Raw genomic sequence first — 57,671 nt, forward strand, 5'->3', positions numbered from 1 at the left:
GTGCAAAGATGTGCAGTCCATAATCTTCGGATCATTCTGAAATGTATGGGATTATAGTAGATGGGTATCAACAATTATTGCATAATGAGGTGAAAAAGTTTAGAAAATGAGAGGATGACTGAAGTCGGAAAAGAGATTGGATATGAAAATACGGAAAACTTTTTTCGTGCGTTTAAAAAGCATTATCATATGACTCCCTCTCAGTATCGGGCTGCAATACAGGAAGAGACCAATATGCAAACTGTATGTGGAGATAGAGATGTAATAAAACGGTAACAAAAAAATGACAAAATGGTAATGAAATAAGATATACATAAAATTACTAAAGAAAGGTGGAATACAAAATGGGAGATTGTTTTTACTGTAGTAAGGCAGAACCGGTAGTTCAGACTAAGGCGGGTAAGATACGGGGATTTAAGATGAATTCTACATACACTTTCCATGGCATCAAGTATGCTGATGCTGATCGCTTTCAAATGCCCAGAGAGGTAAAACCATGGAAAGGTATTAAAAATGCTCTGGCCTATGGTTATGTGTGCCCTATGCTGATGCAGGATCATCCGTTGATGGAGGTTATGATCCCACATCGTTACTGGCCAATGGATGAGAATTGCCAGTATCTGAATATTTGGACACAGAGTCTGGATCCGGAAGCAAAAAAACCGGTTATGGTATGGTTGCACGGAGGTGGATTCTTTGCAGGCTCATCCATTGAACAGGTGGCGTATGAGGGAGATCATCTGAGTGAGTACGGAGATGTGGTTGTCGTGTCATTGAACCATCGTCTGAATATTTTGGGATATCTTGATTTATCTGCTTATGGGGAAAAATACTATAATTCTGCTAATGTGGGGAATGCAGATATGGTCGCAGCCCTTCATTGGATTCAGGACAATATTGCTGGTTTTGGCGGAGATCCAGGTAATGTAACCCTGTTTGGTCAGTCCGGTGGTGGAATGAAAGTTTATTCCCTGATGAATACACCGGCTGCAGAAGGTTTATTCCATAAGGGGATTATCCAGAGCGGCGTAATAGAAGAAGGTAAAAAAGAGGCAGAGGATGACGGTACCGCAATTGTGGAGGCCCTTCTGACGGAATTGAAGTTGGAATCCGTTGAGGATTTGGAAACGATTCCTTACTATTTCCTTGCGGAAGCATATAATAAGGTGTCACCCAAGCTGCAGGAGAAAGGACTCTACGTGGGAGGAGAGCCGAGAGCAAATTCATGGTATGCCGGTGATCCGCGCAGAGTAGGATTTACCGATGGAGCAAAAAAGATTCCGGTGATAGTGGGTAGCGTTTTTGGAGAATTTGATTTCAAGCCGGTTCTGGAGAATAGGGATGAACTGACCCGTGAGGAAACGATGAAACTTCTGGAAAAATGCTTTCAGGAGGATGCAGAAGAGATTGCAGCAGAATTCGAAAAAGCATATCCGAATAATCGCCTTGTAGATGTTCTGTCGCTGGATTATATTTTCCGTTATGCATCGAAAGATTTCATTGCGAAGAAGTCAGTACATAAGGAAGCTCCCGTATATTCCTACATGTTTAATTATGAATTCCCATATGAGGGAGGAAAACTGGCATGGCATTGCTCTGAAATCCCGTTTGTTTTCCATAATATTGACCGAATTCCTATCTGCAATGTGCCGGGAGAAACAGACCGCCTGCAGGAGAGAATATGTGGTGCCTGGATAAACTTTGCGAGATACGGAAATCCTTCCGTTCCTTCTCTTCCGCAGTGGCCGGCATGTGAGCCAGGTAAAGAGGCAATTATGATTTTTGACAATATCTGCGAAGTTAAAGATAATTATGACCACAGGCTGATGGAGCTTCTTGTTAAACATGCTCCGGCATTTACTGTACCATTAGATGAGGATGCAGAAAATGTATTTATGCACTGATGCGGAAAGGATGGAATGCATATGGCAAAGCTGACTACATATCAGGTGACGGAGATTGCAAAAGACACCTGGGTTATCAATGAGGCTGGTATGACAGCCATGTTTTTGTTAAAAGGTACGGAACGTGCATTACTCATCGATACGGGTGTCGGAATGACAGACCTGAAAAAGCTGATTTCCTGGCTGACTCCGCTTCCCTATGATGTAGTGTTGACACATGGACATCCGGATCATATCGGAGGAGCTGCTCAGTTTGAAGAGGTATATATTCACGAAAAAGATGAGGATAGTCTTAAACCGATAAATTATGATAGCATCGCAGATTATGTGGAACTTTTGGGAAATATGGGAGCTTACGATGTGTATGACTGTAGCCCTGCGGATATCCGGCGGATACAAAAGATGCCAAAATGTCTTCCTTTGAAGGAGGGGATGGTGTTTGAGCTGGGGGGACGCAGTATCGAGGTAATTGAGACACCGGGTCATACATCGGGAGGCTGTTGTTTCCTTGATCGGAAAGAGCGAATCCTGTTTTCTGGAGATGCCTGCAATGGTAATCTGCTCTGCAGAGACAGTATTAATACACTATTGGGAGCTCTGGATAAAATCAAGTCCTATGAAAGTGAATTTGACCGCAATTTTAATGGCCATGTGGGATATGCGGGAATGCCTTTCGTTGGTTCCATGGATCATAGCATCATGAATACAGCGATACGCATCTGTGAGAATATCCTTTCAGGAACTGCGAAAATCGAGGATGGCGGTAAGAATGCGTTTGACGGAGATTGCAAGGTTGCGACAGACGGAAGAATCCGTATTGTATTTTCCCCAGACAGACTGATAGATGAAGGTGAAATTCCAGTAAGATAAACACAACAGACTCCGCTGGGGTTAACTTAAGCCTGAAAGCCTTGAAATCAAGACCTTTGGGCTTTTTATAAGTGTGCCATCAAGGCAGAATCTCCGGTTCTGGTGGCTTACAGTACCATAGAAATGATGAGGTAATAATAATAATGAAAAAATATTTTTTATATTTTCTTGGTTTGAATTTAATAGCTTTTGCTGTTGTATTAAATGTTCGCTTTGATTTAGGAGTTGCTGCTTTTAGTTCTGTGATGTATTCAATATCACAAATCTATAACATTTCTTTAGGAACAGCTTCTATTATTTGTTACTTAATATTTGTTATTATTCAATGTATTTTATCCAAAAAGATCACAGTTACTTTTATTTTAGAAATTCCGTTATCGTTTGCTTTTGGTTGGTTGACTGATTTATATGATTTTATAATTCCTACATTATCGTTAAGTTTATACTTAAGGGTTATTTGCTTTATTATGACGATGTTCATTACTGCAATGGGCGTATTTTTAAGCGTGAAAACAAATCTTATTTTAACACCAACTGATGGTATTGTAAAAACTATTTCAGAAGTCTTCTCTTTTCCTTTTTCAATAGTGAAAAATACTTTTGATATTACACTTGTGTTTGTCACTATTATTTTATGTTTAATTAATCATACCCATTTTTATGGTCTTGGTATAGGAACCATACTGACAGCCTTATTTATAGGAAGAATTATTAATATTTATGAAAAAAAGATACAGTTATCTTTTTAAAGGTGACAATTGGGTATTACGATGCTAAACTGTTGGGGTTTAGTCATATATTGAAATAATCGTATCTGTATGATAGTATATCAGATGGAGAATGTCTCCATCTGATATGTCATTTACGGCGAATATCTATTATAATTATAGGGACTGTATTCAGAAACATATTATTCCCAGAATTGGCGGTCTGAGGCTGCTTGCGCTCAATCAAGGGCATCTGATGAAAATGTATAAAGAACCTGTAAAACAATATTCTGCTATTCCTAAAAGGGCAAGAACAATTATGAATACCTCTATGAGATACGCATTATCGAAAAGGTTGATTATGACGAATCCCTGTGAAGGTTTGGAACTGCCAAAAGGAGTAAAAAAGTCAAAGTATTATACGATTATTGTAGATGAGACTAAAACATATACTTTGGAGCAGGTAAAACTGTTGCTGGAAGCATCGAAGGAGACACGGATCCATATGCAGATGGTCTTTGCCTTGTTAATGGGGCTTTTAGCCAACCTTGATCATAGCGCACAATAAAACACTTGCAGCACAGCTGTATGGTGAGTTTAAGGAATTCTTCCCGGAAAACGCAGTGGAATACTTTGTCTCCTAGCATGAGAAAGTCACAAAACGGGTAGTATTTTGTGGTATGTGGGTGGTTGAACATCCAGATGTTGTGGAAGCGGTAGTGGTGAGAGTATAGGTGAAAAGCGGGTGGATGAAGAGGTTTTGTGACTTTTCATCGCCTGCTTTTTGATTATGGAATTTGAAAAAATTAGTGTATAGGGGATGAAAAGTTGATATAATTAAGAGAAGAAAAAAGTGATTTGAAAAGGAAGAAGAAAATATAATGATAGGGTATATAAAATTTGAAAATGAAATAAAAATTGGTGATATCGAGCTTGATTTTTTTAAAAATAAAAATGAAGTATATAATACAATTGTACTTGCAGGAGAAAATGGCTGTGGAAAAACAACAATTTTGAATGCAATTGCTGCTTTTCAAAGAGGCAGCTATTTGCATGAAAGTTCATCGGTGCAAAAGGTGATGTATTTGGACGAGAATGGGAAAGTTCATGAAATTTTGAGAGAGAAGGAGTCATTGAGATATTCTAAACCAGGCGGGATTACACAAGAAGAATGGGAAGATGCAAATGAGTTTACAGAGCAAGATTTTTACGCAGAAAAGATGAAATTATCTAATGAAAAGCCATATGATATTCGTAATAGGAAAGTGATATTTTCAGAGGCTAGATCTGGATTTGAGGTCAAATTGGAAGGTAATAATAGCAATTATGATTATGAGGAAGATAAATATGAAAAAAAAGGGGCAAATTATTCGGGAATTGTTCAGTTACTAATTGATTTGGAAGAAAAAGATAATTATGAATTTATAAAATACGCTAAACTTAATCCAACATGTACATATGAAGAGTATATGAAAAAGAATTCACGTATATTGAGATTTAAAAAAGCCTATGAAAGTATGTTTGAAGAGTTGGTGTATGTGGCGAGAAGCCAGAAATAGACTATAGAACAATTTGGTTTTTAAAAGGAGAACAACTAATAGATATTAATGAATTAAGTACTGGGGAACAACAGATTGTTTTTCGAGGGGCAGATTTATTATATCAAGCAACAAATGGTGCTACAATTATTATTGATGAACCAGAATTAAGTCTTCATCCTAAATGGCAGAAAAAAATTTTGAAATTTTATAGAAATTTGTTTACAAACGAATATGGGAAACAAATAGCACAATTGATAATAGCAACACATTCGCAGTATATTGTTCAAGAGGCAATGAAGGATAGTGATAATGTGAAGGTGATTCTTTTGAAAAAAGAAGGAATTGAAACTAAAGCAAACGTAATTGATAAAGCAGTCCTAGGAATGTATTCAAGTGCTGAAATCAATTATTTGGCATTTGGTGTAGAAAAAAAAGATTATCATATTCAGTTATTTAGCGCATTACATAATAAGTTGCAAAATATACCAGAAAACGAGGTAAATGCTCATATTGCGTCAATAGATTGCTATATAAAAAATCATAGATTATATGATACAGTTAGACATGAAAAAGAGGACACGTCACATAATCATTATTATACATTGCCTGTATTTATCAGAAATGCAATTGATCATCCAGATAGTGGACGCAGATTTAGTGATAATGATTTAGATGTATCGATAGCTTTATTGCGAGATATTTATAAAGAAGTGGCTGAGAGAAGATAAAAGAATTGAAAATATGTTGTTGATTTCTTATTAATTAGGTATAATATAAAATTAACAGATAAAACAGAAGGGAGGAATATGATTGAAAAAGAATCAGAAACTTCAGAGTATAAAAAAGAATCAGAAAGATCAGGTATCTCAATATTCTATAAAAATGACAGAAAGAGATTCTGGAGATAATGCAGAACAACAAGAGTATTTAAAAAGCGATAAAATGCAAGAAAATCTGGAACATATAGGGAAATATTTTCAAGAAGTAGATTATACACAGCTTTTGGAAAAATTACAACAAGTAGAAATAAATAAAAAATATGTAAAAGAACTGGATACAAAAATTATTCCGTATGAAATACCAGAAATGTATTCTTTGAATGAAACAATTAAAAAGCTTGCAGTTATAGAAACAAAAATGAATAAACTTAGTGAATATATTACAAAGACAGACATAGAGGCAGTATCAACAGATTGGAGAAAAATAGGGAGGTGTATAAATGAAGCAGTTTTCAAGTCTACAAGAATCTATACAAGAAAATCCGATTGAAGATGACGCAAAAGAAATATCAGAAATATCCGACATTATAGATAAATCAGATATTCAGGAAGAGGATAAAGCAAGAATAATTGCTTGTATACGTCGAGAAGAATTTGCAGGGCCTTTACCACATCCTTCTATTTTGAAACAATATGATGAAATACAGCCAGGGTTTGCACAAGAAATTTTGAAAATGGTTATAGATGAACAAGGGCATAGGCATAATATGGAAAGTATGTTAATTGAAAGCCAAACTTCATTATATTCGGGAAAAGTGGAAGTACTTAAAACATCAATAAAACTAAAAACAAGATTACAAATATTTGGTTTTGTTTCCACTTTCTTTTTGTTAGTTATAGGTGCAATTTGTATTTTTATGGATAAAAATGTGGGAAGCATAGCTCCGTTTATATTAGCAATTGGATCATTTTGTTGGACAATGTTTTATGGAAAGAAAAAAGCAGATGAAGAAGATTCCGATGAAGAGGAATCTGATGAAGGAAAGTCCGATGACGAAAACAAGGTATAAATTTCACGAAAAATAGGAGTTGAATGAATAATTAAAAGCCGATTGGTTCACTAAGAATCAGTTGGCTTTTTTCATGCCCATTTTTGTACATAGCCGGTTTCGTAAAAAGGATTGGCTATTAAATTTTTCGAGGAAGGAGGAAACCATATGACTAAGTGTAAAGTAATTGCCCTTGCAAATCAGAAGGGAGGAACAGCCAAGACCACAACAACATTAAATCTGGGAATTGGTCTTGCACATCAGGGGCGAAAAGTATTATTGGTCGATGCTGATCCACAGGGGGATTTAACAACTGCATTGGGTTGGACAAATGCGGACAGTCTTCCGATTACACTGGATACACAAATGAAGAAGATATTACAAGACGAACCGTTTGTGTATAATGAAGGCATTTTACACCATGAAGAAGGAGTAGATATTATTCCGACCAACATTGAATTATCGGGCATGGAAATCTCACTGGTGAATGCCATGAGCAGAGAGCAGACTTTAAAGTTATATCTGGCAGATTTGAAAAAGGATTATGATTATATCTTGATTGATTGTATGCCCAGTTTGGGAATGTTGACCATCAATGCATTAGCTGCCGCAGACAGCGTAATTGTACCAGTTCAGGCTCATTATCTTCCACTAAAGGGCATGACGCAGTTAATGAAAACAATCGGAAAGGTACAAAGACAGTTAAATCCCAACCTGAAAATTGGTGGAGTATTGCTGACGCTTGCAGATATGCGGACAAAACTTGCAAAGACAACAGAGGATAGCCTTAGAGAGAATTATGGAAAGCATATTAGGATTTTCAAAACTGTTATTCCAGTGGCTATCACAGCAGCAGAAAGCAGTGCAGCAGGACAGAGCATTTATGAGTATGACAAGAATGGAACTGTTGCAAAGGCGTATGCAGAATTTACGATGGAGGTGATTCAGTGTGGCGAAAAGCAGAGAAATAAACATGAATCTTCCCTCAGTCGATGACCTTTTTACCACGCAGGAAGAAAGAGATCAAAAGAATCAAGAGTATGTAAAAGACATTTCCATTTATGAAATTACAGATTTTCCGAATCATCCGTTTAAAGTAAAAATGGATGATAAGATGGTGGAAACAATCGAAAGTGTTCGAGAACATGGTGTATTAGTTCCTGCTCTTGTCAGAGAGAAGCCAACAGGCGGGTATGAAATGATTTCCGGACACCGCAGAAAAATGGCATGTGAGATGGCGGGAAGAGAGAATATCCCTTGTATTGTAAGGAATCTTACAGATGATGAAGCGGTCATTGTTATGGTTGACAGTAATCTTCAAAGGGAAGAAATTTTACCGTCAGAGAAAGCATTTGCTTATAAAATGAGACTGGAAGCAATGAAACGACAGGCAGGTAGACCTAGTAAAGAAAATGTGTCGCCAGTGGCGACGCATTTACGGGGGAAACGTTCTGATGAATTATTAGGAGAACAAGTAGGTGAAAGTAAAGATACAATCCGCCGATATATCCGCCTTACAGAACTTATCCCGGAAATCCTTGAAATGGTCGATGACAAAAAGATTTCTATGCGTCCGGCGGTAGAACTGTCTTATTTGCCGAAAGAGGAACAGGCGATATTATACGACACCATGGAGTCGGAGGCTTGTACCCCAAGTCATGCACAGGCTATTAAAATCCGCAAATTTTCAGCAGAGGGCAGGTTGAATGAAGATGTTTTGCTGTTGATTATGTCAGAAGAGAAGCCAAATCAGGTAGAGCAGTGGAAAATCCCGAAGAACCGACTGAAAAAATACTTTCCATCGGGAACTACACAGCAGAAAATGGAAGAAACCATTATCAAAGCACTGGAATTATACCGGAAACGGGAAAAAAGCAGGGAACGATAGGCATTTTGACACCAAGGGAGAAGTCTATCTGTTGGTGGTCAATGAGAAATCAGCCTTTTTCTGTTTTCCCCTCCCCACACCCTACCCCTTTGGTTTACCAGCAGATTACCAGCCGAAAAGACAATAAGGAGCCGGGGACCTCTTCTCTTTCGGCAGGCAGAGATTTCCATACCCTGCATGACAGCAGGGAGTAAACAGCATAAAGCAACAACAGGCGTTCCAGACGGACGTCTTTTTTTGATTGAAAAGAAAGGAATTGTAGAAAATGAAGAAGATATGGAAACGAGTGTGTACAGGGATTCTTGCCCTGACCACGATTTTAACCGCATTACCGATTTCAACAGTTCAGGCAGCGGAAACACAGTATTGGCCGGAATCCTCAGAGAGAGTCGGATATATTGAACATGTGATGAATGATGGAACCATTCATTCTACATTCAATGAAGGTCACATGCGAGTAGAGGGCGAAACCGCCTATTGTGTAGATATTAACACCGGATTCAAAAATGGGTATAAAACTAGACACGATGCAAGTGCTAGCATGAGTGCTGCACAGATCGAAGATGTGTCATTGTCACTGGAGTATGTAAAGCAGTATAGAGGCAGTCATAGTAACCTGAATGCAAATCAGGGATATCTGCTGGAACAGTGTGTAGTATGGCAGAGACTCAGTGAACAGTTGGGCTGGAAGTGCGATAATGTCAGAGCTGCATATTCTGAGATTTCACAGGATATTCAGAATGAAGTGTATGCAGGAGCGAGAGCATTTGTACAGGCAAACAAAGGTCGCTATAAATGTGGCGGATATATCTATACTGGTGAAGGACAGGATCTCGGACAGTTTTGGGCAGAACTGAATGTCGGAAATGCGAAGGTAAAAAAGACCACAGCAAATGAAAGTATCACAAAAGCAAATGCAATGTATTCCATTGTAGGAGCAACTTTTGGCATATTCTCAGACCAGAATTGCAGTAATCAGATTGGAACACTTACAACAAATGAGAATGGTGAGACAAATGAAGTTGAAGTGACTGCAGGGACTGTTTGTATCAAAGAACTTTCTGCACCGAAGGGATATAAGCTGGATACGACAGTACACAGTCTGAAAGTTGAAGCCGGAAAGACAGCCGTATTAAATGTTTCCGATGTTCCGAAAGTGACAGAGACATTGGTAGACCTGTTCAAGATTGATATGGAGACGGGAAAAGCAACCGCACAGGGGTATGCAGCACTGTCAGGAGCAGAGTTTACCTGGCATTATTATGACGGATTTTATACAAAAGATAACTTACCAGAGAAAGCAATACGTACCTGGGTTACAAAAACGGTGGCAGAAAAGAGCAGTGACGGAAGTATTCATTATGTGACAAAAATGTCAGATGCTTACAAAGTATCGGGAGATGCATTTTACATTCAGAATGAAAAAGGCGTATTACTACTTGGAACACTGACTGTTGAGGAGACAAAAGCACCAGACGGATATTTACTGGACGGAGCTTATATGCAGGCAGGAGACAGTACAGAACAGATAAAAGGAATGTATCTGACACAGATCACAGAGGACGGAGAACTTGCAGTTCTTTCCGGAAGCAACCAGTATTCCGTATCTGACCAGGTAATCCGAGGTGGTGTGAAGATTCAGAAACGTGATTTAGAGACAAAAGATACCAAAGCACAGGGAAGTGCCACATTAAAAGATACTGCATTTGCAATTATTTCTTTGAACGAAAATTCGGTTCTGGTAGAAGGAAAGCTATACAAAAAGAACGAGACAGTTAAGACGATTCAGACAGGGATTGACGGAATTGCAACAACGACGGCAGATTTACTTCCGTATGGTAAATACAAACTGGAAGAAACCAAAGCACCGGAAGGTATCTGACTGACGGGGCAAAAGCGATTGAATTTTCGATTACGGAAAATGGAAAAATCGTAGATTTAACAGACGAAAGCCATTCGATTTACAACCAGATTAAACGTGGAGATTTAGAAGGAGTAAAGATTGGAGCAGGTACACATAAGAGACTTGCGAATGTTCCTTTTAAGATTACAAGCAAAACAACTGGTGAGAGCCATAGCATAGTGACAGACAAGAATGGTCAGTTTTCAACTGCTTCTGATTGGGCGTCTCATAAGAAAAATACAAATGCAGGGAAATCCAGTGAGGACGGTATCTGGTTCGGAACATCAGAGCCAGACGACAGCAAAGGGGCATTACTTTATGACACTTATGAGATTGAGGAGTTAGCTTGTGAATCCAACAAAGGTATGAAATTGATTCCAGCATTTGAAGTTGTTGTCAGCAGAAATAAAGTAACAATCGACCTTGGAACACTGACCGATGAGTATGAAAAAGAGATTACTATTCATACAACAGCAACGGATAAAGAAACGGGCGAAAAAATAATTGTTGCAGGAAAGAAAGTAACGATTGTAGATACAGTTACTCTGGACGGTCTGGAAGAAGGAAGAAAATATCAGTTAAAAGGCTGGCAGATGCTGAAAGAGGAAAATGCAGAACTGCTCATTGATGGAAAGCGTGTGGAGAGTGATTATACCTTTGTTGCTGACAATGAAAAAATGAAAGTAGGAATTTCTTATATGTTTGATGCATCAGAACTTGGCGGACAGAATCTGGTTACATTTGAAGAATTATACGATCTGAAGAGTCCGGAAGAACCTGTAAAGGTTGCAGAGCATAAAGACATTGACGATGAAGGTCAGACTGTTCTGATTACGGAGCGAAAGATTTCGATTCATACCACAGCAACTGATAAGAATGGCAAGAAGGAGATGGAAGCCGGAAAAGATCTGACGATTGTGGATACAGTTACATTAGAAGGATTGGAAATCGGTACAAAGTATAAATTGTCTGGTTGGCAGATGATTAAGAAAGAAAATGCAAAGCTGCTCATTGATGGCAAAGAAGTTACCAATGATTATGAATTTACAGCGGACAAGGAAAACATGGAAGTGCAGATTGAGTTTACTTTCGATGGCAGCACTCTTGGAGGAAAGCAGTTTGTAACCTTTGAAGAACTGTATGATATGACAAATCCGGAAGAACCGAAAAAGGTAACAGAGCATAAGGACATCAACGAGGAAGGTCAGACTGTAACCATCAAAGAAGTACCGGAAACACCAACCCCAGAGACACCGGGTACTACTACAAAGACCAGTAACCCTCCGAAAACAGGAGATACGGAAAATGCAGCTTTATGGATAGCCATTCTGGTATTGTCAGCAGCCGGAATCACGGGAGTTCGTATCTGGAATAAAAAGAAACAGGTTAAGAGATTAGGAATTGAAGAAAAGAAAGAAGAGGAGGAGTAAAACAAAGGGCGGCGATAAGTTGCCCTTTGATATTGAAATGGGAAAGAATCAGAAAGCAATAAAAGTATTGCAGCGTTTATTTGATGCCGGATACGGAACGGAGAAAGAGATTGTTAACATGACGATGGATGAGATGCTTGCTTTGCCTGGAGTGAATGTAGCAGACCTGTGTATTATCAGTGAGTTACAGAAAAGTATTAAGGCAAACAAAGTGATAAGCTATTTGTCAGGGCAAACAGAAGCAAAGGAAGAAACGAAAGGAGCAGATGATAGTGGAACAACCTAAATATTTGGAAATGACATTATCACAATTGAAATCATATGTGGAATCTTCAGATAGTAATGTCCTTCTGGTTGTAGAATTTCCAAAAGGAGATCAGAAGGATGGAGAATGAATTGGAAGTTGTGAATATCCGTCTGGTAAAAGAGCCGTCTCTTTATAGTGAGCAGACGTTGGACAGTCCACAGGCTGTTGTAGAATTGATGGCGAAGGAGTTATCGCAATATGACAGAGAAGTATTTTGCATCCTGAATATGAAAAATAATGGACAGGTAATCAATATGAATCTGGTCAGTGTTGGAACAATCAATGCATCTTTGGTAATTCCCAGAGAAGTTTTTAAGAGCAGTATTCTGGCAAATGCGTCTGCAATCATTGGACTTCATAATCATCCCAGTGGCAATGTGAAACCGTCAAAAGAGGATATGATTGTTACGAGAAAGCTGCAGAAGTGCGGACAGCTACTGGGGATAGAATTGCTGGATCATATCATTGTCGGTGGAACTAATGGAAAGATGCTCAGCTTCCGAGAAGAAAAGATGTTGAATGTGACAGGAAGGATGGATTGGGAGAGATAGAAGAAAAAAGAATTGGAAGTTTTTATTTATTGTAATATTTCATGTAGCGGCATTAGTAAAATAGTGTCGCTACAAAAAGCTGACTTATACATTGATATTATATGCATAACTCTAAATAAAATTGTTAAAAATAGAAAAAGAAACAATATATAACGAAAAAATCTCTAAATAAGAAAATTTACATTGACTGAGAGAAGAGTAAAACATATAATAAAGGTGGAGGTGTATAAGAATGTTAGTAAAAGTAAGTGTTGAAAATTTTAAATCTTTTGATAAAGCAGCAGAGCTGACAATGATTTCCTCAAATAAAATACGAACAAATGCAAATCACAGGTTAAAAATAAAAAGTACCCAGTTATTAAAATATGCAGTAGTTTATGGAGCAAATGCATCTGGAAAGACCAATTTGGCATTGTTCTTTAAATTTTTTAAAGATAGTGTCTGCAATGGTATTCCGATAGAAGCTACACAGATGTTTTGTAAGAATCGGCAGGAGAATAAGGAACGAGAAAGTAGTTTTGAAATTCAGATTACTGTAGGTGACAAATTTTATGCCTATGGTTTTTCTGCAGTTTTAAGCAGACGAAAAGTAACCGGAGAATGGTTATATGAATTATATCAGAATGGTTCAGCAAAATGTCTCTTTGAACGAGAAGGAAGTAAACGTCCGGTGTTAAATGATGGTATTACGCTGACAAACACAGAAAAAAATAAATTTGAAACCTATGCAGATGATTTTGAAGGAAATGAAACATCTTTGTTCCTGACAGAAATGAATCGTGGAAAAAAATATAGCACACGATCTAAATTATTGTTCTTCCGGGATGTATATGATTGGATTCAGAATCATATTTCGATTATCACACCGGATACGCCATTGATTGATTTGGAATATTATTATGATGATAATTCGCTGAAGCTGATTAACAAATTGATCAAAACATTTGATACGAGTATCAGCCAGGTAAAAATTGAAGAAATTACATTGGATGAGTTATCAAATGCATTGCCGAAATCAGTATTTGATAAGATGATGCAGCATGTAAAAAATAGAATGGAAGAGCAGGAAGAACCATCATTCAGAATGACGATGAGGTCGAAGGAAACTTTCTTTAATATCGAAGTTGAAGGACATTCTGAACCGAAGGTCACAACAATCCGGTTGCATCATAATAAGTCATTTTATGAGTTCGGTTTTGATGAAGAGTCTGATGGAACAAGAAGATTATTCGATTTGATGGATATGCTGTTGAATAAACGAGAAGATGTTCTTTATGTTGTGGATGAATTGGAGAGAAGCTTACATCCGAAGCTGACAGAACGATTTTTGCAATTGTTTATGCAGCTACATGATGAGCAGCGTATGCAGCTATTGTTCACTACACATGAATCATCCATTATGGATCAGGCTATTTTTAGAAGGGATGAAATCTGGTTTGTAGAACGTAACGCAGAAAATGCAAGCTCTATTTATTCCTTAGATCGTTTCAAGGAGAGGTATGATAAGGTGTTGAGCAAGGCATATCTGGAAGGAAGATATGGTGCGATACCGGTATTTTCAACATTCGACTTTAGAGAGGAGGAGTAGCCTTGGCTCCAGTAAGAAGTTATACGAATTGGAATAGCAGAACTACAGATGAAGAAGAACAGATTGAGCCTTATCGTAAGTACTTTTTCATATGTGAGGGTGCAAATACTGAAACATGGTATTTCAAAAAGTTAATTGATATCCGAAAAGAGTTAAATATTCATCCATTGATCGATATCCGGTTACTTGAAAAAACAGAGGGAGACAGGGACATTTCATTTCCAAGACGTTTGATTGAATTTGCAGAAAATCAGAAAGAAAATCCGGAAATAGCGTTTGATAAAGAACGGGATAAGATGATTGTTGTATTTGATGGAGATATTTTTGAAGAAAAAGTACTTGATTATGATGAACTAGTAGCAGAAGGTGAAAAGAATAATATATTAGCGGTTAGCAATCCAGCATTTGAATTGTTCCTGCTGTTACATTATGAAAATTCATATGAAGATGATATTGAGCCGAATGCTGAACAGATTATCCAGAATGAAAAAGATGGACATCAGACATTTATCTATAAGCTGTTACTTGCCAGAACAGGAATCAATCCCAAAAAGAATTCTGCAATTGGAGAACTGGCGAAGAATATAGAGATTGCTATTGAGCAGGAAAAGAAAATCAATGAGGATATTCATCAGTGTAAGGGACAGATTACATGTAATATTGGTCGGATTATTGATGATATTCGGAATGATGATGGAAAATAAGTTGTTAGATGAAAAATAGGGATGGAAAGATACAGTATGAAAGCAGATAATATAAAAAATATAATCAGTGACATAGATCATCTACCGTATAGAGCAATTTTATTTGATGGAACATGGGGAATTGGAAAATCTTATGCGGTAAATGAGGCATTAGAAGCAAATCCCAATGTTTGTAAAATATCAATGTTTGGTTTAAAAGACCCAAAACAAATATATCATGAAGCGTTATTTCAATTGGCTTTAAAGAATAATATTGGTGGGAAAATAGGTGAAATTGCTAATAATGTTTTAGATGGTCTATCGAAAATTTGGGATAAAGTTGGTCAGGCAAAGGAAGTAGTACAAAGCATTGCCAATGAAAGAGAATTGTTTTTATTATTGTCAAAAGAGTTTACTTCTGTTCATATTATTGTAATAGATGACTTGGAAAGAATGAGTGATGACATAAATTTGGAAGATATATTTGGAATTATAGAAGAACTCAAGCAATGTAATTATGTAAAAGTTATTGTGATTGCGAATACAGATGAAATACAATCGGACAAAAAAGTTGTATTTGAAAAGTATAATGAAAAGGTCATTGAAAGAATATATCATATTACAGAACGTGCAGAGAAAGTGACATGGAGTAAAATGAATATCCATGCAGACTTTGTTGAAAAATTCTTGGAAATCCATAAAGTCAAAAATTTACGGACGCTCGAAAAGGCGCAACGTTTTTTTGAAGATGTAAAATTGTTTTGTAATAGTGACATGAGTGAGCAATTTAAAGAAGAATTAAGGTTAATATGCTTTGCTGTTGTTGTGGAGAGTATAGAAAACTTGTACTATAAAGAAATTGATTCTGATAATACTAATACTGATTCTGTAGAAAAAATGACAAATACGATTGGAAATATGCTTCAGCATAGAATTGGCAGATATCTTTATGGAATAAAGTGTAGTACAAATTTGGTAGAAATGATACTGAAATATTATGAGGAAGGGGTACTAAATGAAGAACAATTGGAGGCTGAATACAAGTTATTTCTTAATTCAGGAGATAAGCCTAACTATTATAAGTCAGATGAGGAAATAAGGAGTGTATTACCTATTTTAAGAGAGAAAATGCTTGAAGCAAAGAGTTTAGCAGAATTAAATGAATTTGCAGATGCGTATGTTGTTTGGAGTGATGTTTTAGAGGAAAATAATGAAAGTGTTTTATCAGAATATAGAAATATTTTAGAAGAAATGCTGGAAAAAACTGTTTTAGATGGGAAAGAGGAAATGCTATCGTATTCATATGATTTGTTTCACATGTCATCGGAAAAGACAAAAAGAATATATCAAGAAGAAAATAAAGAAATGATGAAATTTTTAATAGAGACATATGTGGGATATTTGAAAAAAACAACTCATGGGAAAAAGGCTTATGAGTATTCATATAAACTTAGAAATAATTTTGATAGTAGTTATTATCATGATATTATCATATCAGAGATAGACAATTTGTATAATAAAATTTCTTTTCCAGTAGACAATGTGGATGAGGATAGATATCATACGTGTTATAATATTATGTATGTTTTGTATCATTCAGATGCTGAAAAATTCTTGCAGTATTGTGAAAAAATAAAAGAAGATTGTGATAATATGTCAAGGCATAGAATAGATGTTTTGATTGAGGAGATAGTAAAAAAGTAAAAGTAAATTTACATAGCCAGATGGTTCCAACTCAAGGAATCACCTGGCTATTTTCATGCCCGGATATTATCCCCAATAATATCAATCTAAGGCAAGAAAGGAGATGAAAATTATGCCATATATACCACCATCGGTCGTGCGGGAGGTCAAGCGGATGGATTTGCTTACGTACTTGAAAAATTATGAACCATACGAATTAGTTCACTTTTCTGGCAACACCTACACTACCAGAACACACGATAGTTTGAAAATATCAAATGGGAAATGGATGTGGTGGAGTCAGAGAACCGGTGGCAGATCAGCACTGGATTATCTGATCAAAGTAAGAGGATACAGTTTTTTAGAGGCGGTTGAATTGCTTGCAGAACGGGCAAATATTCAGCCGCCTCTTTTTGTATCTGAGAATGTTCCGATGGAGAAACAGTTACTGTTGCCAAGGAAAAATCAAGATAATCAGAAAGTGATTGCGTATCTTTCTGAACGTGGGATTGATAATGAAATCATTCAGTTTTGCTTAGAGTCTGGAAGAGTTTATGAAAGTGAATTTCATCATAATACGGTGTTTGTAGGGATGGATGAGAAAGGAAATCCGAAATATGCAGCTATTAGGGGAATCGGAACCAGTTTTATCGGAGAAGCAAATGGAAGCGATAAGAATTACTCTTTTTCCATTTTTACAGAAAAACCCAATGATACGGTGCATCTGTTTGAGTCAGCCATTGATCTGCTATCTTATGCAACATTGCAGAAATTGGAGGGGAAGGAGTAAAGGTTTTCATCAGAAATACTATAAAGACTTGTTGAAATCCTTGGATTTGCCTGATATTCATTTTCACCAGTTGAGAAATACCTATGCAACTATTTTGCTGAAGAATAGCTTTAATTCAAAAGGTATTTCGCATTTATTGGGACATGCCAAGGAAATCATATCAGTAGATATCTATGGAGATACGCAGGAAATCATAGAAGACTGTCTGGATGTATTGGAACCATTTATTGAAGAAGTTATTCCAAAAGAGCGGAAAGATCAGTATTATGATTATTCAGAAGTGATTGAAATAGACTTAATCCTGGAGGAATATTTCAACGCAGCATGATAAAAAATAGAATAGTAGTAAGAGAGAAAAGTACAAATAAAAATCGAACATTTGTACTTTTTCTTACCTTCATCTATATACTTTCAAAAAAATGTCTGATATAATAGGGACTGTTACAAGAACAAACAGTAAAAATATGACAGAACCGGAGCCTGGTATCGTCAGGTATTTCCGAGTGCTGTTTTATCCGCAAAAATCAGTTTTGTGACTTTTATTCGTAACGAGGTGAAAAAGACATCTATTCACCATAAAAATGAGCTTTTCGTTACGAATCCGGATACGAATTTTTGGCTGATAGTGGTCATAGTAAAAGTCACAAATGGAGGAATTTACCATGAATGAGTTCAAATTAAAAGCCCCATACGAGCCAACCGGAGACCAGCCACAGGCGATAGCAGAGCTTGTGAAAGGGTTCAAGGAAGGCAATCAATGCCAGACTTTACTAGGGGTTACGGGTTCTGGAAAGACTTTTACGATGGCAAATGTGATTCAGCAATTACAGAAGCCGACACTTGTCATCGCTCATAATAAGACGTTAGCGGCTCAGTTATACGGAGAGTTCAAGGAGATGTTCCCCGATAACGCAGTGGAATATTTTGTCTCCTACTACGACTACTACCAGCCGGAGGCTTACGTGCCGTCTTCGGATACGTATATTGCGAAGGACTCTGCGCGGAACGATGAGATTGATAAGCTGCGGCTTTCCGCGACTTCTGCACTGAGTGAGCGGAACGATGTCATTGTGGTTTCCAGTGTTTCGTGTATCTATGGAATCGGAAGCCCGAAGGACTACATGGAGATGATTATTTCGCTCCGCCCGGGAATGGAAAAGGACCGGGACGATGTGATCCGGCAGTTGATTGATATTCAGTATGACCGGAATGATATGGATTTCCACCGCGGTACGTTCCGCGTGCGCGGTGATGTATTGGAGATTTTTCCGGCGGAGGAGACGGACAAGGCGGTGCGCGTCGAGTTCTTCGGGGATGAGATTGACCGTCTGGTGCAGATCGATACGCTGACGGGTGAAATCTTATGTGAACTGAACCACATCGCAATCTTTCCTGCCTCCCACTACGTTGTGCCGATGGACACGATCCTGAAAGCAACAGGCGAGATTGAAAAGGATATGGAAGAGCAGGTGAAGTTCTTCAAGCACGAGGGAAAACTGATCGAGGCCCAGCGCATCGAGGAGCGGACCAATTTCGATATTGAGATGCTCAAAGAAACCGGCATCTGTTCCGGCATCGAAAACTATTCGCGTTACCTCTCCGGATTAAAGCCAGGCGAGCCGCCCTACACACTGATGGACTATTTCGGAGATGATTTCCTCATCATCGTGGATGAGTCGCATAAGACTGTTCCGCAGATCCGCAGCATGTATGCCGGCGACCAGTCGCGGAAATCGACGCTGGTGGACTATGGATTCCGTCTGCCGTCCGCAAAAGACAACCGCCCGTTGAACTTCGGCGAGTTCGAGGACCGGATTGATCAGATCCTCTTCGTATCTGCCACGCCGGGCGACTACGAGGCAGACCACGAGCTGCTGCGCGCTGAACAGATCATCCGCCCGACCGGCCTTCTCGACCCGGATGTCGAGGTGCGCCCGGTGGAGGGACAGATCGACGATCTGATTTCGGAAGTAAAGAAAGAAACTGAAAAACACAACAAAGTTCTCGTGACGACGCTGACGAAGCGTATGGCAGAGGATCTGACCGACTATATGAAAGAGGCCGGCATCCGCGTGCGCTACCTGCACTCCGATATCGACACCCTGGAACGGACCGAGATCATCCGTGATATGCGTCTCGATGTCTTCGATGTGCTCGTCGGCATCAACCTTCTGCGTGAGGGTCTCGACATCCCGGAAATCACACTCGTGGCGATCCTGGATGCCGATAAAGAAGGTTTCCTGCGTTCCGAAACCTCCCTGATCCAGACCATCGGCCGTGCCGCGCGAAACAGCGAGGGCCATGTTATCATGTACGCCGATGTGATGACCGATTCCATGCGACTCGCGATCGACGAGACGAAGCGCCGCCGTGCCCTGCAGGAAGCCTACAACAAAGAACACGGCATCACTCCGACCACCATCAAAAAAGCCGTCCGCGATCTCATCAGCATTTCGAAAGAAGTGGCAAAGACAGAAGAAAAGATGGAAAAAGACCCGGAGTCCATGAGCCGCGAAGAACTGGAAAAACTGATCGGCCAGGTACAGAAACAGATGAAAGCCGCTGCCGCCGAACTCAACTTCGAAATGGCCGCCGAGCTGCGTGACAAAATGATCACACTGAAGAAGAGCCTGGATGACATGGAAGAATAAAAAAGAAGAAAAGAGCATGAAAAAAAGCGTGCCGGAAAAGCGACAGAAAACTTTCCGGCACGCTTTTTTGCGTCCGATTTTGATTCCTTCTTGTTCAGAATTGACGCAAAATAAGAATACCATTATAATATAAAATACGACCAAACGGTCGTATCAAAACGAAAAACACAAAAATAAAAAAGACAACAATAAAAAAATTAATCGCCGAATTTTCTCTTTTTACTGGAGACACTCAGCAGATAGTCGACCGAGCAGTCATAGAACCGTGCAAGCCGGATCACATAGTCGATCGGGATGTCGCGGATTCCTTTTTCGTAGCGGGAATAGACGTCGCGGTTGCATTCGAGCAGGGCAGAAATCTCTTTGATGGTGAGATCCTGATCGATCCGCATATCTTCAATTCTCTGGTATTTCATACGTTGTACCATCCTTTCAGATTCAAACCCATACTACCAAACGGTTGGATGGACAAAGTTAAATCAGATCATATGGTCGCAAATTGGAGAATGGGGCGGGAGAGAGAAACGGCGGGTGAAGACAGCCTGTGCAGAAAACAGAAAAATATGTACGGCAGAAATGGGGGAACGAATGGGAAAAGCAGAAAGAATAGAAATAGAAGATTTTGTCCAGAATATAGTGGAACGGATGGAGACGCCGGAAGCGTTTGAAAAAATGATCAGCCGGGAGGAAGAATGCGAAGCGCAGGGGCAGGAGAGCCGTCTGAGGGATGTGCTGAAGAAAGAATGGCCGGTGGACGAAAAGGGAGAGCGCATCTATCAGATCACTAATATATATGAAGAAAAAGCAGAAGAACTCCTCATTGTAGAACTGTATACCGGCATCCACCTGGAAAACGGAGTCCCGTGCGGGCATTTTACGCTGTATCTCTGCGGGGAGCCGGACGGATGGAAACTCAGCGAAACGCGGATGATGGAATATCTGCAGAATCTGTAAACGAAAAAGCAAAACAGGGAGGACAGGGAAAAGAAAAACTGTCCTCCTGCTTTTGCTGCGGCGGAGACACCGGAAAGTCAGGATCCATACGGCCGCTTCTCATCGCTGATGCCGACCAGATAATCCAGACTGACCTGATACAGCTCCGCCAGACGGATGGCAATGGAGATCGGCAGTTGCCGGACGCCTTTTTCATATCGGGTATACACATCGCGGTTGCAGCCGAGATAGTCGGCAACCTGGCGGATCGTCAGATCGTGGTCCGTGCGCAGATCCTCCAGTCTCTGATATTTCATGATTCATCACCTCTGAGAAAATGCTACTAAATGGTCGTATTAAAATGGCAGAATCCTACCATACGGCTATAGCGCCTTTGAAACAGTAGAATGCAATAAAAAAGAAAAGTCAGATTCCTTTTCAGAAAGAAAACGGTTTATACTTTTTTCACAATTTCTTCATAGAAAAACCGGGAAAAGGTGTTGACAAACAAAAGGCAGAGTGCTATCTTAAGAGCATAGATGTTAGCACTCCACTGAAACGAGTGCTAACAGGACTATACAACAGGAAGGAGCTTATCTTAGTGGATACAGAATTGGATGAAAGAAAAAGAAAAATATTAAAAGCGATCATCCAGACGTATCTGGAAACGGGCGAGCCGGTCGGCTCAAGAACGATTTCCAAATACACGGATTTGAATTTAAGCTCCGCCACAATCCGGAATGAAATGTCCGATCTGGAAGAGATGGGTTACATCTTACAGCCCCACACTTCCGCAGGACGCATTCCTTCCGATAAAGGCTACCGCCTCTATGTAGATGAGCTGATGCGGGAAAAAGAACAGGAAGTTGCAGACATCAAAAACATGGTCATTGAAAAAACAGACCGAATGGAAAAAGTTCTGCAGCAGGTTGTCAAAGTCCTCGCTTCATCTACCAACTATGCAACGTTGATTACAGGACCGGAATATCACAGAAATAAAGTGAAATTCATCCAGCTCTCAAAAGTCAATGAAGAGCAGCTCCTGGCCGTCATCGTCGTAGAAGGCAACCTGGTGAAAAACCAGATGATCGACCTAGACGAGACCATCAACGATGAACAGATATTAAAGCTGAACCTGCTTCTGAACACACAGCTCAATGGCCTGACCATTGAAGAAATCAATCTTGGCATGATCAAGAAGATGAAAGAGCAGGCAGGCATCCACTCCGGCATCATCAGCAAAGTGGTCGATACCGTAGCGGAAGCCATCGCAGTCAGCGAAGAAGATGTGCCGGTGTACACCAGCGGCGCAACCAACATTTTCAAGTACCCTGAGCTTTCCGACAGCAGCAAAGCCAGCCAGCTGATCTCCACATTCGAGGAACGGCAGAAACTGGTCGATATGATCAAAGGAGCTGCCGAGGAGCAGGACGGAGAGGAAAATACCGGTATTCAGGTATACATCGGAAATGAATCTTCGATGGAACCCTTACGGGACTGCAGCGTGGTCACCACCACATACGATATGGGAAACGGTATGCGCGGAACAATCGGTATCGTGGGACCAAAGCGGATGGATTACGAAAATGTGGTAGATAACCTGAAAACATTAAAAGTTCAACTGGACGCCGTCTTCAAAAAGCCGGACACAGGTGAGTAGAAAGGTGGAATGATCAGTGAGCGAAGAAAATAGAAAGAAAGAGGAAACCATGGAAGAACCTACACGCGAGATGGAAAAAGAAACCGGAGCAGAGACCGATCTGCCGGAAACCGAACCGGCTGCGGAGCAGGAAGAAGCAAAGAAAGCAGCAGAGGCAAAAGAAGCGGAAGCTGCAGAAGAAACTGCTGAGGATGGCAAAGAACGAAAGTTCTTCAAAAAGAAAAAAGATAAAAAAGATGAGAAAATCGAAGAGCTGACTGACCGCCTGACCCGTCAGATGGCAGAGTTCGATAACTTCCGCAAACGCACCGAAAAAGAAAAAGCAAATATGTATGCCATTGGAGCAAAAGACATCATCGAGAAGATTCTTCCGGTTGTTGACAGCTTCGAGCGCGGACTTGCAACGGTGGAAAACCCGGAGGAAGATCCGTTCGCAGACGGCATGAATAAAGTATACAAACAGTTTACCACAGCACTCGATGAACTCGGTGTAACCGTGATCGAGGCCGTTGGAAAGGAATTCGATCCGAACCTGCACAACGCAGTGATGCATGTGGAGGATGAGGAAGCCGGCGAGAACATCGTCGTAGAAGAGTTCCTGAAGGGCTACATGTACAAAGGCTCCGTAGTCCGTCACAGTATGGTCAAGGTGGCTAATTAAGCTTGAAGATAAATAAATAGAAATTAAACCATTTTTTAGCATAATTCATTGAGGAGGAAACAACAATGGGCAAAATTATTGGTATTGACTTAGGAACAACAAACAGCTGTGTAGCCGTTATGGAAGGTGGAAAACCAACCGTTATCGCAAACGCAGAGGGTGAAAGAACAACTCCATCTATCGTAGCATTCACAAAAACAGGTGACCGTCTGGTCGGCGAGCCGGCAAAACGTCAGGCTGTAACAAACGCAGACAGAACCATCCGTTCCATCAAACGTGAGATGGGTACTGATTATAAAGTAGACATCGAAGGAAAGAAATACTCTCCACAGGAGATCTCCGCTATGATCCTTCAGAAACTGAAAGGTGATGCAGAGAACTACCTTGGTGAGAAAGTAACAGAAGCAGTTATCACCGTTCCGGCTTACTTCAACGACGCACAGCGTCAGGCTACCAAAGATGCCGGTAAAATCGCAGGTCTTGATGTAAAACGTATCATCAACGAGCCTACCGCAGCAGCTCTGGCATACGGACTGGATAACGAGAAAGAGCAGAAGATCATGGTATACGACCTTGGAGGCGGTACTTTCGATGTTTCCATCATCGAGATCGGTGACGGCGTTATCGAAGTTCTTTCCACAGCAGGAAACAACCGTCTGGGCGGTGATGACTTCGACCAGAAAGTAACAGATTATATCCTTGCTGAGTTCAAGAAACAGGAAGGCGTAGATCTTTCCAATGATAAAATGGCTCTGCAGAGAATCAGAGAAGCAGCAGAGAAAGCAAAGAAAGAGCTTTCCAGCGCAACTACAACCAACATCAACCTGCCGTTCATCACTGCAACCGCAGATGGCCCGAAACATCTCGATATGAACCTGACAAAGGCTAAATTCGATGAGCTGACCCACGACCTGGTAGAGAAAACCGCAGAGCCGGTACAGAGAGCACTTTCTGATGCAGGCCTTCAGGCATCCGAGCTTTCCAAAGTCCTTCTGGTAGGCGGATCTACCCGTATCCCGGCTGTACAGGATAAAGTAAGACAGCTGACCGGACACGAGCCGAGCAAGAGCCTGAACCCGGATGAGTGCGTAGCACTTGGTGCTTCCGTACAGGGCGGTAAACTTGCAGGAGATGCCGGCGCAGGCGACATCCTTCTTCTGGATGTAACTCCGCTGTCTCTGTCCATCGAGACGATGGGAGGTATTGCAACTCGTCTGATCGAGCGTAACACCACAATCCCGACCAAGAAAAGCCAGATCTTCTCCACCGCAGCTGATAACCAGACAGCAGTAGATATCAACGTAGTACAGGGTGAGCGTCAGTTCGCGAAAGACAACAAATCCCTCGGCCAGTTCCGTCTGGATGGAATTCCGCCAGCAAGAAGAGGCGTTCCGCAGATCGAGGTTACCTTTGATATCGATGCCAACGGTATCGTAAATGTATCTGCAAAAGACCTGGGAACAGGAAAAGAGCAGCACATCACCATCACCGCAGGCTCTAACATGTCCGACAGCGAGATCGACAAAGCAGTCAAAGAAGCTGCTGAGTTCGAGGCTCAGGATAAGAAACGAAAAGAAGCAATCGACGCAAGAAACGATGCAGACTCCATGGTATTCCAGACCGAGAAAGCAATCGAGGAAGTCGGCGACAAGCTTGATGCAAACGACAAAACAGCAGTAGAAGCTGACCTGAACGCACTGAAAGATCTCATTGCAAAATGCAATCCGGAAGAAATGACCGATGCACAGGTAGCTGATCTGAAAGCAGCTCAGGAAAAACTGATGACAAGCGCTCAGAAACTGTTTGCAAAACTGTATGAGCAGCAGGGCGGAGCAGCAGGCGCTGGTGCCGGAACAGCAGGTGCAGGCCCGGATATGGGAAATGCAGGAGCAGCAGGCGGCCATGACGACGATGTCGTAGACGCTGACTACAAAGAGGTTTAATTTTCGGCATGTCACACTCCGTGAAAATACCGACTGTGAGTTGAAACAATAAGTAAATAAACGCAAAAAGCCCTGTGAGGCGAATGTTTGCAGGGGACGGAAAATACATTCCGCCCCCTGTATTTATGCTGGTATTGCTTTCGGAAAAGTGCTATACTGGAGCGTGCGGAAAAACATTTCTGCAAAGATGAAATTTGTGGAACAGAAATGAAAAGGTGAACATAAATGGCAGAAAAAAGAGATTATTACGAGGTCCTCGGCGTAGACCGCGGAGCGGACGATGCAACATTAAAAAAAGCATACCGTAAACTGGCCAAGAAATACCATCCGGATATGAACCCGGGCGACAAAGAGGCCGAGGCAAAATTTAAAGAGGCGACAGAAGCCTATGGCGTGCTGAGTGATCCGGACAAACGGCGTCAGTACGATCAGTTTGGCCACGCTGCATTTGAAAACGGCGGTGGCGGCGCAGGAGCCGGCGGATTCGGCGGCTTCGACTTTGGCGGCGGAGATATGGGTGATATCTTCGGCGATATTTTCGGCGACCTGTTCGGTGGCGGCGGAAGCAGAAGAAGAGCAAACAATGGACCTATGAAGGGAGCAAACCTCCGCGCTGTTGTCCACATTACGTTTGAGGAAGCTGTTTTCGGATGCCAGAAAGAGCTCGAGATCAACCTGAAGGATACCTGTACAACGTGCCACGGAACCGGCGCAAAACCAGGAACTTCACCGGAGACATGCTCCAAATGTAACGGAACTGGTCAGATTACGTACACACAGCAGACCATGTTCGGTTCTGTGAGAAACGTGACGACCTGTCCGGATTGTAACGGAACCGGAAAGATCATTCGCGATAAATGTACCGCATGCCACGGCACGGGCTATACATCCAGCAGAAAACGCATTCAGGTCAACATTCCGGCTGGAATCGACGATGGACAGAGCATCCGGATCCGTGAAAAAGGTGAGCCGGGTGTAAACGGCGGACCGAGAGGAGATCTGCTTGTCGAGGTTCAGGTAACCCGTCATCCGATCTTCCAGAGACAGGATATGAACATTTTCTCCACTGCACCGATTACGTTTGCCCAGGCAGCACTCGGCGGTGATGTGAAGATCAGCACCGTTGACGGGGACGTTCTCTACACTGTAAAACCGGGAACCCAGACCGATACGAAGATCCGTCTGAAGGGAAAAGGTGTTCCGTCCCTTCGCAACAGCAATGTGCGCGGTGATCACTACGTAACACTCGTAGTCCAGACTCCGACGAAACTGAATGAGAAAGCAAAAGAGGCCCTCCGCGCCTTCGACGAAGCCTGCGGAAACCGCCCGGCAGCAGAAGAAAAAGCAGCCGACGGCGAAACTGCAGAGCAGCCGAAGAAGAAAAAAGGCTTTATGGATAAAGTGAAAGAGGCCTTTGAGGACATCGATAAATAAAGAACGGTGGCAAGCCGGAAAAGAAAGAAGAATCTGTGGAAAAAGCAGGTTCTTCTTTCTTTTCTATGAAAGAACCATGAAAATTTGGTGAATTTATACACAGAATGGTCGGATTTTGATATAATGTGGAAAACTTAAGGGGAGAGAAAAGAAAGGAAACGGGGAAAATGAGATTTCGACCATGTATTGATATTCATAACGGAAAAGTAAAACAGATTGTCGGGGGATCGCTGAAAGATCAGGGAAATCAGGCGAGCGAGAATTTTGTCTCGGAGCAGGATGCGTCGTACTATGCGCAGCTGTACGAAGAGCAGGGCATTACGGGCGGCCATGTGATTCTGCTGAACAAGGAAGGTACCGAGTTTTACGAGGAAACGAAGCGCCAGGCATTGCTGGCACTCTCGACGTACCCGGGCGGCCTGCAGGTGGGAGGCGGCATTGATGCGGAGAATGCGTGCGAGTTTCTGACAGCGGGGGCAAGCCATGTGATTGTGACTTCGTATGTGTTCCGCGACGGCCATGTGTTCTATGAAAATCTGGACAAGCTGGTGACGACGGTAGGAAAGCAGCGGCTGACACTGGATTTAAGCTGCCGGAAGCGGGACGGAAAATACTATATCGTGACGGACCGCTGGCAGAAGTTCACGGACGAAGAAGTGACAGAGGAACTGCTGCATCACCTGTCAGAATACTGTGATGAGTTCCTGATCCATGCCGTGGATGTCGAGGGAAAGGCTTCCGGCATTGAGACGGAGCTGGTGGAACTGCTTGCGAAGATGAAAGATTTTCCGGTGACGTACGCCGGCGGCGTGGGAAGTTTTGAAGACCTGGAGCTGCTCAAAAAACTGGGAAACAACCACGTCGATGTGACAATTGGCAGTGCACTGGATCTGTTCGGCGGCAAAATGAAGTTTGAAGACGTGCTGGCAGTATGCCGCCGGTAAGCGGAAACGGACGTTCACCCGCGCCATTCGCAAAACCGCGCTTTCAGCGCTCTCCGCTGCTGCGCAGCTCCTTTTTGCTCATAACCAGGCGCTCCCTTTGTATCTTATTCTTGACAGATTTTCATGCGAGCATGAAATCTGTCAAAAATAAGATACAAGTGAACTGTAACAGAAAAAACTCTAAAATATTCATGAATTTTCTAAATACTATTGCAAATAGAGACAACTATTGCTATAATTAGAGTTACTTACAGGGGAAGTGAAGAACCTGTAAAATTTGAGAGCAAAGGGGTTGGGCATAATGAAAATTACCATCAGCGGAAAAAATATTGACGTGACAGAGGGATTAAAAGCCGCGGTCAACGAAAAACTTGGCAAACTGGAGAAATATTTTACGCCTGACACAAATGTCATTGTAACCTTAAGCGTAGAGAAAGAAAGACAGAAAATTGAGGTTACCATTCCGGTAAAAGGAAATATCATCCGTTCCGAGCAGGTAAGCAACGATATGTACGTATCCATCGATCTGGTAGAGGAAGTCATCGAACGCCAGCTTCGCAAATACAAAAACAAAATTGCCGACAAACAGCAGGAAGCAGGAAACTTCCAGAAAGAATATCTGGAGCATGACTATCTGGAGGACGAAGACATCCAGATCATCCGTACGAAAAAATTCGGCATGAAACCAATGTATCCGGAAGATGCCTGCGTACAGATGGAACTTCTTGGACACACCTTCTTCGTATTCCGCAATGCAGAGACCGACGAAGTAAACGTCGTTTACAAGAGAAAGAACAACACCTACGGTCTGATCGAGCCGGAGTGCTGAAAAGTAAATAAAGAATGAACAGTCACCCTGTTTCCAGCTTAGAAAAGCTGTGAAACAGGGTGACTTTTTCGCGGAAAGGGCCGGAAAGTCCGGGAAAAGCCGTAAAAACAGCGGAAAACCGGGGAACGGCACCAAATGTTTACGAAAAATTCATTGTTATCTTGTGCCAGAAGTGGTAGAATAGTACCATATGTTAATATGGCAATTAATAGAGAAAGCAGGAGCAAACATTCTATGAAATTCACAGAAAAACTTTTTGGTACGCACAGTGAGCGCGAGCTGAAACGAATCTATCCAATTGTAGACAAAATCGAAGCTCTCCGCCCGACCATGCAGGCGCTGACCGATGAAGAGCTGCGTGCCAAGACAAAGGAATATAAAGACCGCTACAACGGAGGCGAATCCCTGGATTCCATTCTCCCGGAAGCATTCGCAACCGTCCGCGAGGCAGCAAAACGTTCCCTCGGTATGGAACACCACCGCGTACAGCTGATCGGTGGTATTATCCTCCATCAGGGCCGTATCGCTGAGATGAAAACCGGTGAAGGAAAAACCCTCGTTTCCACCCTTCCGGCTTACCTGAATGCACTGACCGGACGCGGTGTCCACATTGTTACCGTCAACGATTACCTGGCAAACCGAGATGCTGAGTGGATGGGCAAAGTCCACAGATTCCTCGGTTTGACCGTCGGTGTCGTTCTGAACGATATGAAGAACGATGAGCGCCGCCAGCAGTATGCATGCGACATCACCTACATCACCAACAACGAACTTGGTTTCGATTACCTGCGTGACAACATGGTGATCTACAAGGAGCAGCTCGTACAGAGAGAGCTTGCTTACTGTATCATCGACGAGGTCGACTCCGTCCTGATCGACGAGGCAAGAACACCTCTGATTATTTCCGGACAGAGCAGCAAATCCACCAAGCTGTACGAGACCGCAGATATTCTGGCACACCAGATGCAGCGCGGCGAGGCAAGCGGCGAGATGACCAAGATGACCGCGATCATGGGCGAGGAGATCGAGGAGACCGGAGACTTCATCGTCAACGAGAAGGACAAATTCGTTACCCTGACCGATGACGGTGTGAAGAAAGTCGAGAACTTCTTCCATATCGAGAATCTCTCCGATCCGGAGAACCTGGAGATCCAGCACAACGTGATCCTGGCGTTGCGTGCCAATTATCTGATGCACCGCGACAAGGACTACGTAGTCAAAGACGACGAGGTTCTGATCGTCGATGAGTTCACCGGCCGTATCATGCCGGGCCGCCGTTATTCCGATGGTCTGCATCAGGCAATCGAGGCAAAAGAGCACGTTAAAGTAAGAAGAGAGAGCAAGACTCTGGCAACCATCACGTTCCAGAACTTCTTTAACAAATACGAGAAAAAAGCCGGCATGACCGGTACTGCCCTCACCGAGGAGCAGGAGTTCCGTGACATCTACGGCATGGACGTTATCGAGATCCCGACCAACCGCCCGGTCATCCGTGTGGATATGGACGATGCCGTATACATGACGAAAAAAGAGAAATTCCACGCAGTCGTAGAGGAAGTCAAAGAGGCACATGCCGTGAACCAGCCGGTTCTGGTTGGTACCATCACCATTGAGACTTCCGAGCTGATCAGCAAAATGCTGCGCCGCGAGGGAATTCCGCATCAGGTCTTAAATGCGAAGTTCCATGAGCTTGAGGCAGAAATCGTAGCCCATGCCGGTGAGGCAGGAGCCGTTACCATCGCGACCAACATGGCCGGCCGTGGTACCGATATCAAGCTGGATGATGTGGCAAAAGCTGCCGGCGGCTTAAAGATCATCGGCACCGAGCGTCATGAGTCCCGCCGTATCGACAATCAGCTCCGCGGTCGTTCCGGCCGTCAGGGAGACCCGGGTGAGTCCCGTTTCTACATTTCCCTGGAAGACGATCTGATGAGACTCTTCGGTTCCGAAAAACTGATGGGCATTTTCAAATCCCTCGGCGTACCGGAAAATGAGCAGATCGAGCACAAGATGCTTTCTTCCGCCATCGAAAAAGCGCAGAAGAAGATCGAGGGCAACAACTACGGAATCCGTAAAAACCTGCTCGACTATGACCAGGTCAACAACGAGCAGCGTGAGATCATCTACAAAGAGAGACGCCGCGTTCTGGACGGCGAGAGCATGAGAGACACCATCTTCAAGATGATTGCCGACACCATCGACAATACCGTAGATCTCTGCATCGGCGAGAACACCGAGCAGTCCGAGTGGGATCTGACAGAATTAAATGAGATGCTGCTCTCCATCATGCCGGTGAAGGCAGTGACAAAAGAGCGCGTAGAGAAGATTTCCAAAAACGAGCTGAAACAGCAGTTAAAAGAGGAAGCTGTTAAACTCTACGAGGAGAAAGAAGCAGAATTCCCGGAGGAGGAGCAGATTCGTGAGCTTGAGCGTGTCGTTCTTCTGAAGGTTATCGACCAGAAGTGGATGGATCATATCGATGATATGGATCAGCTCCGCGAGGGTATCGGCCTGCAGGCATACGGCCAGAGAGACCCGAAGGTTGAGTACAAGATGGCAGCTTACGACATGTTTAACGAAATGCTCGAGTCCATCCAGCAGGATACCGTCCGTCTCCTGTTCCATGTACGTGTTGAGCAGAAAGTAGAACGTGAGCAGGTAGCCAAAGTGACCGGAACCAACAAAGACGAGTCCGGCCCGAGAAAACCGGTACAGCGCGCAGAGCGTAAGATCTATCCAAACGATCCATGCCCGTGCGGAAGCGGCAAGAAGTACAAACAGTGCTGCGGAAGAAAACCGGTTTGATAAAAGCAGAACAGCAGTGAGACGGATGAGCACGATCCGTTTGACAAAGCACGCAGCTTCCCTACCAGAAGCTGCGTGTCATACAAAATATAAAACAGAAAGCAGGTGAAGCTTGTGGTAGTTGAATTAGACCAGTTCAAAATGGAACTTGGCACATACGATAAACCATTAGTGGAAGTGAGGGATTCACTTTGACCTCGCTAACAAAGAGCAGAGGATCGAAGAATTAGAGCGTAAAATGGAGGAACCCAATTTCTGGGACAACCCCGAAGAAGCGCAGGAGCAGATGAAACAGCTGAGCAGCATGAAAGAGGACAGAGATACGTATCAGAAACTGGTATCCGCCAAAGAAGATATGGAAACTCTGATCGAGATGGGACAGGAGGAGGATGACGATTCCGTTGTTCCGGAAATCGCGGAAATGATGGAAGAGTTCAAGGCATCCTTCGATGCCATCCGCATCAAAACCCTGCTGTCCGGCGAATTTGACAAGGACAATGCGATCATCAAACTGAACGCAGGTGCAGGCGGAACCGAGGCGTGCGACTGGTGCGGCATGCTGTACCGTATGTACACCAGATGGGCAGAACGCAAAGGCTTTACGATCGAGGAACTCGACTTTCTGGACGGTGATGAGGCCGGTGTGAAGTCCGTGACATTCCAGGTCAACGGCGAAAACGCTTACGGTTATCTGAAATCCGAAAAAGGCGTTCACCGTCTCGTCCGTATTTCTCCGTTCAACGCGGCAGGAAAACGCCAGACATCGTTCGTATCGTGCGATGTTATGCCGGATATCGACAAAGAGATCGATGTTGAGGTTCGTGATGAGGATATCCGTATCGATACGTACCGTTCCAGCGGTGCCGGCGGACAGCACATCAACAAGACGTCATCGGCGATCCGAATCACGCATATGCCGACCGGCATCGTGGTTACGTGCCAGAATGAGCGTTCCCAGTTCCAGAACAAGGACAAGGCAATGCAGATGCTGAAAGCAAAATTGTATATGCTGAAACTCCAGGAGCAGGCAGATAAGCTGAGCGACATCCGCGGCGAAGTAACCGAGATCGGCTGGGGCAACCAGATCCGTTCTTACGTTATGCAGCCATACACCATGGTCAAAGACCACCGTACCAACGCAGAGACCGGAAACGTCGATGCAGTCATGGACGGCGGAATTGATCTGTTTATCAACGCATATCTGAAGTGGATTGCCCTCGGAACCGGAGCGAAAGAGGAAGAAGCATAATTCGGCTGTGGGCAGAGCACAGTGACAAGTAAAATAAGGAGCATTTTCACCAACAGAGGACGGAAATGCTCCTTTCTGTTTTGAAGCCAAAGGCAAACAGGAGGTAAAAGTATGGGTATTATCAGAGCAGCAGTCAATGCAGTACACGGCAGTTTCGCCGATCAGTGGCTGGAGACCGTGGAACCGTATGAGATGGGGGAACATACGGTATTTACAGAGGGAATTCTGGTAAGAAAAGGCCAGAATAAAAAGGGAAGCCAGACGATTTCAAACGGTTCTGTGATCCATGTCTATGACAATCAGTTTATGATGCTGGTGGACGGCGGAAAGATCATTGATTACACCGCAGAGCCGGGCTACTTTACCGTAGACCAGTCATCGTCTCCGTCGATGTTCAGCGGATCGCTTGACGCAGCCGTAAAAGATACGTTTGAGCGCCTGAAATTCGGCGGCCAGACCCCGCATGAGCAGAGAGTTTTCTATATTAATCTGCAGGAAATCAAGGGAATCAAATTCGGAACGAGAAATCCGGTCAACTATTTCGACCAGTTCTACAATGCCGAGCTGTTCCTTCGGGCACACGGTTCCTATTCCATCCGCATCATCGATCCGCTCCGCTTCTACGCAGAGGCTGTGCCGAGAAACGCATCCCGCGTAGAGATCGAGGATATCAACGAGCAGTATATGAACGAATTTTTAGAGGGCCTGCAGTCCTCGATCAATCAGATGGCAGCCGACGGCATCCGCATTTCGTTCGCAGCATCCAAGAGCGCCGAGCTGTCCCGCTACATGGCAGATGCGATGGATGAGAGCTGGCGGGCAATGCGCGGCATGGAGATCCAGTCCGTGGCAATCGCAAGCCTTTCCTACGATGAAGCTTCCCAGAAACTGATCCAGATGCGCAACGAAGGTGCGATGATGTCTGATCCATCGATCCGTGAGGGCTATGTACAGGGAGCGATGGCACGCAGTATGGAGAAAGCAGCAGCCAACCCAAACGGAGCCATGAACGGCTTTATGGGTGTTCAGATGGGCATGAATGCCTTCGGTTCCTCGTTTGCATCGGCGTCCGCTTCGAATCAGCAGCAGATGCAGCAGCAGGCGGCAGCCAAGGCACAGCAGGAAGCTGCAAAAGGCGTATGGAAATGCTCCTGCGGAACGGAGAACACCGGCAATTTCTGCTCAAACTGCGGAAGTGCAAAGCCGATGGTGTGGATCTGCGGCAAGTGTGGAACCGAGAACAGCGGTAAATTCTGTTCGAACTGTGGCAGCCCGAAACCGGAAGCGGCAGGAAAATGGGTCTGCGCATGCGGAACGGAGAATACCGGCAAGTTCTGCTCGAACTGCGGAAAACCAAGACAGTAAAAGAAAACAGATAACCATCCAATACAACAGCGGCTCCGGGGAAGGAGGGATAGAATATGGAGGTTATTACATACAAATGCCCGAACTGCGGAGGCGATCTGACCTTCGATCCGGCAAGCGGAAAGTATAAATGCGAGTACTGCCTGTCCTCGTTTACACAGGAAGAAGCCGAAAAGGCGAACCCGAAAGCAGCGGAAGCGCTGAACGGGGAGGACGATGCTGCCGGTGCACAGGAAGCATCCGATGCACAGAAGGAAAGCAGTACGGAGGAAACAAAAGGGGAAACAGAGCAGGGCGAAGCAGTTGTCTACACCTGCCCGAACTGCGGCGCCGAGATTGTGACCGATGCGACGACGGCAGCGACATACTGTTTCTACTGCCACAACCCGGTGGTGCTTTCCGGCCGGCTTTCGGGAGAATATATGCCGGATTTTGTGCTGCCGTTCAAAATCAGCAAGGAGCAGGCAATCGAGAAATTTTTGTCATTTACCCGGAAGAAACACTTTATTCCGAAGGATTTTTTCGAAAAGAGTCAGGTACAGAAGATGACAGGTGTCTATTTCCCGTACTGGATTTACGGCGGAGACTTTGAGACGGATTACATAGCGCGCGGCCGGAAGGTGAGAGTCTGGCAGACCGGTGATGTGGAGTACACAGAGACCAGCATCTACGATGTCCGCCGGGAGGGAGAGGTCCGTGTGGACGGTCTGTCGCGTAACGCTCTGAACAAGGCCGACCGCGATCTGATCGAATGCGTGCAGCCCTATCGTCTGGAGGAGATGCAGCCGTTTTCTATGGGCTATCTTTCCGGATTTCAGGCGGAAAAACGTGATATCGAACAGGCGCAGATCGCACCGGAACTGAAAAAAGAACTGGAGACGATGGCGCGCGGCGCAATGCGGAACGAGGCGAACGAGTATCTCTCCCTCGAGCAGGAGAAAATGAAGCTTTCTCCAAAGCGGGAGGACTGGCGTTACGTACTGTTTCCGGTCTGGACACTGACGTATCCGGGAAAAGACGGAAAGGTTTATTACTACGCGATGAACGGCCAGACTGGAACGATCAACGGCGATTTTCCCTATGAGCGGAAGAGAGCCCTTCTGACGTCGGCTGTGAGTGCTCTTCTGGTTCTGATTGTGATGCTGATAGGAGGGTATTTCGCATGAGAAGAATGAAAAAAGCAGGACAATATCTGCTCGGGATTTTTGCGGCCCTTCTGCTGTGCGGGATTTTTTCTGTGAATACCGTAAAAGCCGAATCCCAGCATATCTACGACAATGCATCGCTTCTTTCCGATGCGGAGGAGCAGGACCTCGAGAGATCCTGCGCGGAGTTCGAGAACAATACGGAAATTCATATGGTCATCCTGACCGAGCGCAGCAGCGGTTCCGAGGACTGTCAGGCGATTGCAGATGATTTTTATGACAAAAAGTATCCGAAAGAGCCAAACGGTGTCTGCTTCCTTATCGACATGGGACAGCGCCAGATCGTGATTTCGACGTCCGGTATTATGCAGTATTATATGTCCGATGCGGAAATTGATGATATCCTGCAGGCGGCGCAGGGCTACGCGAAAGACGGCGACTATGCGGGAACCTTTGCAAAAATGATTACGATGACGCAGGAATGCTTCGACCGAGGCGTTTCCGATGCGGACTATCTGATTACAGAAGACGGTTCCATTATTCATTACCGCAAAATCAACAGCACGGAAGCTCTTATTTCTGTTATCGCAGCGGCTGCGACAGGAATTCTTGTTTATTTTGGAATCTGGAAGAGCTACAGACGAAAGAAAAACCGTGGTGCAAAGAGCTATGCGGATCTGAAACGCGTAAACATCAGAGACCGCAGGGATGTGCTGATCGACCGTCATGTATCGATGCACAAAATCCAGAAGGATGATGGAAACCACGGCGGAGGCGTTTCTGGCGGCGGAGGTGGCGGCGGAAGCACCGTTCACACTTCGTCGAGCGGAAACAGTCACGGCGGCGGAAGCATTGGCTTCTGAAAACCGATTCGAAAAAATTCCTTGCGTATTGTGTCGGAATATGGTACGATCTTTCCTGTGAAAACAAATGTATTTCCTGGAAAGAGTATAAAGGTAGAGGATTGCCATGAGAGAAGAAAAAACAAAGTACTATGTAATCAAAGAAAAAGCGGTTCCCGAGGTCCTTTTGAAGGTCATCGAGGCCAAACGGTTGATGGATATGCAGGAGCTTACCGTGCAGCAGGCAACGGAAAAAGCGGGAATCAGCAGAAGCTCTTTCTATAAATACAAAGATGATATTCTTCCTTTTCATGACAATGCAAAAGGAAAAACGATTACGTTTATTCTGCAGATGGACGATGAGCCGGGACTGCTTTCCGATGTGCTGAAGATTATCGCCGAGTTTCACGGAAACATTCTGACCATTCATCAGACGATTCCGTTAAACGGCGTGGCGTCACTGACAATCAGCGTGGATATCGCGGAAGACCGGGGAGACGCCTCGGAGATGATCAATGAGATTGAGTCCAGACAGGGAGTTCATTATTTTAAAATCTTAGGACAGGAGTCCTGAAAAAGAAAAAGCAAGAGAGGGACAAAAGAGATGATTCAGATTGCAGTATTAGGATATGGCACCGTTGGTTCCGGCGTGGTAGAAGTCATCAACACGAACCATGACAGCATCAACAAGAGAGCAGAGAACGAGATTAATATCAAATACGTTCTGGATTTAAGAGATTTCCCGGGAGATCCAGTGGAAAAAGTGCTGGTACATGATTACGAAGTGATCGCAAACGATCCGGAGGTTGATATTGTTGTCGAGGTCATGGGCGGCGTTGAGCCGGCTTACACCTTCACAAAACGTGCGCTGGAGGCTGGAAAGAGCGTCTGCACATCCAACAAAGAGCTGGTGGCAAGACACGGTACCGAGCTTCTTGCAATTGCAAAAGAGCACGGCGCAAACTATCTGTTTGAGGCAAGCTGCGGCGGCGGTATCCCGATCATCCGTCCGTTAAACTCCTCCCTGACTGCAGATGAGATCGATGAAGTAACGGGTATCTTAAACGGTACGACAAACTACATCTTAAGCAAAATGGCAAGCGACGGTTCCGATTTTGCCGATGTGTTAAAAGAGGCACAGCGCCTTGGCTACGCAGAGCGCAACCCGGAAGCAGACGTAGAAGGCTACGATGCCTGCCGTAAAATTGCGATTCTTTCTTCTCTTGCCTATGGAAAAGAAGTCAATTACGAAGAGGTTTACACCGAGGGAATCACAAAGATCACCGCAGAGGATATCAAATATGCGACCTCGATGGGAACCGCAATCAAACTGCTCGCAACAAGCCGCAAGGTGGGTAATCAGTATTACGCCATGGTAAGCCCGGTGATGATTGACGCGAAAAACCCGCTGTACAGCGTAAACGGTGTCTTCAACGCCATCTTCATCCACGGAAATGTACTGGGTGATGCGATGTTCTACGGAAGCGGAGCAGGAAAGCTTCCGACCGCAAGTGCCGTTGTAGCCGATGTCGTAGACTGTGCAAAGAACAAAGGCAGAAACATCATGATGAGCTGGAGCGAGGAAAAACTGGACCTGCTGCAGATCGATGATGTAAAGAGCCGCTTCTTCGTCCGCGTGTCCGGCCACGCCGCAGAGCGCCAGAGTGAGATCGAGGAGCTGTTCGGAAAAGCAGAAATCGTAGCAGTTCCAAGTCTGTCCGAGGAGTTCGCATTTATTACCGGCGAAATCACAGAGCAGGAGTACAGAGAAAAAGCAGAGAAACTCGACGGAATCCAGAGCAGAATCCGCGCGAGAATTTAAGATCTCGAAATAGACATAACTAAAAAGACGTTTCACAGCCGTAAAGCAAGGGGTGTGAAACGTCTTTTTAGTTATCTTAAAATTTATTTTTAAAGATCTGTGCCGGATCCAAAGGAATCCGTATCATATCCCACCGGTTCCGATGCCGGATACAGGACATCTTTCCGTTCCTGATAGAACGCAGCCATCGTGATCTGCATATAGGGCATTACCCACAGAAAGCCGATGGCACAGGAACAGGATGCGAGAATCTCAAGCCCTAAGAAACTTAAGAGAAGCAGAATGTAGCGGAAAAAGTTCTTCTTCATCATCGCAAAGCTCTGACGGATCGCCTGGATCGGGCCGATGCCGGGAGCGTCGTTCATCACAAAGGTGGAAAGGGAAAACGGAACCAGCACCAGCGTGGAAACGAGAGAGCCGATCAGCTTGTAAACGTAAACGTTCATCAGAGAAGAAAGCTCGGCTTCGATGGAAAGTGCTGTTCCAAGCGTCAGTTCCGCACTCGGGGAGGAAAGATACTGGAAGCCCGGAATGCTGGAAATCAGGGCGATCACGGAGCTGATGCCGTTGATGATAAGGAACATCAGCACGTACTGGTCCGGGTGGTGATAGAAAGCGTAGAGCATATCACCGACGGAAATCGGTTCCCCGCGCAGCGTTGAGAGGCAGATCTTTAAGTAGCCCGCCTGAAAGAGGCTGAGGAGCAGGGAAAACAGGAACAGCGTCAGATTCAGGAAAATGATATCGTACAGCGTTGTGCCTGAAAAAATCAGCGTCGGGATGAGGGAGCAGGAGAAGGTGAGAAACAGGTTGATCGCGGTTGCGCCCACCAGCGTGCCGCATCGGCCTGCCATGGCCTCACGGGCCTGCTTTTTCAGTTCTGAAAATTTCTGTTTTTGTCCGTTCATGAAAAATCCTTTCTGGTACCTAGATGGTATTTCCGTCGGTGGTTGTTCCGTTATCCGGTGTCATCTGGTATTCCTGCATGTACTGATTGTAATACCGCTCAAGCAGGTTGGTGCTGCCGCCGCTGACCATGTTGAAAAGCAGGAAAGCATACATGCAGATACCGACAATTATGCCGATGGTACAGCCCGCCAGACCGGCTTTTGCCGTGCCGCTCATGCGTCCTGCGCCGCGGCTTAAAAGGGCGAAGATCACGCCGAGCGAGCCGAAAAACAGGGAACCCATGTTGAGCATGAACAAAAAGGAGCAGATCGCCATGACCATCGAAGCGGCCGCAAGGGCCTGCGAACCCGTCCTGCGCGGCGGCTGTACGGGAGGCTGCTGCTGGTAATGCTGATACGGTCCGGGACGCTGGCCCTCAGGCACGCCGTACGGATGGGAGGACTGATAGGAATCTCCGGACTCATTGGTGTTTGGATCGTAATTTTCTGGTGTCATAAAATGTCCTTTCTTCTGCAAAAAAGCGCGGTTTCACACGCAGTCTGTCAAAAAAGCTATAGTAAAGATTTTATCATGTAAGGTTGACAAAAACAAGACCTATTGATAAGGTAATAGAGTGGCTGTTCCGCCAAGGGTCCCGCTTTTTATGCGGGAAAAACAGAGAAGGAACAGCGTGTTTTGGAAGAGACAACAGGAGGAATTTACCTATGGATATGAATCAGGTATTGGCAGCTGAGCTGAACGTCAAACCGTGGCAGGTAGAAGCTGCAGTGAAACTGATTGACGAGGGAAACACGATCCCTTTTATTTCACGATATCGAAAAGAAGCAACAGGTTCCTTAAACGATGAGATACTGCGAAATCTGTACGATCGTCTGATGTACCTGCGCAGTTTAAATGACCGCAAGGCCGTTGTCCTTGCGAGCATCGAGGAGCAGGGCAAGCTGACCGCAGAACTGAAAAAATCCATCGAAGAGGCCGCAACTCTCGTGGTCGTAGAGGATTTATACCGCCCGTACCGTCCGAAACGCCGGACGCGTGCGACGATCGCAAAAGAAAAAGGACTGGAGCCGCTGGCGAATATCATTCTTCTGCAGATGACAAAAGAGCCGCTCGAAAAAGAGGCAGAGGCTTTTGTTTCAGAAGAAAAGGAAGTCAAAACGGCAAAAGACGCCATTGCTGGTGCCTGCGACATCATCGCCGAGAGCATTTCCGATGAGGCCGATTACCGTATGGAGATCCGCCGCAGAACCGAGGCGAAGGGCCTGATCGTCTCGACAGCAAAGGATGAGAAAGCAGAGTCCGTTTACGAGAATTACTATGAGTTTTCCGAGCCGGTATCGAAAATTGCCGGACACCGTGTGCTGGCACTGAACCGCGGTGAGAAAGAAAAATTCCTGAACGTCAAAATTGAGGCGCCGACGGAAGAAATCCTGCGTTATCTCGAGAAAAAAATCATCACCAAAGAGAATCCGCAGACAAAGCCGGTTCTGCAGGCGACCATCGAGGATGCCTACAACCGTCTGATCGCTCCGGCCATCGAGCGTGAGGTCAGAAATCAGCTCACCGAAAAGGCAGAGGATGGTGCGATCAAGGTCTTTGGAAAGAACCTTGAGCAGCTTCTGATGCAGCCGCCGATCGCAGGCCAGGTTGTCCTTGGATGGGACCCGGCGTTCCGTACGGGATGCAAGCTGGCCGTTGTCGATGCGACCGGAAAAGTGCTCGATACCACCGTGGTTTACCCGACCGCGCCGACGAACGAGAAGAAGATTGCAGCAGCAAAAGCGACCGTAAAAGATCTGATCCACAAATACGGCGTCACCCTGATTTCTGTCGGAAACGGAACTGCAAGCCGTGAGTCCGAGCAGATCATCGTCGAGATCTTAAAAGAGATTCCGGAGAAGGTTGCGTATGTGATCACAAACGAGGCAGGAGCGTCTGTTTACTCCGCAAGCAAGCTGGCAACCGAGGAATTTCCAAACTTTGATGTCGGACAGCGAAGCGCCGCTTCCATCGCACGCCGTGTGCAGGATCCGCTGGCAGAGCTTGTCAAAATTGATCCGAAATCGATCGGCGTCGGCCAGTATCAGCACGATATGAACCAGAAGAAGCTCGGCGAGGCGCTCGGCGGTGTCGTTGAGGATTGCGTCAATAAAGTCGGTGTGGATCTGAACACGGCATCTGCGTCGCTGCTGGAATACATTTCCGGTGTCAGCAAGGTGATAGCAAAAAACATCGTGGCATACCGCGAGGAGAACGGCCGTTTCGAGAGCAGAAAAGAGCTCCTGAAAGTGGCAAAACTCGGACCGAAGGCGTTTGAGCAGTGCGCGGGCTTTATGCGCATCACCGGCGGCAAAAATCCGCTGGACGGCACAAGCGTTCATCCGGAGAGCTACGAGGCAGTCGAGAAGCTGTTTGCAAAGTTAAATATGAAGACAGAGCAGATCAGCGAGGGACCGACGGCGTTCTTCATCAAAGATTACAAGAAGATGGCAGAGGAGATCGGTGTCGGCGAGATTACGCTGCGCGATATCATCAAAGAGCTGCAGAAGCCTGGCCGTGACCCGCGTGACGAGATGCCGCGCCCGATCCTGCGCACTGACGTGCTCGATATGAAGGACCTGAAGGTCGGCATGATCTTAAAGGGAACCGTGCGCAACGTCATTGACTTCGGTGCATTCGTCGATATCGGCGTGCATCAGGACGGACTCGTCCACATTTCCCAGATGACGAAACGCTTCATCAAGCATCCGCTGGAGGCTGTGAGCGTCGGAGATATCGTGGAAGTGAAGGTCATCAGCCTTGATCTGGCGAAGAAGCGGATCGGACTGTCGATGCTGCTGGATAAATAAAGTGTGATACGTGGGCTGCCCGAAAGAAAACAGGGGCAGCCCGCGGTGTATCAAAGGGGGATTACCATGAATGAGGAAGAAGTGCTGGTCGGACGGATTCAGGATCTGGCAGAGCAGTGTTATCACAGGGATGTTCCGTCACACACGGAGTTTCTGACGCTGGCGGAGCAGGATCTGTTCTACCGTACGGTAAATAAAATCCCGGGCGTGCGTTACGTGCTGTCCGGCGGATACGAGGCGGCAGAGCGGAAAGCGGCGCTGTTTCTGCCATCCTATGCAGAGGACGGTGATGCGTCGATGCTTCCGATCGCAGTCGTGCGCATCAGCCCGCTGAATGAAAAATTTGCGGATGCGCTGTCACACCGTGATTTCTTAGGATCACTGATGAATCTCGGCGTGGAGCGGTATAAGCTGGGAGACATTCTGATCGATGGAAACCAGGCGTATCTGATCTGTATGGCGGATATGGCGGACTACATCTGTGCGGAGCTGAAAAAAGTGCGCCATACGAGCGTGTACTGTGAAGTCGAGGCGGGACTGCCGGAGGAGCTGACGGAGCCGAAAACCGAGCGGAAAGAAGGCTCCGTCGCTTCCGTGCGGCTCGATGCGGTGCTGTCGCTGGCGTTCAGCAGTTCGCGGAGCAAAATGGTGCCGCTGATCGAGGGCGGCCAGGTGTTTATTAATGGAAAACTGGTGACGTCGCCGAGCGCGTCATTAAAAGAGGACGATCTCGTGACCGTGCGCCATATGGGAAAATTCCGCTATGTTGGCGTGCAGAATCAGACAAAAAAGGGAAGGCTGTACGTGGCTGTTGAACGATTTGTCTCATAATAGATATTTTGAGGGATTTTACCGGAAAAGACCATTGACAGTGTTTGTAAAAAGACGGTATTATAGAGGGTATGTAGAAGGTCCGCAGTTATGAGAATTTTCATGAAATTTTTCATACAGAAGCGGACTGCGAAGATTACGTATCAGGAAGGCAGGAAGAAAAATGGGAAAAATTATACTGACCGGTGACAGACCGACCGGCAAGCTGCATGTAGGACATTACGTTGGTTCACTGCGCCGCCGCGTGGAGCTGCAGAACTCCGGTGAATTCGATAAAATTTACATCATGATTGCAGACGCACAGGCGCTGACCGACAATGCGGACAACCCGGAGAAGGTGCGCCAGAACATTCTGGAGGTAGCACTGGATTACCTTTCCTGCGGACTTGATCCGGAAAAGAGCACCATCTTTATCCAGTCTCAGATTCCGGAACTGTGTGAGCTTTCTTTCTATTATATGAATCTCGTTACGGTTTCCAGACTGCAGAGAAACCCAACCGTAAAATCGGAGATCCAGATGAGAAACTTTGAGGCGAGCATCCCGGTTGGATTCTTCACCTACCCGATCAGCCAGGCAGCCGATATCACTGCATTCAAGGCAACGACCGTTCCGGTTGGAGAGGATCAGATGCCGATGATCGAGCAGACACAGGAGATCGTCCACAAATTCAATACGGTTTATGGCGAGGCACTTGTGCAGCCGAAGATTATGCTGCCGGAGAATGATTCCTGCAGACGTCTGCCGGGTATCGACGGAAAAGCGAAGATGAGTAAATCGCTCGGAAACTGCATTTACCTGTCCGAGGAGCCGGATGAGATCAAGAAAAAAGTCATGAGCATGTACACCGACCCGGATCACATCAAGATCACCGACCCGGGCAAGATCGAGGGAAATACCGTATTTACTTATCTCGATGCATTCTGCCAGCCGGAGCACTTCGAGCGCTATCTGCCGGATTACGCAAATCTCGACGAGCTGAAAGCACATTACCAGAGAGGCGGCCTTGGCGATGTCAAAGTGAAGAAGTTCCTGAACAATGTACTGCAGGAGACCTTAGAGCCGATCCGTAACCGCAGAAAAGAGCTGGAAAAAGACATTCCGGCGATCTACGAGATGCTGAAAAAAGGCAGCGAAGAGGCAGAAAAAGTTGCCGCTCAGACACTGGCGGATGTCAAAGCAGCCATGAAAATCAACTATTTTGATGATCTGGACCTGATCCGTTCCCAGGCAGAGCGTTACGGCAAATAATTACCAATAGAAGATAAATGGAAAAAGCGGACATTATGGTTCCGCTTTTTCTGTTGCAGGGCGGACGAAAGTTCGGAGTCCTGCGGTCAGAGAGGATAGCATATGGTCATACATGGATTTCAAAAGCTGACGCTGCTGGATTACCCGGGCAAGGTGGCGTGCACATTGTTTTCGGGCGGATGTAATTTCCGCTGCCCGTTCTGCCAGAACGGAAATCTCGTGCAGCATCCCGAATGGGAGCCGGTGATTCCGGAGGAGGAGATTTTTGCAGTGCTCGAAAAGCGGCGCGGCGTGCTGGACGGCGTCTGCGTGACGGGCGGTGAGCCGACGCTGGATCCGGATCTGGAGCGGTTCGTGACGAAAATTAAGGAACTGGGATATCTTGTGAAGCTCGATACGAATGGATACCGGCCGGAGATTTTGAAAAAGCTGGTGGAAGAGAAGAAAATCGACTACGTCGCCATGGACATCAAAAACGCGCCGTCCCGGTACGGCGAGACGGCGGGCGTGAAAAAGATCGATGTGATGCGGATCAATGAGTCGGTCGAGTTTTTAAAGAGCGGCGTGGTGGACTATGAGTTCCGGACAACGCTCTGCCAAGAGCTGCATGGAAGGGAAGAGATCGAAGCGATCGGAAAGTGGCTTTCCGGGGCAAAACGGTACTTCCTGCAGAATTACCGGGAATCGGATTATGTGATTGATCCGAGGTTCTCGGGGTATGCGAGGGAGCAGCTCGAGCGGTTCTGCGAGATCCTGCGCGGAAAGATTGAGACGGTGGAGATCCGCGGCGTGGATTAAAAACGCTTTAAAGCGTGCGGTACCAGTAGCCGAAGCGGGCATCGGGCGCGAGCTCGGAGGGGCGCATCGCCTGCTTGAAGTGGAAAAAGCCAAAGAGGCTTGCCATGAACTGCTCATTCGGCGTGTAGACGCCGGGGACACCGAAATACCAGAGTTCCTGCTGGTCGCGGTTCCGGGCGAGGAGCAGATGGCGATAGGACGAGGAGCCATGGAGGACGAAGCGGTTCGCATCCACCGAAAGACCGGCGGCGCGGAGCTGTGGAAGATCGTCGAGTGAGAGGCGCAGGCAGTCGGTCAGATCATCATCTGGGAACGGGTGGAACTCCGGGAACTGGTCCTGAAGCTGGAGATAGAGAGCAGCGCGGGACGGCGGCACGGCTGCTGCGGCTGGAAAATCAGCGGAAGTCATATGTAGCGGCTGGGCGGCAGAATCCGGGATGGGCTGCGGCGGTTCCGGGTTGGCAGAGGGATAGCTTTCTGCGGTTTTCACAGATTCCGCGGATGCGGGATGGAGTGTGTTGGCGGATGATTGCGTGATCCTGTCTGCAGGAACGGTGTTTACCGTGTCAGTTGATATGGATTCTGTGGAGACGGTGGATTCCGGGTTGGAATTTTGTGGATAAAGTTCGGAATTGCTGCTGAATTTTGTGGAAAGTTCATCGAACTGTGCTTTTGAAGCGTCTGATGATGGCAGGGACTGCGCAGGTACGGCGGGATCCAGAGGTTCGGGTGTTTCGGCAGTTTTCTCTTCGGTCGGTCTGGCACCATTGTCTGCGGATGTTTTGGGCTCCTGCGGGAGCGTGGGAGCGAAAAACTCCGGCTGAATCGGAAGATCGTCCCACTGGGTGGCGATGACGCCGGTCTGGCGGCAGAGCAGGATCAGACCGCCAAGCTCGTCGAGCGTGACATCCGTCTGCCCAATGGCATCGGAGTGCGTGAAGAGTTTTCCACTCGTAGAAGAGCGCCCCGCAAGGAGATTTCCGAGCGGAATGCCGTACATCCGCCCTGACCGGCGGATAAAACCGTAGACCGTGACCGAGGTCTCCGGCGGAAGAGACGGCGATTTGATCTGGAAGTCCATGCGGCAGAAGCCGTTCTGCGACTCCACGCGGACAAAGCCGCAGCATCCGCCCTTGCGGTTGTTCGGGTATTCGTATAGATAGGCAATGAAACGCCGGTAATCAGACATAAAAACCTCCTGCATAGAAGTAAAAAGAGTAGAAAAAGATACTGCGCTACAGTTCACGATATGCGGGAAGGACAGAAAATATACGCAGAGAAGAAAGGAAGTGCACAATGGAAGAAGAAACAAAGCTGGAAACGCCGGAGAAAAAAGCGCACCGGAAAGAACGGGAACGCTTCATGCGCCAGGCGATTACGCAGGCGAAGAAAGCGGAAAAGCTGATGGAAGTGCCGATCGGCTGTGTGATTGTGTACGAGGGAAAGGTGATTGCGCGGGGCTATAACCGCAGAAATACGGATAAAAACACGCTGTCCCACGCGGAACTGAATGCGATCCGGAAAGCAAGCAAAAAGCTCGGCGACTGGCGGCTGGAGGGCTGTACGTTGTATGTCACCCTGGAACCGTGCCAGATGTGCGCCGGTGCGATCGTACAGGCGAGAGTCAGCGAAGTCGTCATCGGCAGCATGAACCCGAAGGCGGGCTGCGCGGGATCGATCTTAAATATGCTGGAAATGCACGAGTTTAACCATCAGGTGAAGGTCGAGCGCGGCGTGCTGAAAGAAGAGTGCTCGGAGATGCTGAGTGCGTTTTTCCGGAGACTGCGGGTGGTGAAAAAGAAGAAAAAAGAAGAGAGGAAGAGGGTGGAAGAAGGGAAAGAATAAAAGAAGAGGCAGCATCGGGATGGGATGCTGCCTGAGGAAGATTATTTGTTTGAGTAAGTTGCACTTTCGAATATTTCCGTAAAAAATACAATCCCCGTATTTCCATCGGAAACCAATGAAAAAATCATTGACGAATCGTAGAAAAAGCACTATAATATATGATGTATTTGACAAAATACGGAGAAGTACCCAAGAGGCTGAAGGGTCTGGCTTCGAACACCAGTAGGTCGGAAACGGCGCAAGGGTTCAAATCCCTTCTTCTCCGCTATGCAAAAAAGAGACAGCAAAAAGATTGAAAAATCGAAAAAGCTGTCTCTTTTTCTGTGAGAAATTATGAAATAGATGCAAAACAAAAGAAACAAAGACAGAAAAAACATCGCCAGTTCACGAAAAGGGACCGATGCACAACAAAGCAAAATAAAAAGGAGAGACAATACATGGCGCAGTTACCACAGGAATTTCTGACCCGCATGCAGGACATGCTGGGCGATGAATTTGATGCATTTTTAACTTCCTACGACGCACCCCGCACAGCCGGGCTGCGTGTAAATACAAAAAAATGCCGGACCGAAGATTTCCCACCGCTTGTTCCGGGAATGTGGAAGAAAATTCCGTGGATTCCAAACGGCTATTTCGTGCCGGACGGCATGCGCATGGGCCAGTCTCCGCTGTATGCGGCAGGCGTCTTCTATCTGCAGGAGCCAAGCGCCATGACCCCGGCGTCCCGCCTCCCGATCGAACCGGGTGAGCGTGTGCTCGATCTCTGCGCCGCACCGGGCGGCAAAGCGACGGAGCTGAATGCGCGCCTGAAAGGAACCGGCCTTCTCGTCGCCAATGACATCAGCAACGCCCGCGCCAAAGCACTGCTGCGCAATCTGGAGCTGTTCGGAAGTGAAAACGTGCTTGTCACCAATGAGACACCGGCAGGCCTTGCAGACGTCTTCCCGGGCTTCTTCGATAAAATCCTCGTGGATGCACCGTGCTCCGGCGAGGGCATGTTCCGGAAAGACGAGGCAGTCATCGGCACCTGGACCCCGGAGCGGCCGGATTTCTTTGCGGATCTGCAGCGCGAGATCACCTCGAATGCTGTCAAAATGCTGCGTCCGGGCGGCCTCATGATGTATTCGACGTGTACCTTCGCCCCGCAGGAGGACGAGGGAACCGTTTCTTTCCTTCTGGAAAACTTCCCGGAAATGGAACTGATCGAGATGGAAGGCTACGAAGGTTTTTCAAAAGGCAATCCAGTCTGGGGAAACGGCGATCCGGAGATCGAAAAGACCGTGCGCATCTGGCCGCATAAAATGAACGGCGAGGGCCATTACCTTGCCCTGTTCCGCAAAAAAGGCGAAGCCATTCCTTATGAGACAGAAGAAAAACCGATCGAAAAGAAAAACAAAAAACAGAAAAACCGGAAAAAAGACCGCGGAACGGAAGCACCGGGTCCGTCGAAAGCAGAAAAACAGATCCTTTCCGATTTCCTGTCCCGGATGACAGCACCGATCCCGGTGGAGGAACTGGAAGTCCGTGCCGGAAAAGTATACCATTCCCCGTCCCTGCCGGATGGCGTGCGGAATCTTCATTTCCTGCGGAACGGTCTGTATCTCGGTGAACTGAAAAAAGACCGTTTCGAGCCGTCACAGCCGTTTGCCGTGACACTCTCCGCGGACAAGTTCAAAGATTACATGAATTTAAAGGCAGATGACGAGCGTACCGAAAAATATCTCCGCGGTGAGACAATTTCCGTAGAGCCGGGAGAGACCGCATCGCCGTCGGGCTGGAAGCTGGTCTGCGTCGATGGATTCGGCCTTGGATGGGGCAAACTGGTCAATGGAACCTTGAAAAATAAGTACCCTGTTGGATGGAGAAAGTAGAAAAATCATGTCAGTGTTTGCAGGAAAAATGTCGAAATATTACAAAGTTATTAACAGAAATTAAAAAAGACTTTCATTTCAGACATACTTGTGTTATAATGGCAAAGTACGGCGGGAAAAAAGACCCATTTTCCGCAGTAACTGGGAGTGACAATCAGCAACAGAACGTAATAAGTATGAGGTGTACGACATGAAAAAAAAGAAATTATTCAGCCTGGTTTTGGCCACAGTGCTTACGGCAGCAACCGTTCTGCCATGCTATGGTGCCAGTACAAAGGAGAAAATTTCAAATGCTCAGGCAGAACAGGCTGCCGCACAGTCTCAGCTTGACAGCATACAGAGCAGGATTGACGAACTCAATTCCAAAAAGGGACAATCAGAAGAATATCTTTCCGAACTGAACCAGCAGCTGGACGATCTGCAGAACCGTCTGCAGGAGCTTCAGGATCAGTATGATGCGAAGCAGAACGAACTGGTACAGATTCAGGCAGATCTGGAAGATGCAAAAGCAAAAGAAGAAGAGCAGTACGAGGCGATGAAGCTCCGTATCCAGTATATGTATGAAAATTCTTCCGGAAACGGATACATGGCAATGCTCTTTTCTTCCAAAAGCATTTCAGAGCTGATCAGCCGGGCAGAATACATACAGAAAATTTCCGATTTCGACCGCGATCTTATGCAGGAGTATGAAGACACGGTAGACCAGGTAAAAGAAAAAGAAACACAGGTGCAGGAAGAGCAGGCAGCGATCGTAGAACTGCAGCAGCAGAGCAGCGATCAGCAGGAAGCCATCCAGGAGCTGTATGCAGCAGCTTATCAGGAACTCCGTACCTACTCCGCAGAGCTGGACGATGCAAAATCCAGCGAGAGTGCACTGGTAGATGAAATCAACAGCAAAGCAGATGCAATCAACGACCTGATCCGTCAGGCGAAAGAAGAGGAGATTGCAGCGCAGAAGAAAGCAGAAGAGGAAGCAGCCGCAGCAGCCGCCGCACAGCAGGCTGCCGCAGAAGCTGAGGCAGAGGCCGCCAGAAAACAGGCAGCCGAGGCCGCAAGAGTCGCAGCCGCAGAAGCAGCAAATGCCGCAGCGAAAGCAGATACCGATACAAGCAGCAGCTCCGGAAGCAGTTCTTCGGACAGCAGCGCATCCTCCACGACAACGGGGAGTCCATCCGCGTCAGATACTTCCAGCAGCTCCTCCAGCGGAACATACCTTGGAAGATTTAAACTGACAGGCTATTGCTCCTGTTCCATCTGTACCGGACAGTGGTCCGGCGGATCCACCGCGAGCGGAACCACACCGACCGCAGGAAGAACGATCGCCATGGGCGGTGTACCATTCGGAACGAAACTGATGATCAACGGCCAGGTTTACACGGTAGAAGACCGCGGAACCGCTTACGGCCACGTAGACATCTTCTGCAGCAGCCATTCCGAGGCGCTGAGCTTCGGCGTGCAGTATGCAGATGTATATCAGCTGAGCTGAGAAACAAAGATAAGAGATATGCCGGAACAGAACTTCCGGCATATCTCTTTTTTTGACTTTCTCAGAAACTGTCATTCTAAAAGAACACCAAAAAGGCCGCAAACCCGTGTGAAATGTACCTTTTGAAGCAATAATAAAAAAAATTAAAAAAATTTCAAAAAAGGTGTTGACATTCCTATAGACATCATATATAATAGCTATTGTTGACGGACGAGAGTTCAGAAAACAAATAAAATCGAAGCGTGGCTCAGTTTGGTAGAGCGCTGCGTTCGGGACGCAGAGGTCGTGGGTTCGAATCCCGTCGCTTCGACTGGAATGAAAATGCCGAAAGCCTTGACAATCAAGAGCTTCGGCATTTTTTCGTATGTCAGAAAGAGAACAGGAAACAGTACACGAGGAGGAAATTTTTGTGAAAGCATTATTTTTTGATATTGATGGAACGTTACTGAGTGAGATTACAAAAGAAATTCCGCAGAGCGCGCTCGATGCATTGAAAAAGACAGCGGAAAAAGGAAATCTTACGTTTATTAATACCGGCCGCACCTGGTCGGAGCTGCCCGAGGAGCTGAAAAAGCTTCCGTTTTCCGGATTTCTGTGCGGCTGCGGGACCTATCTGCGCCGGGACGGCGAAATCCTGATGCATCAGACGATTCCGAAAAAGCGCTGTGAGGAAATCCCGGTTATTTTAAAGGAGTGCAGGATCGGCATGATTCTGGAGGGAACGGATAATGTTTATTTTTCGTCGGAGGTATCCCGTTTTCGGGAGGTCGAGCAGACCCGTGCCTATTTCGCTGCTGTCGGAATCGGACTCGCGGAGACAGCGGAGACAAAAGGAATCATTTACGATAAATTTTGTATCGTAACCGATGCACAGTCTGATATAGAACGTATGTACCGTGAATTTGAGCAGGAGTTTGATATCATGGATCGCCGCGGCGGTGTATACGAAATCGTTCCGCACGGCTGCAGCAAAGGAACAGCTGTGGACTATGCGCTGAAACAGTTTCAGCTGGAGAAAGAAGATGCATACGTATTTGGCGACAGCAGCAACGACCTTACCATGTTCCGGTGCGGCGCACACACCATTGCGCTTGGAAAACATGATGAGATTCTGGATCCGTACACAGAGTACGTAACCGATACCGTCGAGCGGGACGGCGTGGCAAAGGCGATGGAGCATTACGGATTGATCTGACAGAAAAAAAGAAAGCGAAGGGGCGCATTTGAAAAGAAATTTTCAGGTGCGCCCCTTTGGTTGCAATTTTCTGAAAAAGGAAACAAGAAAAGCAGCGTCTGAAAAGGTATGTGCATTGCAAAGTAAAAAATTTCATGGTAATATAAAAATGAGTTTTTATGTATATTTGTAATGATACCAGGAGGTGAGCGTTCAGAAGTTCCATGGAAACAGAAAAAAATCAGATAAATAAAAAAAGCCTCAGATACCGTTTTACAGCAGGAACGATCGGAGTAAGTGTCTGGCAGCAGGAATGAATGCTCACTTGGCAAAGCCTATAAAAATTGAAAACATAAAGAGAATTTTGTGTGAATATTGTGTGTAGTGGCTGCAACTTCTCAAATCCGTATACCTGTTTTTCACGTTTTGTAGGATATTATAACGTAAATGTAAAACTGGCAGGGACAGGTTCTCTGTATACAGATAAAAGCAGGATAATGAAGCATAAAACAGAGAGAGGATTTTTATAAAATGGAAAAGTATGAAGACAAAATATATTCTTTAGGTGAGGCTGTAACGGGACAGACACAGGCTATGTCACAGGCCGTACAGAAAACACTGGAAAATAACGGCGGGGTAGGTATAATGACAGGATCTTATGACCAAAACCTGTCTATTTTGTCTGTGAATAATCTGCTGTTGCATAGTACAGGATATACATTCGATACTTTCATGGAACAGACAAAAGGCTCATTGAGAAACTTCTTTTATGACGAGGAAGATAGACTGGAGCGAGACCGTTTTTTGCAGCTTCACGGAACAGGGGAAGCACAGATCCTTACAGCAGACGGTACAGTGAAAAATGTACGGCTTTGTAAAGAGGATGCGACAGATGAGGCGGGCAGACAGATCTGGGTTATGTCCGTACAAGTCAACTGGGATCATGTAAATTTGACACTGCTCAATGAGGCTATCTGTTCCGGCTTCTGGTATTTTGACTGTGACGAAAACAGTGAGATTGTGAATGCAAACTGGAGTCATGAATTCCGAAAAATGCTTGGCTATCATGACACTCTGGACTTTCCGAATAAACTGGAATCCTGGTCAGATCTTCTGCATCCACAGGATAAAGAAAGAGTAATGGTGCAGCTTCAGGCGGCAATTAAGGATAAGACGAACCAGATAAAATACCAGGTAGAGTATCGTATGAGAATGAAGGATAATCAATACCAGTGGTTTCGGGCATCGGCAGAAGTAATACGCCGTCTGGATGGTTCTGCCAGCAGGATTGCCGGGATTTTTATTAATATTGATGCGGAAAAAAAAGAGGCCATGCAGGCACAAAAATCTGCTGCTTTCCACCGGGCTTTTACGAAAGCAGACCTGTGTGAGTATTATGTAAATCTGGAAGCGAATACTTTTGATACCTTTAAGGTTGAACCGTCCCTGATGACAGTCTTTGAACAGAGTCATACATGGGATGAACTGATCCGTCATTTTGTGGATTCCTATGTTGTGGAGACAGATAAGAAGGCGGTATCCTCTTTTTACGACCGTGGTTATATTGCAGAAAGGCTGAAGGGTCTGGAAACCGAATTGGCTTTAGAGTGCCGTATCACTCTGAATGGAGAAGAACGATGGGTCCGCAATGTGGTCATACGTGGCGAAATAGAGGATTCAGAATATGCCATGATCTTTCTGCGTGATATCACAGAGACAAAGGTAGAGAGCGCACGGCATCTGCAGATGGCGGCGGATAATGCTTCCATGGAGCAGATAATTCAGAGTATTGTGCGTCTGGTTGACCGCTTTGTTGTCTGTGATCTGGAAAATGACAGATATGAATTCTATAACCTGAATGGACAGATGATATATAAACCTCTGGGATTCTATCATGATTTTCAGATGCAGGTTCTTGAAAAATATAAGACACTGGAACCATTGGAAACTATGGACATCCTGATCGCACCGGAAAATATCCGGAAGAATCTGAAAAGTGAAAATGATATTTATAAGTTTGAGTATTGCAGCCTGGATGAAAAGACTTATAAAATCGCTTCTTATATTCCTTTGGAATGGAAGAATGGAAAGCTGGAAAAGGTATTGCTGGCATCCATGGATGTGACACAGGAGAAGAAAGCAGAGATTGAATCCCGTCAGGCACTGAAAGAGGCTTACCGGTCTGCAGAAAATGCAAACCGTGCGAAAACAGAATTCCTTTCCAATATGTCCCACGATATCCGGACACCGATGAATGCCATTGTCGGCCTGACAGCAATTGCAGGAGCAAATATTGAGAGCCAGGACAGAGTCATTGAATGTCTCAGCAAAATTACAAAATCAAGCCGTCATCTGCTGGGGCTGATTAATGAAGTGCTGGATATGGCACGTATTGAAAGTGGAAAAATGACGCTGGCACAGGAGGATTTCAATCTGCCAGATCTGGTGGATAATCTTATAACACTCACAAAACCGGTGATTGATGAACATAAACACAATTTAGATATACACATTAATCACATTGAACATGAGAGTGTCTGTGGTGACAGCCTGAGAATCCAGCAGGTATTTGTGAATCTGATGAGTAATGCGGTCAAGTATACACCGGATGGCGGGAATATTACTTTTTCCATAGAGGAAAAGCCAAATGGATTTTCGGAACTTGGATGCTATGAATTTACGATTGAGGATAATGGGATCGGTATGTCACCGGAATTCCAGAAAATCATGTTTGATCCTTTCAGCCGCGCAGATGACCATCGGACAACCAGAGTCCAGGGAACAGGTCTGGGAATGGCAATCAGCAGAAATATTGTGAACCTGATGAATGGTAATATTAAAGTGGAAAGCACCTTACATAAGGGAACTAAAATTACAGTAACAATTTATCTGGAACTTCAGGAAAAAGAAAAAGAACAGGACAGAAATCTGATGAATCTACCTGTTCTGGTTGTGGATGATGATAAGACATGTTGTGAAAGTACAGTTGCCACATTGAAGGAGATTGGGATTACAGGCGAATGGGTTCTCTCCGGCAGAGAAGCCGTTGAGCGCTGTTATGCACATCATGAGCTAAAAAATGATTACTTTGCTGTTATTTTAGATTGGAAAATGCCGGATATGGACGGAATTGAAACAGCCAGACAGATCCGGAAACGGATAGGGAAAGAGATTACCATTATTGTACTGACATCTTATGAATTCAGCGAGATCGAAGAAGAAGCAAAGGCTGCAGGCGTAGATGCTTTTATTGCAAAACCGCTGTTCCGTTCCCGTTTGGCGGCTACATTGCGGCAGTTTACTTCTGGCAGAAAAGAAAAAACAGCAAGAAATTATCTGGATGAGCTGTCTGAAGCAGATTACACAGGAAAAAGAATTCTGCTGGTCGAGGATAATGAGTTAAACAGAGAAATTGCTGTTGAAATTCTGCAGATGACAGGGGCGGAAGTGGAAACGGCAGAAAATGGAAAAATTGCAGTTGAAAAAGTAGAAGCTTCACCGAAAGGCTTGTATGACCTTATTTTTATGGATATCCAAATGCCTGTCATGAATGGTTATGAGGCAACCGCAGCAATCAGGAGCCTTCCGGGTGAACAGGGAAAACTACCGATTGTTGCCATGACAGCAAATGCTTTTGCAGAAGATGTACAGCTGGCAAAAAATACAGGCATGAATGGACATATCGCGAAACCGCTGGATATGAATAAGCTGAATGATGTTCTGGAAAACTGGCTGTAATTGTTTCCCAATTATTGAATTAATGATTTTATCAGGAAAGAATGAGGAAAATACGAGGATGAAAAAGGCAAAACAATGTCTGACAGCATTACTGCCAGGTGTGCTTTTAGCAATTACTGTTTTGTCTGGCTGTGGACAATCTCAAAAAGCAGTATCTAAAAATGACGATCACCTTACCGTGTATCTGTGGGAAAATCGTTTAATGAAAAATATTGGACCCTATATCCATGAGCAGTTTCCAGATCAGGATATTGAGTTTATTACCGGTAACAATGATACCGATTTATATAGCTATTTTGAGGAACATGGTGAACTGCCGGATATCATAACCGTACGTCGATTTTCTGGAAAAGATGCACAGGATCTGGAGCCATATCTAATGGATTTTGCTTCTTATGACGTGGTTTCCAGGTATTACTCCTATGCATTGCAATATTATAAAAATTCAAAAAATGAGATTCAGTGGCTTCCTATCTGCGGTATACCGCAGACGATTATTGCCAACAAGACATTGTTTGAACAGTATGGAATCAAGATACCGAAAAACTATAAGGAATATGCACAGGCATGCCAGCAATTTTATGATAATGGTATAAAACCGTATTCCCTGGATCTTGCAGAAGACTGGTCTGCTCATGAGGTGATTCAGACAGGTGCAATTGGGGAATTCATGAGTCTGGATGGAATCGAATGGAGAAGCTCAGCTGAAAGTGCATCAGGGGATATCGCGTTTGATGATGCGTTATGGAAACGTATTTTTTCAGAAACCAATACATTTTTGAAGGACTCACATTTTACAAGTGATGATATCAGCGTCGATATTAATACTGCAACGCAGATGTTCCTTGTGGGAAAAGCAGCAATGTTTCATGGTTATCCGGCACTTATGCAGGAATTTCAGGAACAGATGGATGCAGAATTAACTCGTATACCGTTTTTTTCACAGATTTCGGATGAAGCTTTTATAAATATGACCCCTTCTCTGAATATTGCATTTAACAAAGAACTGGAAAAAGATCAGGAAAAACTGGACCTGGCATTCGATGTCCTGGAGTGTATGATTTCAAAAGAAGGACAAACATTGATCGCAGATGGAAAGGGTGTAATTTCATTAAATGTAGATGTTCCAAACATGATGGAAGATGTACCTGGACTGGAAGATGAAATTAATAATAATTCTGTTTATATCCGATATTCTGCTCAAAAATCATTTTATGCCAGTCTTGAGGCTGTTCACGGATTATTGTCAGGGGAAATGGATGAAACACAGGCTTATGATGCTTTTCGCAGCACAATGAACAGTAAGGATTCAAAAGAAGAAACCACAGTTAATTTTGAAAATGAATATTCCATTTCGCTAAATGATAAAAACGGTCGTGATGCGGCATCTTCTATTTTAACTACGATTAGAGAAGAAAAGGATGCTCAGCTGGCTTTGGCACCATATTATTATTTTACTTCCTCCATTTACAAAGGGGAGTGTACCTGCAGCCGGGTTGGTCTGATGACAGCAAAGAGTTCAGATACACCATTATACCTGGCAAAAATCAATGGCAAAGAGATTTATGAACTTGCGGAGAAATATCTTGCTGATTCTGATGAAAAATTCCATATAACCAATAAATATGAATTACCAATTGCATCCGGTATGAAAATAATCGTCAGGCAGGAGGAAAACGGATTCTCATTAAAGGACATAGAAGTAAATAAGAAAAAAATCGACAAAGAAAAGGAGTACTCTATTCTTCTTACAGAAACCACAATGTCTGTTTTGAAAAAAATAAATCCGGAATGTGAGATCAGGCGGCTTGGTAACACAACATTATCAAGTGCATGGACCGCAGCAATGGAAAACGGACAGCAGCCGTCAGCACCGGAAGATTATATAGAGGTTGAAAAATAAAAGTGGGAACAGAACAGGCGAAAACAAAAAGAAAAAAGATGATAGTACCATTGTTCTTTTTAATTCTTATCTTTTTAAACTTAATTTTTGTAAAGCTCCTTTTGAACAGGATGAACAGCTATATCGCAGAAAACGGGAAAAGCAGTATGGGAGCAGTTGTTGAACAGATACAGCAGACCTATGATCTGCAGGTGAATGGATACTACAGTCGGCTGCATATGCTTGAGGATTTTCTTATTCAAGAGGGAGTGAGATCTATTGAACTGGATAGAAACAAGAAGTTCTTTGAGGCATGGCAGAAAGAATCTGAAAGTACACTTATATTTCTCCAGGAAAATGGAAAGGCAATAACCACTGATGGAACAAAACTTCGGGTTGACATGCCAAGTAAACTTTTGTTGGATTTGAGGAACGGATATAATATTGGAAAATTGGTTTCTCTTGATTACAACCAGAAGAAAAAAGATGGTTATCTGGTTGCAATTCCATGTCAGGAATATACGATTAAGGGGGAAACTTATACGGCAATTGGAACCTTGTATGATCATTCAAAATTAGATTCCATGTTAAGTGTGAAAAGCTATAACGGGAATGCGTATCTGTTTATGCTGGATAACGACGGAAATATTACTTATACAAATCAGAAAGAAGATAAATTTTTCAGGAACTATTTCTTGTTAAAGCATTTAAAAGGAGATCAGGCTATCACTGAGGAAGAGGCTGATTCTCTTCAAAAAAAGCTGGATGGCAGAGAACAGGGGGTAGAACTTGTGGAAAGTGACAAACCTTACTATCTGGGATACTGTCCGATAGAAAATAATAACACCATGCTGATTTGTATTGTAGAAAAAAGTGTTGTAGATAATGTACTAAGAGACTATCAGAAAACAATAGTGTTTGAAACAATACTCATGGCAGGTTTTATACTTTTGCTTTTTGCCGGATTATTCTACAGTATTTCCAGACGCAGTCTTGCTGAGCAAAAAGCTGAATACGAAAAAAGAAATAATGAGATTCAGACGCAGGCAATGAAGGATATGGAGGAGTCCAATAAAAAACTGAAAAAAGCAAAGGACATTACAACGGAAGCCTTGCAGACCGCTGAAAATGCAAATAAGGCGA

50 protein-coding genes, 2 tRNA genes and 2 pseudogenes (2 of these 54 running past the window's edge) are annotated in these 57,671 nt (G+C 44.9%); 49 read left to right on the forward strand and 5 right to left on the reverse strand.

Translation table 11 applies throughout. From position 1 onward, the window contains the following. The 22 genes and pseudogenes from DW965_RS19490 to uvrB all read left to right on the forward strand — a co-directional run. Nucleotides 1–57 carry the 3' portion of a glycoside hydrolase family 3 protein gene (locus DW965_RS19490; RefSeq protein WP_256372838.1) on the forward strand. It extends 1,227 nt beyond the left edge of the window, so the window shows 57 of its 1,284 coding nt (coding positions 1,228–1,284); the start codon falls outside the window, past its left edge; it ends in the stop codon at nucleotides 55–57. Nucleotides 58–114: 57 nt separating this feature from the next. After that, nucleotides 115–276, forward strand: coding sequence for a helix-turn-helix domain-containing protein (locus DW965_RS22380; RefSeq protein ID WP_082424921.1), 162 nt, complete (start codon nucleotides 115–117; stop codon nucleotides 274–276). Between the two features lie 68 nt (nucleotides 277–344). After that, the gene (locus tag DW965_RS00845; RefSeq protein ID WP_119197905.1) at nucleotides 345–1,904 is read left to right on the forward strand and encodes a carboxylesterase/lipase family protein; all 1,560 of its coding nucleotides are present in this window, start codon (nucleotides 345–347) and stop codon (nucleotides 1,902–1,904) included. Between the two features lie 21 nt (nucleotides 1,905–1,925). Continuing rightward, complete coding sequence (locus DW965_RS00850) at nucleotides 1,926–2,774, forward strand: MBL fold metallo-hydrolase (RefSeq protein ID WP_158555036.1); 849 nt, start codon at nucleotides 1,926–1,928, stop codon at nucleotides 2,772–2,774. Nucleotides 2,775–2,917: 143 nt separating this feature from the next. Beyond that, nucleotides 2,918–3,523, forward strand: coding sequence for a YczE/YyaS/YitT family protein (locus DW965_RS00855; protein WP_117510997.1), 606 nt, complete (start codon nucleotides 2,918–2,920; stop codon nucleotides 3,521–3,523). Between the two features lie 214 nt (nucleotides 3,524–3,737). Further along, nucleotides 3,738–4,049: a hypothetical protein gene (locus DW965_RS00860; RefSeq protein WP_147398760.1), complete on the forward strand. Its 312-nt coding sequence runs from the start codon at nucleotides 3,738–3,740 to the stop codon at nucleotides 4,047–4,049. Continuing rightward, nucleotides 4,024–4,122: pseudogene (locus DW965_RS22385) on the forward strand (DEAD/DEAH box helicase family protein); the annotation flags it as partial. The gene DW965_RS00860 and the pseudogene DW965_RS22385, both read left to right, overlap by 26 nt. 240 nt (nucleotides 4,123–4,362) lie before the next feature. After that, nucleotides 4,363–5,040, forward strand: a complete 678-nt coding sequence (locus DW965_RS00865) for an ATP-binding cassette domain-containing protein (RefSeq protein WP_119197907.1) — start codon at nucleotides 4,363–4,365, stop codon at nucleotides 5,038–5,040. A 38-nt stretch (nucleotides 5,041–5,078) separates the two neighbouring features. Next, entirely contained in the window at nucleotides 5,079–5,750 is a 672-nt protein-coding gene (locus DW965_RS00870; RefSeq protein ID WP_442857819.1) for an AAA family ATPase, read from the forward strand. Nucleotides 5,751–5,832: 82 nt separating this feature from the next. After that, complete coding sequence (locus DW965_RS00875; protein WP_119197909.1) at nucleotides 5,833–6,291, forward strand: hypothetical protein; 459 nt, start codon at nucleotides 5,833–5,835, stop codon at nucleotides 6,289–6,291. Continuing rightward, on the forward strand, nucleotides 6,242–6,811 hold the full coding sequence (locus DW965_RS00880) for a DUF2335 domain-containing protein (RefSeq protein ID WP_119197910.1): 570 nt from the start codon (nucleotides 6,242–6,244) through the stop codon (nucleotides 6,809–6,811). The genes DW965_RS00875 and DW965_RS00880 overlap by 50 nt, the downstream gene beginning before the upstream one ends. 147 nt (nucleotides 6,812–6,958) lie before the next feature. Continuing rightward, nucleotides 6,959–7,786: a ParA family protein gene (locus DW965_RS00885; protein WP_119197911.1), complete on the forward strand. Its 828-nt coding sequence runs from the start codon at nucleotides 6,959–6,961 to the stop codon at nucleotides 7,784–7,786. Then, entirely contained in the window at nucleotides 7,740–8,678 is a 939-nt protein-coding gene (locus tag DW965_RS00890; RefSeq protein WP_119197912.1) for a ParB/RepB/Spo0J family partition protein, read from the forward strand. Before DW965_RS00885 ends, DW965_RS00890 begins: the two co-directional genes overlap by 47 nt. A gap of 265 nt (nucleotides 8,679–8,943) precedes the next feature. Beyond that, nucleotides 8,944–12,011 (forward strand): annotated as a pseudogene (locus DW965_RS00895) (VaFE repeat-containing surface-anchored protein). Then, nucleotides 11,983–12,297 (forward strand): hypothetical protein, encoded by a 315-nt coding sequence (locus DW965_RS00900; RefSeq protein ID WP_119197913.1) that lies wholly within the window; start codon nucleotides 11,983–11,985, stop codon nucleotides 12,295–12,297. The pseudogene DW965_RS00895 and the gene DW965_RS00900 overlap by 29 nt, the downstream one beginning before the upstream one ends. A gap of 98 nt (nucleotides 12,298–12,395) precedes the next feature. Then, a complete protein-coding gene (locus DW965_RS00905) occupies nucleotides 12,396–12,869 on the forward strand; it encodes a JAB domain-containing protein (RefSeq protein WP_006426187.1) in 474 nt (157 codons plus the stop codon). Between the two features lie 232 nt (nucleotides 12,870–13,101). Continuing rightward, nucleotides 13,102–14,457, forward strand: a complete 1,356-nt coding sequence (locus DW965_RS00910; RefSeq protein WP_119197914.1) for an AAA family ATPase — start codon at nucleotides 13,102–13,104, stop codon at nucleotides 14,455–14,457. 2 nt (nucleotides 14,458–14,459) lie between these two features. Then, the gene (locus tag DW965_RS00915; protein WP_055290367.1) at nucleotides 14,460–15,161 is read left to right on the forward strand and encodes an RloB family protein; all 702 of its coding nucleotides are present in this window, start codon (nucleotides 14,460–14,462) and stop codon (nucleotides 15,159–15,161) included. A gap of 36 nt (nucleotides 15,162–15,197) precedes the next feature. Next, nucleotides 15,198–16,844 carry a P-loop NTPase fold protein gene (locus tag DW965_RS00920; protein WP_117761698.1) on the forward strand — a complete coding sequence of 549 codons (1,647 nt, stop codon included), beginning with the start codon at nucleotides 15,198–15,200 and terminating at the stop codon, nucleotides 16,842–16,844. 154 nt (nucleotides 16,845–16,998) lie between these two features. Next, a complete protein-coding gene (locus DW965_RS00925) occupies nucleotides 16,999–17,613 on the forward strand; it encodes a DUF3991 domain-containing protein (protein ID WP_243036232.1) in 615 nt (204 codons plus the stop codon). Next, nucleotides 17,579–17,941 (forward strand): tyrosine-type recombinase/integrase, encoded by a 363-nt coding sequence (locus DW965_RS00930; protein WP_117761697.1) that lies wholly within the window; start codon nucleotides 17,579–17,581, stop codon nucleotides 17,939–17,941. The genes DW965_RS00925 and DW965_RS00930 overlap by 35 nt, the downstream gene beginning before the upstream one ends. Before the next feature lie 334 nt (nucleotides 17,942–18,275). Then, on the forward strand, nucleotides 18,276–20,264 hold the full coding sequence (uvrB, locus tag DW965_RS00940; RefSeq protein ID WP_119197915.1) for an excinuclease ABC subunit UvrB: 1,989 nt from the start codon (nucleotides 18,276–18,278) through the stop codon (nucleotides 20,262–20,264). A gap of 197 nt (nucleotides 20,265–20,461) precedes the next feature. On the opposite strand, the gene DW965_RS00945 is transcribed toward uvrB, so the two are convergent. Next, on the reverse strand, nucleotides 20,462–20,680 hold the full coding sequence (locus DW965_RS00945) for a helix-turn-helix domain-containing protein (RefSeq protein ID WP_055228291.1): 219 nt from the start codon (nucleotides 20,678–20,680) through the stop codon (nucleotides 20,462–20,464). 172 nt (nucleotides 20,681–20,852) lie between these two features. On the opposite strand from DW965_RS00945, the gene DW965_RS00950 reads away from it, so the two are divergent. Then, nucleotides 20,853–21,218, forward strand: coding sequence for a hypothetical protein (locus tag DW965_RS00950; protein ID WP_022461735.1), 366 nt, complete (start codon nucleotides 20,853–20,855; stop codon nucleotides 21,216–21,218). Between the two features lie 77 nt (nucleotides 21,219–21,295). On the opposite strand, the gene DW965_RS00955 is transcribed toward DW965_RS00950, so the two are convergent. Further along, on the reverse strand, nucleotides 21,296–21,514 hold the full coding sequence (locus DW965_RS00955) for a helix-turn-helix domain-containing protein (protein ID WP_055218403.1): 219 nt from the start codon (nucleotides 21,512–21,514) through the stop codon (nucleotides 21,296–21,298). Nucleotides 21,515–21,798: 284 nt separating this feature from the next. On the opposite strand from DW965_RS00955, the gene hrcA reads away from it, so the two are divergent. The 13 genes from hrcA to DW965_RS01020 all read left to right on the forward strand — a co-directional run bounded on the left by hrcA (nucleotide 21,799) and on the right by DW965_RS01020 (nucleotide 37,896). After that, nucleotides 21,799–22,857 (forward strand): heat-inducible transcriptional repressor HrcA, encoded by a 1,059-nt coding sequence (gene hrcA / locus DW965_RS00960; RefSeq protein WP_022461073.1) that lies wholly within the window; start codon nucleotides 21,799–21,801, stop codon nucleotides 22,855–22,857. A 49-nt stretch (nucleotides 22,858–22,906) separates the two neighbouring features. Beyond that, nucleotides 22,907–23,518 carry a nucleotide exchange factor GrpE gene (gene grpE / locus DW965_RS00965; protein WP_055218747.1) on the forward strand — a complete coding sequence of 204 codons (612 nt, stop codon included), beginning with the start codon at nucleotides 22,907–22,909 and terminating at the stop codon, nucleotides 23,516–23,518. A 65-nt stretch (nucleotides 23,519–23,583) separates the two neighbouring features. Continuing rightward, on the forward strand, nucleotides 23,584–25,461 hold the full coding sequence (dnaK, locus tag DW965_RS00970; RefSeq protein ID WP_055228293.1) for a molecular chaperone DnaK: 1,878 nt from the start codon (nucleotides 23,584–23,586) through the stop codon (nucleotides 25,459–25,461). A gap of 225 nt (nucleotides 25,462–25,686) precedes the next feature. Then, entirely contained in the window at nucleotides 25,687–26,895 is a 1,209-nt protein-coding gene (dnaJ, locus tag DW965_RS00975) for a molecular chaperone DnaJ (RefSeq protein ID WP_117761695.1), read from the forward strand. A 167-nt stretch (nucleotides 26,896–27,062) separates the two neighbouring features. After that, nucleotides 27,063–27,839 carry a phosphoribosylformimino-5-aminoimidazole carboxamide ribotide isomerase gene (hisA, locus tag DW965_RS00980; RefSeq protein WP_117761694.1) on the forward strand — a complete coding sequence of 259 codons (777 nt, stop codon included), beginning with the start codon at nucleotides 27,063–27,065 and terminating at the stop codon, nucleotides 27,837–27,839. Nucleotides 27,840–28,140: 301 nt separating this feature from the next. After that, complete coding sequence (gene hpf / locus DW965_RS00985) at nucleotides 28,141–28,668, forward strand: ribosome hibernation-promoting factor, HPF/YfiA family (RefSeq protein WP_055218411.1); 528 nt, start codon at nucleotides 28,141–28,143, stop codon at nucleotides 28,666–28,668. 234 nt (nucleotides 28,669–28,902) lie between these two features. Further along, on the forward strand, nucleotides 28,903–31,473 hold the full coding sequence (secA, locus tag DW965_RS00990) for a preprotein translocase subunit SecA (RefSeq protein WP_055218413.1): 2,571 nt from the start codon (nucleotides 28,903–28,905) through the stop codon (nucleotides 31,471–31,473). Nucleotides 31,474–31,614: 141 nt separating this feature from the next. Beyond that, nucleotides 31,615–32,722, forward strand: a protein-coding gene (gene prfB / locus DW965_RS00995) for a peptide chain release factor 2 (RefSeq protein ID WP_117509617.1) whose coding sequence is annotated in 2 segments (ribosomal slippage) — nucleotides 31,615–31,665 and nucleotides 31,667–32,722 — 1,107 coding nt in all. Because the reading frame shifts where the segments join, the coding sequence is not laid out codon by codon here. Nucleotides 32,723–32,833: 111 nt separating this feature from the next. Continuing rightward, nucleotides 32,834–34,087, forward strand: a complete 1,254-nt coding sequence (locus tag DW965_RS01000; protein WP_022461321.1) for an SPFH domain-containing protein — start codon at nucleotides 32,834–32,836, stop codon at nucleotides 34,085–34,087. A 56-nt stretch (nucleotides 34,088–34,143) separates the two neighbouring features. Beyond that, complete coding sequence (locus DW965_RS01005) at nucleotides 34,144–35,253, forward strand: TFIIB-type zinc ribbon-containing protein (RefSeq protein ID WP_118750461.1); 1,110 nt, start codon at nucleotides 34,144–34,146, stop codon at nucleotides 35,251–35,253. Next, complete coding sequence (locus DW965_RS01010) at nucleotides 35,250–36,095, forward strand: TPM domain-containing protein (protein WP_118750462.1); 846 nt, start codon at nucleotides 35,250–35,252, stop codon at nucleotides 36,093–36,095. Before DW965_RS01005 ends, DW965_RS01010 begins: the two co-directional genes overlap by 4 nt. 106 nt (nucleotides 36,096–36,201) lie before the next feature. After that, nucleotides 36,202–36,648 (forward strand): ACT domain-containing protein, encoded by a 447-nt coding sequence (locus DW965_RS01015; protein ID WP_022461318.1) that lies wholly within the window; start codon nucleotides 36,202–36,204, stop codon nucleotides 36,646–36,648. 30 nt (nucleotides 36,649–36,678) lie between these two features. Next, nucleotides 36,679–37,896 (forward strand): homoserine dehydrogenase, encoded by a 1,218-nt coding sequence (locus DW965_RS01020; protein ID WP_117509598.1) that lies wholly within the window; start codon nucleotides 36,679–36,681, stop codon nucleotides 37,894–37,896. Nucleotides 37,897–37,985: 89 nt separating this feature from the next. Here DW965_RS01020 and DW965_RS01025 read toward each other — a convergent pair whose 3' ends face one another. After that, nucleotides 37,986–38,804, reverse strand: a complete 819-nt coding sequence (locus DW965_RS01025; RefSeq protein WP_055265104.1) for a DUF975 family protein — start codon at nucleotides 38,802–38,804, stop codon at nucleotides 37,986–37,988. 19 nt (nucleotides 38,805–38,823) lie between these two features. Next, nucleotides 38,824–39,300, reverse strand: a complete 477-nt coding sequence (locus DW965_RS01030) for a DUF4190 domain-containing protein (protein WP_022461315.1) — start codon at nucleotides 39,298–39,300, stop codon at nucleotides 38,824–38,826. Nucleotides 39,301–39,509: 209 nt separating this feature from the next. Between DW965_RS01030 and DW965_RS01035 the strand changes: the two genes are divergently transcribed. The 4 genes from DW965_RS01035 (at nucleotide 39,510) to DW965_RS01050 (ending at nucleotide 44,532) form a co-directional block, all read left to right on the forward strand. Next, nucleotides 39,510–41,654: a Tex family protein gene (locus DW965_RS01035; RefSeq protein WP_022461314.1), complete on the forward strand. Its 2,145-nt coding sequence runs from the start codon at nucleotides 39,510–39,512 to the stop codon at nucleotides 41,652–41,654. 66 nt (nucleotides 41,655–41,720) lie between these two features. Further along, a complete protein-coding gene (locus DW965_RS01040) occupies nucleotides 41,721–42,485 on the forward strand; it encodes a YlmH family RNA-binding protein (protein WP_022461313.1) in 765 nt (254 codons plus the stop codon). A 163-nt stretch (nucleotides 42,486–42,648) separates the two neighbouring features. Beyond that, nucleotides 42,649–43,734, forward strand: coding sequence for a tryptophan--tRNA ligase (trpS, locus tag DW965_RS01045; protein WP_022461312.1), 1,086 nt, complete (start codon nucleotides 42,649–42,651; stop codon nucleotides 43,732–43,734). 102 nt (nucleotides 43,735–43,836) lie between these two features. Beyond that, nucleotides 43,837–44,532 (forward strand): anaerobic ribonucleoside-triphosphate reductase activating protein, encoded by a 696-nt coding sequence (locus DW965_RS01050; protein ID WP_118697826.1) that lies wholly within the window; start codon nucleotides 43,837–43,839, stop codon nucleotides 44,530–44,532. Nucleotides 44,533–44,539: 7 nt separating this feature from the next. On the opposite strand, the gene DW965_RS01055 is transcribed toward DW965_RS01050, so the two are convergent. Continuing rightward, entirely contained in the window at nucleotides 44,540–45,778 is a 1,239-nt protein-coding gene (locus tag DW965_RS01055) for a DUF6128 domain-containing protein (protein WP_147398761.1), read from the reverse strand. A gap of 50 nt (nucleotides 45,779–45,828) precedes the next feature. Here DW965_RS01055 and tadA point away from each other — a divergent pair, with 50 nt between their 5' ends. The 9 genes from tadA to DW965_RS01105 all read left to right on the forward strand — a co-directional run. Continuing rightward, on the forward strand, nucleotides 45,829–46,377 hold the full coding sequence (tadA, locus tag DW965_RS01060; protein WP_118697824.1) for a tRNA adenosine(34) deaminase TadA: 549 nt from the start codon (nucleotides 45,829–45,831) through the stop codon (nucleotides 46,375–46,377). 179 nt (nucleotides 46,378–46,556) lie between these two features. Then, a tRNA-Ser gene (locus DW965_RS01065) sits at nucleotides 46,557–46,642 on the forward strand. A gap of 172 nt (nucleotides 46,643–46,814) precedes the next feature. Beyond that, a complete protein-coding gene (locus DW965_RS01070) occupies nucleotides 46,815–48,248 on the forward strand; it encodes an RsmF rRNA methyltransferase first C-terminal domain-containing protein (protein WP_118697823.1) in 1,434 nt (477 codons plus the stop codon). Nucleotides 48,249–48,438: 190 nt separating this feature from the next. Further along, on the forward strand, nucleotides 48,439–49,734 hold the full coding sequence (locus DW965_RS01075) for a PcsB-like coiled-coil domain-containing protein (RefSeq protein ID WP_117761688.1): 1,296 nt from the start codon (nucleotides 48,439–48,441) through the stop codon (nucleotides 49,732–49,734). Nucleotides 49,735–49,970: 236 nt separating this feature from the next. After that, nucleotides 49,971–50,044: transfer RNA gene (locus tag DW965_RS01080), tRNA-Pro, on the forward strand. Between the two features lie 99 nt (nucleotides 50,045–50,143). Further along, nucleotides 50,144–50,929, forward strand: coding sequence for a Cof-type HAD-IIB family hydrolase (locus DW965_RS01085; RefSeq protein WP_242857168.1), 786 nt, complete (start codon nucleotides 50,144–50,146; stop codon nucleotides 50,927–50,929). Between the two features lie 510 nt (nucleotides 50,930–51,439). Further along, complete coding sequence (locus tag DW965_RS01095) at nucleotides 51,440–54,646, forward strand: response regulator (protein WP_117509590.1); 3,207 nt, start codon at nucleotides 51,440–51,442, stop codon at nucleotides 54,644–54,646. A gap of 58 nt (nucleotides 54,647–54,704) precedes the next feature. Next, nucleotides 54,705–56,549, forward strand: coding sequence for an ABC transporter substrate-binding protein (locus DW965_RS01100; protein ID WP_117804602.1), 1,845 nt, complete (start codon nucleotides 54,705–54,707; stop codon nucleotides 56,547–56,549). Nucleotides 56,550–56,695: 146 nt separating this feature from the next. Beyond that, nucleotides 56,696–57,671 carry the beginning of an ATP-binding protein gene (locus tag DW965_RS01105; RefSeq protein ID WP_119197924.1) on the forward strand. The gene runs 1,166 nt beyond the window's last position, so the window shows 976 of its 2,142 coding nt (coding positions 1–976); its start codon is at nucleotides 56,696–56,698; the stop codon falls past the right edge of the window.

The organism is Blautia sp. AM47-4 (assembly GCF_003479865.1).
Lineage (GTDB): Bacteria > Bacillota > Clostridia > Lachnospirales > Lachnospiraceae > Fusicatenibacter > Fusicatenibacter saccharivorans.

Excerpts from the sequence above, each read along its gene's own strand:
- DW965_RS01015 (WP_022461318.1), top strand. The coding sequence starts at position 36,202 with ATGAGAGAAGAAAAAACAAAGTACTATGTAATCAAAGAAAAAGCGGTT.
- DW965_RS01100 (WP_117804602.1), top strand. The coding sequence starts at position 54,705 with ATGAAAAAGGCAAAACAATGTCTGACAGCATTACTGCCAGGTGTGCTT.
- DW965_RS01075 (WP_117761688.1), top strand. The coding sequence starts at position 48,439 with ATGAAAAAAAAGAAATTATTCAGCCTGGTTTTGGCCACAGTGCTTACG.
- DW965_RS01035 (WP_022461314.1), top strand. The coding sequence starts at position 39,510 with ATGGATATGAATCAGGTATTGGCAGCTGAGCTGAACGTCAAACCGTGG.
- DW965_RS00955 (WP_055218403.1), bottom strand. The coding sequence starts at position 21,514 with ATGAAATATCAGAGACTGGAGGATCTGCGCACGGACCACGATCTGACG.
- DW965_RS00950 (WP_022461735.1), top strand. The coding sequence starts at position 20,853 with ATGGGAAAAGCAGAAAGAATAGAAATAGAAGATTTTGTCCAGAATATA.
- DW965_RS00930 (WP_117761697.1), top strand. The coding sequence starts at position 17,579 with ATGCAACATTGCAGAAATTGGAGGGGAAGGAGTAAAGGTTTTCATCAG.
- DW965_RS01025 (WP_055265104.1), bottom strand. The coding sequence starts at position 38,804 with ATGAACGGACAAAAACAGAAATTTTCAGAACTGAAAAAGCAGGCCCGT.
- grpE (WP_055218747.1), top strand. The coding sequence starts at position 22,907 with ATGGAAGAACCTACACGCGAGATGGAAAAAGAAACCGGAGCAGAGACC.
- hisA (WP_117761694.1), top strand. The coding sequence starts at position 27,063 with ATGAGATTTCGACCATGTATTGATATTCATAACGGAAAAGTAAAACAG.
- DW965_RS00855 (WP_117510997.1), top strand. The coding sequence starts at position 2,918 with ATGAAAAAATATTTTTTATATTTTCTTGGTTTGAATTTAATAGCTTTT.
- tadA (WP_118697824.1), top strand. The coding sequence starts at position 45,829 with ATGGAAGAAGAAACAAAGCTGGAAACGCCGGAGAAAAAAGCGCACCGG.
- DW965_RS00925 (WP_243036232.1), top strand. The coding sequence starts at position 16,999 with ATGGATTTGCTTACGTACTTGAAAAATTATGAACCATACGAATTAGTT.
- dnaJ (WP_117761695.1), top strand. The coding sequence starts at position 25,687 with ATGGCAGAAAAAAGAGATTATTACGAGGTCCTCGGCGTAGACCGCGGA.
- DW965_RS00945 (WP_055228291.1), bottom strand. The coding sequence starts at position 20,680 with ATGAAATACCAGAGAATTGAAGATATGCGGATCGATCAGGATCTCACC.
- DW965_RS00865 (WP_119197907.1), top strand. The coding sequence starts at position 4,363 with ATGATAGGGTATATAAAATTTGAAAATGAAATAAAAATTGGTGATATC.
- DW965_RS01030 (WP_022461315.1), bottom strand. The coding sequence starts at position 39,300 with ATGACACCAGAAAATTACGATCCAAACACCAATGAGTCCGGAGATTCC.
- DW965_RS22380 (WP_082424921.1), top strand. The coding sequence starts at position 115 with ATGACTGAAGTCGGAAAAGAGATTGGATATGAAAATACGGAAAACTTT.
- DW965_RS00910 (WP_119197914.1), top strand. The coding sequence starts at position 13,102 with ATGTTAGTAAAAGTAAGTGTTGAAAATTTTAAATCTTTTGATAAAGCA.
- DW965_RS01020 (WP_117509598.1), top strand. The coding sequence starts at position 36,679 with ATGATTCAGATTGCAGTATTAGGATATGGCACCGTTGGTTCCGGCGTG.
- DW965_RS01050 (WP_118697826.1), top strand. The coding sequence starts at position 43,837 with ATGGTCATACATGGATTTCAAAAGCTGACGCTGCTGGATTACCCGGGC.
- DW965_RS00920 (WP_117761698.1), top strand. The coding sequence starts at position 15,198 with ATGAAAGCAGATAATATAAAAAATATAATCAGTGACATAGATCATCTA.
- DW965_RS01095 (WP_117509590.1), top strand. The coding sequence starts at position 51,440 with ATGGAAAAGTATGAAGACAAAATATATTCTTTAGGTGAGGCTGTAACG.
- DW965_RS00880 (WP_119197910.1), top strand. The coding sequence starts at position 6,242 with ATGAAGCAGTTTTCAAGTCTACAAGAATCTATACAAGAAAATCCGATT.
- dnaK (WP_055228293.1), top strand. The coding sequence starts at position 23,584 with ATGGGCAAAATTATTGGTATTGACTTAGGAACAACAAACAGCTGTGTA.
- DW965_RS00845 (WP_119197905.1), top strand. The coding sequence starts at position 345 with ATGGGAGATTGTTTTTACTGTAGTAAGGCAGAACCGGTAGTTCAGACT.
- DW965_RS00885 (WP_119197911.1), top strand. The coding sequence starts at position 6,959 with ATGACTAAGTGTAAAGTAATTGCCCTTGCAAATCAGAAGGGAGGAACA.
- trpS (WP_022461312.1), top strand. The coding sequence starts at position 42,649 with ATGGGAAAAATTATACTGACCGGTGACAGACCGACCGGCAAGCTGCAT.
- DW965_RS01010 (WP_118750462.1), top strand. The coding sequence starts at position 35,250 with ATGAGAAGAATGAAAAAAGCAGGACAATATCTGCTCGGGATTTTTGCG.
- DW965_RS00860 (WP_147398760.1), top strand. The coding sequence starts at position 3,738 with ATGAAAATGTATAAAGAACCTGTAAAACAATATTCTGCTATTCCTAAA.
- DW965_RS01070 (WP_118697823.1), top strand. The coding sequence starts at position 46,815 with ATGGCGCAGTTACCACAGGAATTTCTGACCCGCATGCAGGACATGCTG.
- DW965_RS01005 (WP_118750461.1), top strand. The coding sequence starts at position 34,144 with ATGGAGGTTATTACATACAAATGCCCGAACTGCGGAGGCGATCTGACC.
- DW965_RS00850 (WP_158555036.1), top strand. The coding sequence starts at position 1,926 with ATGGCAAAGCTGACTACATATCAGGTGACGGAGATTGCAAAAGACACC.
- uvrB (WP_119197915.1), top strand. The coding sequence starts at position 18,276 with ATGAATGAGTTCAAATTAAAAGCCCCATACGAGCCAACCGGAGACCAG.
- DW965_RS00905 (WP_006426187.1), top strand. The coding sequence starts at position 12,396 with ATGGAGAATGAATTGGAAGTTGTGAATATCCGTCTGGTAAAAGAGCCG.
- DW965_RS01000 (WP_022461321.1), top strand. The coding sequence starts at position 32,834 with ATGGGTATTATCAGAGCAGCAGTCAATGCAGTACACGGCAGTTTCGCC.
- hpf (WP_055218411.1), top strand. The coding sequence starts at position 28,141 with ATGAAAATTACCATCAGCGGAAAAAATATTGACGTGACAGAGGGATTA.
- DW965_RS01040 (WP_022461313.1), top strand. The coding sequence starts at position 41,721 with ATGAATGAGGAAGAAGTGCTGGTCGGACGGATTCAGGATCTGGCAGAG.
- secA (WP_055218413.1), top strand. The coding sequence starts at position 28,903 with ATGAAATTCACAGAAAAACTTTTTGGTACGCACAGTGAGCGCGAGCTG.